We start from the raw sequence: 56,573 nt of genomic DNA, 5'->3' as shown, positions 1-56,573 counted from the left end.
GACGCAGAAGACGCAATAAAGGCACAAGCCGTCGCTGCCAAAGCAGATTATTACGTCATTATTATGATCGACGAAACCATCATAACGGGACAGTGGTATTCACAAGCCATTTTGTACCGGAAATAATGGCTTACCTTTGAACGACATTTACACTGCTTTGCGTCCATAGACATTTTCCTGTCCACAATAAACTCCATGCCAGCGACAAGGAATGGGAGTTTATTCGCGAAGGATTGCCCGGCGGATACCGGAAATATGTGAAATGGAGCTGACGATGAAACGAACTCTTGCTTTGACCTCTCTGTTGCTCTCTGCAGGCCTGGTGAGCACCACCGCGCAGTCAGCAGAATTCGCCAGTGCGGATTGCGTAACAGGTCTGAATGAAATAGGCCAGATCTCCGTCAATAACATTCCGGGGAGCCCGCAAGACGTTGAACGTATCGTGGCATTAAAGGCCGATGAACAGGGCGCGTCATGGTATCGCATCATCCAGATGCAGGAAGATAACCATATCGACCAGTGGCGGGTACAGGCCATTCTCTACGTATAAATCCTTCCTGATAAAAGCCACTTATTTTTAGTGGCTTTTCGTTTTTGCAAATTTTTTATCTAATTTAAAACCACACTAAAACAATAAAATAACATTTTGTTACATTAATGCAGTAAACGTAATCTCCGCTCTGCCGTTGAAGAACCATACCTTTTCAATGATGAGCAATTTATGATCAATGTTTTCCGCCGTGCGGGCCTTGGAACAAAGCTGTCGCTGCTGACGGGCGTCAGTGTCGCCACGCTGTTTCTGCTTTTCACTTTCCTGCTCAGCCAAAAAGCCAGCCAGCAGCTTGAAGCCCTCGCGGTAGAAGATCTGCATAATCAGTCCACCGGTATGGTCGACATGGTGCAGATGTTTAATACCAGCCTGAGCGAAGAAGTCGAAAGCTACACCAGACTGTTTACGACATTTCTGCCTCAGCCGTTTAGCGTCGATACTCAGCAGACCCGGACCATAAACGGGCTCGCCGTTCCCCTGCTGAAAGGGGGCGACGCTGAACTCCATGAAAATACAACGTTTTCTGATGATTTCCTGAGCCGTACGGGAGCGATCTCAACGCTGTTTGTTCGCAGCGGTAACGACTTCATTCGCGTTGCCACCTCCCTGCGCAAAGAGAATGGCGATCGCGCTATGGGAACGGTTCTGGACACGAGCAGCCCGGCGTTTGCCTCCGTCTCGAAAGGCGAGGTGTACCGCGGCCTGGCGCTCCTGTTTGGCAAGCGCTACATAACCCAGTACCAGCCCGTGAAGAACAGTGAAGGTCAGGTTATCGGGATCATCTTCGTTGGGGTGGATATCACTCACTCCTGGAATGTCATGCGCGAGAAAATCCTCAACCGCCGCCTGGGCGAGAGCGGGCACTTCTTCGTGCTGGACCGCAGCAACGGCAAAACGCGCGGTCAGTATCTGTTCCACGCCAGCGAAGAGGGAAAACAGCCGAAGTGGGATAGCGCCACCCAACAGCAGCTGTTGAGCGATTCCTCAGGCACGCTGGAACGCGTAAGCGACGACGGTCGCACGCTGAAAATGGCCTATACGCCGCTGCCCGGCTGGAACTGGACCATCGTCGGTGAAGTGGATAAATCAGTCCTGCTCTCAAGCGTTAACGCCATGCGCGACCGTTTCCTGCTGGCCGGCGTAGCGTTGTCTGTCCTCTTCGCGGGCCTGTTTGTGGTGCTTATTCGCCGGATGCTGACCCGTCCGCTGCGTAACGTGATTGACCTTGCCCGCCAGTATGCCGCGGGCGATTTACGCTCCAGCCTGCCCGTGACCCGCCAGGATGAGGTTGGCCAGCTGGTTGAAGCCATTAACGGTATCGGTGATGGGCTACAAAAAATTGTCCTGCAGGTCCGCGAGGCCGCGGGCGAGATCCATCTGGGCACCAATGCGCTGGCCTCCGATACCGGAGACATCTCCGAGCAGATCAACAAGCAGGCCAGCAGCGTTGAAGAGACCTCCGCCAGCATGGAGCAACTGGCCGCGACCGTGCAGCAAAATGCCGCCAACATGGAGCAAACGCAGCAGCTGGTAGGTGAAACCTCGCGCGCGGTTCATCAGGGTGGTGAAACGGTGACCCATGCGGTTGCCACCATGGACGACATTCGCGAAGCGTCAAAACGTATCGAAGACATCACCCGCGTGATCGAGTCCATCGCGTTCCAGACTAATATTCTGGCGCTGAATGCGGCGGTAGAAGCGGCACGCGCAGGCGAGCATGGAAAAGGTTTTGCTGTGGTCGCGCAGGAAGTTCGCGCCCTGGCAGGTCGAAGCGCCAACGCGGTGAAGGAGATTGAACATCTGATTGGCGATACCCTGCGAAAAGTGGGCGAAGGCCACGCGCTGTCTGAACAGACGCGTCTGGCGATGGATTCCATCATCGTTCATATCGACAACATCAGCCAGCTGGTCACGGAGATTAACCACGCGTCACGCGAGCAGTCCGCGGGGATCGGCCAGGTCAATCTTGCCATGACCCACATTGGCGAAGCGTCGCATATCAATGCCGATCGCATCTCACGCAGCGAGCAAACCGCACGCACGCTGCGCGAGAAAGGGTCACACCTTACCCAACTGGTCAGCCTGTTCCAGCTTAAACGCTAGCCAACCCTGCCCGTGGCGCGCAGCAGCAGATCGCTTTGCACCTGCTCATTCATGAGCGTACCGCCACGGGTATCCAGCATCATGCGGCACCACGCCTGCGCCACGGGCGGCGATGCGTGCCGCAGCATCTGGCTGCCGGCCCCCAGCAAAAAGAGCTGCTGAGCTATCTCCCTCCCCTGCGCCTCCTGCGGTTTACGCAGCTTTTGCTGAAGCTGCCGCCAGCTGCGGTCAAAGTGTCTGTCCTGTCCTTTGACCTGAGCAAACTCGTCGGCAAGCAGGTCGTGGATACCTGACTGCTTCGCCAGCACACGCAGCACGTCCAGGCACATGATATTGCCCGATCCTTCCCAGATGCTGTTCACCGGCATCTCACGATACAGGCGTGGAAGTTCACTCTCCTCGCAGTACCCGACGCCACCGAGTGCCTCCATCGCCTCCGCCACGAACGGAATGCCCCCTTTGCACACGCTGAATTTTGCGGCCGGGGTAAAAAGCCGCGCCCAGGCGGCCTCCTGCGGGTCGGTGCGGTTATCCCACGCCCGGGCCAGACGGAACAGCAGCGCCGTGTGCCCCTCCAGCACCAGCGCCATACGGCTTAGCACTTCACGCATTAGCGGCTGATCGATAAGATTTTTGCCGAAGGTCTGACGCTGATGGGCGTGGTACAGCGCCACGGAAAGCGCCCGGCGCATTAGCCCGTGGCTGCCCAGCGCGCAGTCGAAGCGCGTCAGCCCGCCCATCTTCAGGATTTGCCGCACGCCTTCTCCCTCTTCACCCAGCAGCCAGCCAGAGGCATCGAGGAACTCCGCCTCGCTGCTGGCGTTCGAACGGTTGCCGAGCTTGTCTTTCAGACGTTCCAGCCGTACGGCGTTGCGCTGTCCGTCGGGTAAGAAACGCGGGACAAAGAAGCAGGACAAACCGCCTTTCGCCTGCGCCAGCACCAGATGCGCATCGCTCTGCGGCACGGAGAAAAACCACTTGTGGCCCACCAGACGGTAGCTGCCGTCGCTGCATTTTTCCGCTCTGGTGGTGTTGCTGAGCACGTCCGAGCCGCCCTGCTTTTCCGTCATTCCCATGCCGATCAGCAGGCCGCGCTTTTGCCCACCCGGCGCGAGATGGGGATCGTAACGGTCGCTCATCAGCGGCGTTAACCATTCATGAAACGGTTTGGGCAGCGACTGCTGCAACAGCGGCGTGGCGGCGAAGGTCATGGTCACCGGGCATAACGTCCCCGCTTCTACCTGAGCATGGAGCACGAAGCGCGCGGCCCTGGCGACGAAAGAACCTTTTCGTGCCTCTTCCTCCCATGCCAGATTATGTACCCGGTTAGCGCAGAGCCCCTGCATCAGCAGGTGCCATGCCGGATGAAAGCGGACGTCATCCAGCCGCTCTCCCGTGGGGTCGTAGCGTAATAGCTCCGGCGGATTCACGTTCGCCAGCCTGCCCAGCTCCATCGACTCCGCCGTGCCTAACTGCTGTCCAATGCTGGCAAGAAGATCCATATCCCACTCGGCACCCTCGCGCGCAACCGCGTCGCGCAGGGCGCAGTCAGAGAGGAAAAGGTTGCTGTTAGAGAGTGGGGCTGGTTGATTAAAAACGGTATGGGTCTGCCAGTGCATGCTGTCTCCCTCCTTCAGTGGCAATGAAGGTAAGTATGGACAGACCGTATGAACGCTGCATGGGAGTGAGGTCACACGATGGCGATCCCGCTGATATCATTCGTGAAATAGCTCACAGAACATAAGAATAAACTATTTCATTACTCCGCTTATGTTGAATAATTTATTCTTAACCCGTCTTTGTGAGGATCGTTATGCAACAGGATGCGCACAAGCGAGCATTAATTGCAGGCTCCATTGGTAACTTTATCGAGTGGTATGAGTTTGCGGTCTACGGTTTTCTGGCGACCGTGATTGCGAAGAACTTCTTCCAGCTTGAGGGAGAGGCGGGACTGACCAGTCTGATCCTCACCTGGGCCTCGTTTGCCATTGCCTTCTTCTTCCGTCCGCTGGGTGCGGTGGTATTTGGCCGCATTGGTGACAGGATAGGCCGAAAACCGACGCTGATTATTGTGCTGGTGCTAATGACGCTCGCCACCACGGCCATCGGCATCGTGCCCGTCTACGCCAGCATCGGCATTGCTGCACCGCTGATCGTTACGCTGCTGCGCATCCTGCAGGGTCTGTTCGCGGGCGGCGAGTACGGCGGTGCGGTCTCGCTGATGACGGAGTTCGCCCCGCGCGGCAAGCGCGGTCTGTACGGCGCGTGGCAGTCCTTTACCGTGGCGCTCGGGCTGCTAGCAGGCGCAGGTATTGTCGCGCTGCTCTCTGCCCTCCTCACGCCTGAAGCCCTGCACGACTGGGGCTGGCGCATTCCTTTCTTCCTGGCGCTGCCGATGGGCGTGGTCGCGCTGTGGCTGCGGGTGAGCATGGAAGAGACGCCGAGCTTTGTGCAGCAGAAGGAAAAAGCGGTCATTGCTCAGGCCAGTACTTCCGCCACGCTCAAAACCATCCTGATGGGCATTGGCCGCGTGATGGTCTGGTCCGCGGCGGGGTATACCTACCTCGTGATCATGCCGACCTATCTGCAGTCTGCGCTGCACACCGGGTTTAATCAGGCGCTGCTGATAGCGGTGATTTCTAACATTGGGTTTGCGCTCACCATCATTCCGTCGGGAATGCTGAGCGACAGGATCGGGCGGCGAACGGTGATGATTATCGCCACCGTGCTCCTGCTGATCCTCGCCCTGCCGCTGCTGAAAATTTTGCAGGCGGAGTCCAGTACGATGGCGGTCAAAGCGATTGTGGTGCTGATTGCGGGCGGTCTGGTGGGCATGCTGGCGGGGCCGGGCCCGGCGATGCTGTCTGAGATGTTCCCGACGCGCGTGCGCTATACGGGACTGGGGCTGGCCTATTCGTTATCGAACGCGATTTTTTCGGGCTGTGCGGGGTTAATCATTACCGGGCTGATTAAGCAGACGGGCAACCTGGACATTCCGGCCTATTACGTGATGGCAACGGCGGTGGTGAGTATTTTCGCGCTGATGACGCTCAGGAAGGATGACCATTTACGGTCGTTAGAGGAATGAGATTGTTGCCCGCTGGCGCTGCGCTTACCGGGCCTACGGTACCATGCTTTTGTAGGCCGGGTAAGGCGAAGCCGCCACCCGGCACAACAGGCTACCCGCGCTGGCGCACCGCTTCAAACAGGCAGATACCCGTTGCAACGGAAACGTTCAGAGACGACACGCTGCCCGCCATCGGGATGCTAATCAGCTCGTCGCAGTGCTCGCGCGTCAGGCGACGCATGCCTTCACCTTCCGCCCCCATCACCAGCGCCAGACGGCCGGTCATTTTGCTCTGATACAGAGTATGATCCGCTTCGCCCGCGGTACCGACGATCCAGATATTCTCTTCCTGCAGCAGACGCATGGTGCGCGCCAGGTTGGTCACGCGGATCAGCGGAACGTTTTCCGCCGCGCCGCAGGCCACTTTCTTCGCCGTCGCGTTCAGTTGGGCAGAGCGATCTTTCGGTACGATCACCGCGTGCACGCCCGCCGCATCCGCGCTGCGCAGGCACGCGCCGAGGTTATGTGGATCGGTGACGCCATCCAGAATCAGGAAGAACGGGTTTTCCAGCGCGGCAATCAGATCCGGCAGATCGTTTTCCTGATACTGACGGCCCGGCTTCACGCGGGCAATGATCCCCTGGTGCACCGCGCCTTCGCTTTTCTCATCCAGGAACTGGCGGTTCGCCAGCTGGATCACCACGCCCTGCGCTTCCAGCGCGTGGATCAGCGGCATCAGACGTTTGTCTTCACGACCTTTCAGAATAAACACTTCCTGAAAACGCTCCGGTGCGCGCTCGAGAAGGGCCTGCACCGCGTGGATGCCGTAAATCATTTCACTCATTGATGGTTCTCGTAATAAATATTTCCCCTCTCCCGGTTGGGGAGAGGGTCAGGGTGAGGGGAGAATTACTCCGCCTGCTTTTTCTTGGCTGCGCGCTTCGCTTTTGTCGCGGCAGCGATTTTCTGCGTCTTCGCGGAAGGCTTTTTCGCTGAGCGAGCCTCTTTCTTCGCCGCCTTTGGCTTCTGTTTCTTCTCGCCGCGGAACGCGCTGTCCGGCTCGAAGTTTACCTTTTTGCCCGCCTGGCGACGTTTACCGCTCGCTTTGCCGTTTCCGCCTTTTTTCGCCCTTTCACGCTCGGTTTTACCGACGTTACGCGGCGCGCGCTCGCTGGAGATCAGGCTGAAGTCGATTTTACGGTCGTCCATATTCACGGCTTCGACCTTCACTTCCACGCGATCGCCCAGACGGTAGGTCTGGCCGCCTGATTCGCCAATCAGACGCTGGCCGACCTGGTCGAAGCGGTAGTAGTCGTTATCCAGGCTGGAGACGTGCACCAGACCGTCGATAAACAGCTCATCCAGACGAACGAAGAAACCAAAGCCGGTCACGCTGGCAATCACGCCCTTAAAGACGTTGCCCACCTGATCCAGCATAAAGTCACACTTCAGCCAGTCCGCCACGTCGCGCGTCGCTTCATCCGCACGGCGCTCGGTCATGGAACAGTACTGACCCAGTTGCAGCATCTCTTCCATCGAGTAGTGATACCCACCGGTTTCAGTCGTGTTGCCTTTATGGCCCTGCTCGTGCGCCAGCAGATACTTGATCGCACGGTGCAGTGACAGATCCGGATAACGGCGGATCGGCGAGGTAAAGTGCGCGTAAGACTGCAGCGCCAGGCCGAAGTGCCCCCGGTTTTCCGGATCGTAAATCGCCTGCTTCATGGAGCGCAGCAGCATCGTCTGCAGCATTTCCGCGTCAGGACGGTCGCTAATGGATTCCAGCAGTTCGGCGTAATCGCGTGGCTCTGGCTTATTACCGCCAGGCAGCTCCAGGCCGAGCTCAGCCAGCACGGAGCGGAACGACGTAATGGCTTCCGTGGTCGGCTTATCGTGAATACGGAACAGCGCAGGTTCTTTGGCTTTCTCAACGAAGCGTGCCGCCGAGATATTCGCCAGAATCATACACTCTTCGATCAGCTTGTGCGCATCGTTACGCTGGGTCTGTTCGATACGCTCAATGCGGCGCTCGGCGTTGAAGATAAACTTCGCTTCTTCGCTCTCAAAGGAGATACCGCCGCGCTCTTCGCGCGCCTGCTCCAGCGTTTTGTAGAGGTTATGCAGCTCTTCAATGTGTTTAACCAGCGGCGCGTACTGCTCGCGAAGGTCCTGGTCGCCCTGCAGCATATGCCAGACCTTGGTATAGGTCAGACGCGCGTGCGAGCTCATTACCGCTTCGTAGAATTTGTAGCCCGTTAAGCGCCCTTTGGTGGAGATGGTCATCTCACATACCATACAGAGACGGTCAACCTGCGGATTCAGGGAGCACAGGCCGTTGGAGAGCACTTCCGGCAGCATCGGTACCACCTGCGACGGGAAGTAGACCGAGGTACCGCGGCTGCGCGCTTCGTTATCCAGCGGCGTGTGCGGACGCACGTAGTAGCTTACGTCAGCGATAGCCACCCACAGACGCCAGCCGCCGCCGCGTTTTTTCTCGCAGTACACGGCATCATCGAAGTCGCGGGCGTCTTCACCATCAATGGTGACCAGCGGCAGACTGCGGAGATCCACACGGCCCGCTTTGGACTCTTCCGGTACTTCTTCGCGCAGGTTTTCGATCTGCTCTTCGACCGCTTTCGGCCAGACGTACGGAATTTCATGGGTACGCAGCGCCATATCGACGGCCATGCCGGTGCCCATGTTATCGCCCAGTACTTCGACGATTTTACCCACCGCTTTGGTGCGACGGGTCGGACGCTGGGTGAGTTCAACCACCACCACAAAGCCCATACGCGCGCCCATCACCTCTTCAGGTGGGATCAGAATATCGAAGCTCAGACGGCTGTCGTCCGGCACCACGAAGCCTACGCCCGCATCGGTAAAGTAGCGGCCCACAATCTGGCTGGTTTTTGGCACCAGCACGCGAACCACGCGTGCTTCGCGGCGGCCTTTACGGTCTGCACCCAGCGGCTGCGCCAGGATCTGGTCGCCGTGGATGCACATTTTCATCTGTTCGGATGAGAGGTAAAGGTCGTCCTTACGGCCTTCCACGCGCAGGAAGCCAAAGCCATCGCGGTGACCAATGACGGTCCCTTTCAGCAGATCGAGGCGTTCCGGCAGCGCGTAGCACTGGCGGCGGGTAAAGACCAGTTGCCCGTCACGCTCCATCGCGCGCAGGCGGCGGCGAAGGGCTTCAATCTGCTCTTCACCTTCAATATTTAATTCAACGGCAAGTTCTTCACGATTGGCGGGTTTTTCGCGTTTTGTTAAGTGTTCAATGATGAACTCGCGGCTGGGGATAGGATTCGCGTATTTTTCGGCTTCGCGTTCCTGGAAAGGATCTTGTGACATGTCGGTTCCTCCGTTGTCAGCTCCGGTGGAAATTTTCTTCATTCCACCAGCAATAATTTATAAAGCGGTTGATTCTCTTCAACCAAATCGGCCAGCGTGTAGTTATCCAGTTCCTTGAGAAAACTTTGCACGGCCTTAGAAAGCGCCTGTTTCAGGCGGCAAGCGGGCGTAATGTGGCAGAACGCGCTGCTGCAGTTCACCAGAGACAAGGGCTCCAGCTCGCGTACCACATCCCCGATACGAATACTCTGTGCCGGTTTACCAAGACGGATCCCTCCATTCTTCCCGCGGACGGCAGCAACGTATCCGGCACGGCTAAGTTGATTGATTATTTTGACCATATGATTACGGGACACACCGTACACCTCTGTCACTTCAGAGATACTGGTCATCTTCCCTTCGGGTAACGACGCCATGTAAATCAGCGCGCGTAAGCCGTAATCGGTGAAACTTGTTAACTGCACATCAACCTCAGGAAAAAGGGAAAACGCGATTAAACCGCAGAGATATTCATTAATGATGATAAACCAGCCAGATAGTTAGCGGCTAATTTATTTGACAGACGGGGCGAAAAAGCGGAGATCCAGGAGCGGTCGCCGGTTGGCGCTACGCTTATCCGGCCTACGGGTCTCCCCGCAGGCCAGCAGTCACGAAGATTATGCGTCGAACGGGTCGCGCAGGATCATCGTTTCAGTACGATCCGGGCCGGTAGAAATAATATCGATCGGCACTTCGGTCAGTTCTTCAATGCGCTTGATGTAATCCAGCGCCGCCTGCGGCAGGCCGCTACGCTCTTTCACACCAAAGGTGGTCTCAGACCAGCCCGGCATAGTTTCGTAGATTGGCTCAATGCCTTCCCAGTCGTCAGCAGCCAGCGGAGTGGTGGTCACTTCGCGGCCATCTGGCATACGGTAGCCTACGCAGATTTTCACTTCTTTCAGGCCGTCCAGTACGTCCAGCTTGGTCAGGCAGAAGCCAGACAGGGAGTTGATCTGCACTGCGCGACGCACGGCAACCGCATCCAGCCAGCCGGTACGACGACGACGACCGGTGGTCGCGCCAAACTCGTTACCCTGCTTGCACAGGAACTCGCCGGTTTCATCAAACAGTTCGGTCGGGAATGGACCCGCACCCACGCGAGTGGAGTACGCTTTGATGATGCCCAGAACGTAATCCACATAACGTGGACCCAGGCCGGAGCCGGTCGCCACGCCACCCGCGGTGGTGTTAGAAGAAGTAACGTACGGATAGGTACCGTGGTCGATGTCCAGCAGCGTACCCTGCGCACCTTCGAACATGACGAAATCGCCACGCTTGCGCGCCTGGTCCAGCAGATCGGACACATCAACAACCATACCGGTCAGAATGTCTGCAATCGCCATGACGTCATCCAGCACTTTCTGGTAGTCAACAGCGTCAGCTTTGTAGAAGTTCACCAGCTGGAAGTTGTGATATTCCATCACTTCTTTCAGTTTTTCAGCGAAGGTCGCTTTGTCGAAGAGGTCACCGACGCGCAGACCGCGACGTGCAACTTTATCTTCGTAAGCCGGGCCGATACCACGACCGGTGGTGCCGATCGCTTTCGCGCCACGCGCTTTTTCACGCGCCACGTCCAGCGCCACGTGATAGTCCAGGATCAGCGGGCAGGCTTCGGAGAGCAGCAGACGCTCACGAACAGGGATACCACGGTCTTCCAGACCTTTCATCTCTTTCATCAGCGCAGCAGGAGACAGCACAACGCCGTTACCGATGATGCTGGTGACGTTTTCGCGAAGAATGCCTGATGGAATAAGATGGAGGACGGTTTTTTCACCGTTGATTACGAGAGTATGGCCTGCGTTGTGACCGCCCTGGTAGCGTACAACATATTTAGCCCGTTCAGTCAGAAGATCGACAATCTTCCCTTTACCTTCGTCACCCCATTGGGTGCCCAGTACGACGACGTTGTTACCCATTTTTTTCAAAATCACCGTTTGCTTAAAAATGGATTCTACCATCGCTTTTTCAGATATACAGCACTTTTTGACCTTAAAATACGCCAATTGCGGCTAATTTTTGATCAGCCAATCGTTTTCCTCAACATGTAGTAGATAACGATACCGGCAACCACAAGACCACCGCCGAAACGACGCAAAATATTATCCGGTAGCTGGCTCATGGTCGCGATCATACGACGCCACGCGCGCGGATAGAGCATCGGGCCGAGACCTTCCAGCACCAGAACCAGGGCCAGCGCGAGCCAGATCGTTGAATTCATTTTTCATCCTTATAAAAGAAAACCACCGCTCCGTTGGGAGCGGTGGTTTGAATACTCAAACGAGCCTGAGTTTATCGCGTTGCGTTGGTCGGCGTCTTCATATAACGGAAGAAATCGCTGTCCGGGCTGAGCACCATCACATCCTGGTTGCTCTTAAAGCTATTCTCGTAAGCGCGCAGGCTACGGATAAAGGCGTAGAAGTCTGGATCCTGGCTGAATGCATCGGCAAACAGCTTCGCCGCTTCCGCATCGCCTTCACCGCGCAGGATACGGCCCTGACGTTCAGATTCCGCCAGCGTCTTGGTCACTTCATAGTCCGCTGCCGCACGCAGTTTTTCAGCCTCTTCCTGACCCTGTGAACGGTGACGACGGGCTACCGCTTCACGCTCGGCGCGCATACGGTTGTAGATCGCCTCGGACACTTCCGCTGGCAGGTTGATCTGCTTGATACGCACGTCAACCACTTCGATACCCAGCGCCGCCATACTGTTCGGGTTGATCACCGGCACTTTACCGTTGGTTTCAGCCTGAACGCGTTCGGCCGCTTTAGCAATCGCGTCATCCGCTGCTGGCGTTGCCACTTCGTCTTCGGTGCCCGCTGTACCGGAGTTCAGCGCATCGCGCACTTCCAGGGTCAGACGACCGCGGGAGTCGGTCACGATGTCTTTCACATCAAGACGACCAATTTCAGAACGCAGACGGTCAGAGAACTTACGTTTCAGCAGCACTTCTGCCTGAGAAACGTCACCGCCGCCCGTTGCCAGGAAGTAGCGGCTAAAATCGCTGATGCGCCATTTGATGTAAGAATCAACGATCAGGTCTTTCTTCTCTTTGGTCACGAAACGGTCGGCCTGGTTATCCATGGTCTGGATACGCGCATCAAGCGTTTTCACAGACTGAATGAACGGCACCTTGAAGTGCAGGCCCGGCTCGTAAATCACCGGACGTTTGTCGCCATCACGCACGACGCTGCTGAACTGGAACTTGATCCCGCGCTCGCCCTCTTTCACCACAAAGATCGAGGTATAAAGCACGACCAGTACGATGACGATGATCGCAATAACTGACTTACGCATCCTTATTCCCCCTGACGCTGGTAGTCGTTACGCTGCGCGTTAGCACGGCGTTGGTCCATAATGTCACCATCGTTCGAAGAAGGCGTTGTGTTCGCGCTGGAGCTGCCTGATGAGGCTGGCGGCAGACGCAGCAGGTTGTTCGCTCCGCTGGTGTCTTTCGCTGCCGGCGCAGAACCGCCTTTCAGCATCTGATCCAGCGGCAGAACCATCAGGTTTCCGCCTTTGCTGTCGTTAACCAGCACTTTGCGGGTGTGGCTCAGCACTTTTTCCATAGTCTCGATATACAGACGCTCACGGGTAATTTCCGGGGCGGCTTTGTATTCCGGCAGGATGCGCGCGAAGCGAGCCACTTCACCCTGAGCTTCCAGGATGGTCTGGGTCTTATACGCACGCGCCTCTTCCAGAATACGCTGCGCCTGACCGTTAGCACGCGGCTGAACTTCGTTGGTGTACGCTTCTGCTTCGCGGATGTACTGCTGTTCGTTTTCACGGGCAGCAATCGCATCATCAAACGCAGCCTTCACCTCTTCCGGCGGACGTGCAGCCTGGAAGTTGACGTCCAGCAGGGTGATACCCATGTTGTACGGACGAATCGTCTCTTCCAGCTCGCGCTGGGTATCGCTACGAATAACGGTACGACCTTCGGTCAGGATGCGGTCCATGGTGTATTTGCCGATCACACCACGCAGGGCGCTGTCGGTCGCCTGACGCAGGCTGTCATCGGCGCTGGTCACGCTAAACAGATAACGCTCAGGATCGGTCACGCGGTACTGCACGTTCATCTCAACGCGCACCACGTTTTCGTCCGAGGTCAGCATCACGCCGGAGGCGGCCAGTTCACGGACGGACTCCACGTTAACTGCGGTCACGTCATCAATGAAGGTCGGCTTCCAGTTCAGGCCCGGCTCAACCAGGTGGCTGAACTTACCGAAACGGGTGACCACGCCGCGTTCTGCTTCTTTAATGGTGTAGAACCCGCTGGCTGCCCAGACGATCACCAGCCCGGCAGCAACGATGCCCACCAGGCGGCCACCTAATTGCGGGCGCGGTCCCTGGCTGGAACTGCCACCCGAGCCAGAACCTTTTCCTCCGCCAAGGCCACCAAGCTTTTTGCTCAGCTTGCGGAAGATATCATCCAGATCCGGCGGCCCCTGCTCGCGACCACCTTTGTTGCCATTTCCCCCAGAGTTGCCGCCTTGATTATTGCTGCTTCCCCACGGGTCGCGGTCTTGTCCGTTATTACCGGGCTGATTCCACGCCATGTATATGCTCCATATTTGTTATGCAAGGGCGAATTTTTCAGGCTTCCCCTTTCTGATCAGACGATATAGTCCGCCAGCGCAGGTTCTTGTTTACAGAGGCGACGCCAGTCAACGATCGGCATACGCACCTGCATCCCCACGCTGCCGTCATCCTCCATCCACTCTTTTTCTATCGCCTGAAGCTGATAAAACCGGCTGCGCAGCCTGCCTTCCTGTGGCGGCAATCGCAGCGTGTGCTGAGCTACCTCACCGGAAAGACGTTCTGTCAAAGCCTGGAAAAGCAGTGGCACACCGATTCCGGCCTGAGCAGAAAGCCAGACCCGAATCGGTTTGTTCTCTTCATCACGGTCGATACGCGGTTCGAAATCCTCCAGCATATCGATCTTATTCATCACCAACAGGGTGGGAATTTCGTGGGCGTCAATTTCTTCCAGCACCACGTTCACCGCGTCGATGTTCTCCTGCACGCGTACATCAGCCGCATCAATCACGTGCAGCAGCAGAGTCGCCTGACGCGTCTCCTGCAACGTCGCCTTAAACGCCGCCACCAGATCGTGCGGCAGATGGCGGATAAACCCTACGGTATCCGCCAGCACTGTTTCACCCACGTCTGCAACGTCAATGCGGCGCAGCGTCGGGTCCAGGGTCGCAAACAGCTGGTCTGCGGCATACACCTGGGCCTCGGTTATCTGGTTAAACAGGGTGGATTTACCGGCGTTGGTATAGCCCACCAGCGACACCGTGGGGATGTCGGCTTTGGTTCGCGCCCGACGCCCCTGTTCACGCTGTTTCTCGACACGTTCCAGACGTGAGAGGATCTGGGTAATACGGCCACGCAGCAAACGGCGGTCGGTTTCGAGCTGGGTTTCACCCGGACCGCGCAAACCAATCCCGCCTTTTTGTCTTTCAAGGTGGGTCCAGCCACGCACCAGACGCGTCGCCAGATGGCGCAACTGCGCCAGCTCAACCTGCAGTTTCCCTTCGTGGGTACGGGCACGCTGAGCAAAAATATCTAAAATCAATCCCGTGCGATCGATAACACGGCACTCGCAGAGAGCTTCCAGGTTGCGCTCCTGGGCTGGAGACAGCGCATGATCAAACAACACGACTGACGCGCCGGTTGCTTTTACGGCATCCGCAATTTCTACTGCTTTACCTTCACCAACAAAATACTTTGGGTGCGGCGCTTTACGGCTACCGGTAATCACCTGCATTGCTTCGACACCGGCGGAAGAGACCAGAGATTCAAACTCCTGGAGGTCTTCCATATCTTTGTCTTGCGAAAAATAGATGTGTACCAGCACCGCCTGCTCACCGGCATCATAACGGTCAAACAAGCGTAAACCTCTCTAAAAAGATCAGCGGGGAACGCAGGATCCCTGGCTCCCCGTGTGGATAACAGCTAAAACCTTATTCGGTCTCGTCGCTGTCCTGCGCAGGAGCAGAAGAACCCTGCGCGTTGCTGCCATGATGGTAGTTACTGCCTGTGCCGCCGCCAGCGTTATTGCTGTGATGAGAGACCGGACGGGACGGAACAACAGTAGAGATAGCGTGCTTGTAGACCATCTGGCTGACCGTGTTTTTCAACAGGATCACGAACTGATCGAAAGACTCAATCTGACCTTGCAGCTTAATACCATTCACCAAATAAATAGAAACTGGAACACGTTCCCGACGCAATGCGTTCAGGAACGGATCTTGTAAAGATTGCCCCTTAGCCATTCTATCTTTTCCTTATATGCTTGTTTTGTACTTAGAACCTTGCGATTCTGAAAAATTGCGCACGATACGTCTCAATTGTACACATTCAGTGGGCGATATCACCAACAACCTCAATCACATCGTTTAACGCCTGTTGCGGTTCTTCACTGTCTAACCAGTGAACCCCCTCCCAACCGCGCAACCAGGTGATCTGGCGCTTCGCTAACTGTCTCGTGGCGCAAACACCTCGATAAACCATTTCATCGTATGAAATCTCACCTTCAAGATACGACCACATCTGGCGGTATCCCACACAACGAACGGAAGGCATATCCGTATGCAAATCTCCACGGGCAAATAGCGCCCGCACTTCTGCTTCAAAATCTGAAGCCAACATCTGATGAAAACGCTGCTCAATTCGTTGATGGAGCAGTTCACGGCTCGCCGGGGCGATGGCGAACTGATGCACCTGATACGGCAGAGCGTCTCCTGACGTTTGCGTCAGTTCCGTTAAAGTTTTACCCGAAATGAAAAAAACTTCCAGTGCCCGGGAAAGCCTTTGCGGATCGTTTGGATGGATTCGCGCCGCCGCAACCGGGTCAATCTCTGCCAGTTGCTTATGCAATGCGTCCCACCCCTGCTCTGCCGCCTGCTGCTCAATCTTTGCTCTGATTTCAGGATCTGCAGAAGGTAAGGGTGACAATCCTTCGAGCAGCGCCTTGAAGTAGAGCATGGTTCCGCCAACCAACAGCGGTATACGCCCCGCCGCCGTTATCTCGGCCATCTCAGCTAAGGCATCCCGGCGGAAATCCGCTGCGGAGTAAGCCTCTGCCGGGTCGAGAATATCCAGCAAACGGTGCGGTGCTGCACGCAGTTCGTCTGCGCCGGGCTTCGCCGTGCCGATGCCCATCCCTCGATAGATGAGGGCGGAATCAACGCTAATCAACTCTACAGGCAAAACTTTACGTAACTCAATGGCTAACGCTGTTTTGCCAGAGGCCGTTGGGCCCATTAAAAAAATTGCCTTTGGCAGGCTCGCCTTGCTTACGTCAGTCATGTTTCAGGGCGGTCATCGCCGTTTTTAAATCAACAGGTTGTAATAACCCACCCGGCGGCGCTTTCACCAGCTGTGGGCAGAGGCGTTCCACCTCCGCCAGCACGGTAATCGCCTGCGCCATACTCCACGGTGAATGTTCGCTGGCCAGATGGCGGGCGATCCACTGCGCGGTGTTGGCAGCCTCCAACGATGTTTGCTGCGCCAGGTAGCCTATCAGTTCAGGAATCAAGTTTTGTAAATTTTGTTGGCGTAAGGGTAAAGGCACTGCGCGAATTGTCACATGTTGTGGTTCGAGCACAATTTCAATGCCCATTTGCGCCAGCTGGGCCTCTGCACGCTGCAATACCCTTGTTTCTTCAGCGGATATTTTCAGGCGAACCGGGATCAATAACGGCTGCGCACAGGCCGCATGTTCCCCCGGCGTCAGTTGCGCCTGCTTGAGCCAGCGTTCGGCAACCGGAAGCGCCAGAAGCAGCAGTTTGCCGTCGCGCTCAAGCAGGGCCATATCCGGTGCGATAATCGTCAGCACCCGGCCAAAACTCTGGCTATGGCCTTCAAGGGAAGGTGTCGCCACCGAAATGTGCTCTTTGCGCTCGACTGCGGGCGTTTCCAGCAGTTTACGGTACAGCGCCCCCTGCTGCTTCTGATAGCCGGGCTGAGCGTTCGGGTAGTTCACGCCCGTCGGACGCGGCGCGGCTCCTGCAGAGGAAAAACGCGGGGCGTCTGGTTCACGCGCGACGGCAGGCTCCGCAAAATGGTTGCGGCCCGCAGCAACACGGTTTTCCGGAATGGGGCGCGGTGCGGAGTCTTCTTTTTCCAGCGGCAGCGTGGGTTCAAGCTGCTGTTGCAGCACGCTCAGCACGCCCTGGTAGATAAAATCATGCACCAGACGCGACTGATGGAACCGTACTTCATGCTTGGCAGGATGGACGTTGACATCCACCTGATGCGGGTCGATCTCCAGATAAAGCACAAAGGCCGGTTGCTGATCGGCCCCGAGCTTGTCTTCGCAGGCCTGGCGAATGGCGTGATTAATGAGGCGGTCGCGCATCATGCGGCCATTCACGTAGCAATACTGAATTTCAGAATACGCCGCGCTACTGGCGTTCGGATCGGCCACCCAGCCGCGTAAAGCCAGATCGCCGTGCTGCCACTCGATAGCCAACGCCTGCTCCAGGAACGGCGTCCCGCAGATAGCGCCTAACCGTCGCTCTTTCTGACCACCTTCAGCCACCGCGCGGTACTGGCGCATCACCTTGCCGTTATGGCTGAGGTTGATGGTGACGTCGAAACGGGCGAGCGCAATTCGGCGGATGATCTCGTCGATATGGCCGAACTCGGTTTTTTCGGTACGCATAAACTTGCGGCGGGCGGGAGTATTGTAGAACAGGTCCAGAACTTCCAGCGTAGTACCGACAGGGTGCGCCGCGGGTTTGACCGTGACGTCCATATCCCGCCCTTCAGCGTAGGCCTGCCAGGCTTCCTGCTGTTCAGCGGTGCGGGAGGTCAGCGTTAAACGAGAAACCGAGCTGATACTGGCCAGCGCTTCGCCGCGAAAACCGAGGCTGATAATCGCTTCCAGGTCATCCAGAGAGGCAATTTTACTGGTGGCATGACGCGCCAGCGCCAGCGCCAGCTCCTCTTTTTTGATGCCGCAGCCGTTGTCGCGAATGCGGATAAGCTTTGCGCCGCCGCGTTCGATATCAATATCAATGCGGGTGGCGCCCGCATCGAGGCTATTTTCAACCAGCTCCTTCACCACCGACGCAGGGCGTTCCACCACCTCACCGGCGGCGATTTGGTTCGCGAGCTGCGGCGGCAGAACCTGAATCGGCATGAAATCTCCTTAATTTGTGGCGGTCAACCCACCCGGCTGCGCGGCGCTGGCCGTCTGGGCTGCTCCGCCCTGCGGCGCGGACTGCAGAGGATGCGCCTCAAAATATTTACGTAAACCGTTATAAATCGCTTCGGCAATTTGCTGCTGATAGCTGTCGCTGCCCAGCAGGCGCTCTTCACTGTTATTGCTGATAAAGCCCGTCTCTACCAGAATTGACGGAATATCCGGCGAGCGCAGAACGCCCAGGCTCGCATGTTCAGGGCGGCGCTTATGCAATGCCCCGATGCCCTGCAACTGGTTCAATACGTTAGTGGCGACATCATACCCGACGCGCTGAGAATGACCGAACTGTAAATCCAGCACCGCCTGGCTGAGGTATGGGTCAGACTGGCTGTTTGCCAGCACATCACCCGCGCCGCCTAACAGTTCAGACTGTTTCTCATGCTCTTCCAGCCAGTTGGCCATTTCGCTGTTTGCCCGGCGGTTCGACAGAACCCATACCGAGGCGCCCGTCGCGTTACGGTTCGGCGCGGCATCCGCGTGAATGGAGACCAGGAAATTGGCGTTTTGCTTACGCGCCACGTCTGAGCGGCCCATCACAGAGATAAAATAGTCGCCGTCGCGGGTTAGTACGCCTTTAAACATCGGATCATCGTTTAACAGCGTCCGCAGCTTGCGGGCCACCGCAATAGTGACATTTTTCTCTCGCGTGCCGCCCGGGCCAATCGCTCCAGGATCCTGTCCACCGTGCCCGGCATCAATGGCGATAATCACTTTGTCACCGCTGACCGTACGCCGTGCGCTGACCGCCGGACGCGTTACCGTGTTACTGCTGGTTGCCGCGGTGATGCGATCGTTCTGCGATTTAAACGGATTACGCGCAGGTTCCGATGGGCGAGGCGTATACACCGGCTCTTCCACGCGTTTCGCGACAACCGGTGGCGGCGGAGGCGGCGGAACATCGGCATTGATGGTGAAGACCACCGTATAGTTCGCCCCGTTTTGCTGCTTCACCGCCTTCGTTTTGCCCTTTTCGGTCAGATCGACCACCAGGCGCAGCGACTGGCTGTCCTGAGGGGTACCCGAGCGGATACTTTTCACCAGGTTGTTACCGCTGAACCGCAGCGGTAACCCCTGGATCACGCCTGTCTGTTTGATATCCAGCGCCACGCTGTGGCTGTCTGGCTGTGAAAACGCGTATTCAGGGTCGCCCATAAAGCTGAACGTAATCCGCGCCTGGCTTTCGCCGTTTGACACCTGAATATCCGAAAGGCTTGCCGCCCCGGCCTGCGCGCACAGCAGCACCGTCGCAGCCAACACCCAACCTTTAACGCGACTAATCATCCCGTCATCCCTACTCTTAACCGGCGAGACGCGCCAGTAAGGAACACCCTGATGAGGAAACCGCACTGATGCGAGCCTCACGCCCTTGAGCCTGGTAATCTAAGTGAATTTCGACATCCGGGTCAGGCAGCACACCCGCACCTTGTTGCGGCCACTCCACCAGGCAGATGGCGTCGTTGGCAAAATAATCACGGATCCCCATAAATTCCAGCTCCTCAGGATCCGCAAGGCGGTATAAATCAAAGTGGTACACCATAAGATTGTCGAAGGTGTACGGCTCGACCAGCGTGTAGGTAGGGCTTTTCACGTTCCCGTTATGCCCTAACGCCTGCAAAAAACCCCGGCTGAAGGTGGTTTTACCCGCACCTAAATCGCCATACAGATAAATGACGGTTGCCCCCTGACAGGCCTGCGCCACGCGCTTGCCGAGATCTAAAGTGGCTTGTTCATCAGGTAAAGGAATCGCTCGATTAGTCATTTTCTACGTCAATCACATCCGGGTTAACAACACGCCGCAGCGTGCAAAAGAGATCGGTGGCCAGCATACCGCGTGTCCCCTCCCGCACAGCAAGCCTGTCAGCTGCCGCGCCGTGGGCCACGCAGCCCGCACAGGCTGCATCATAAAGGGGAAGTTTCTGTCCAAGCAATGCGCCGATGATGCCTGAAAGCACATCGCCCATACCGCCGCTCGCCATGCCCGCATTTCCGGCATCAATAATGCCCTGCGTCTCGTCACTGGCGACAACGGTTCCTGCCCCTTTCAAAACGGCAACACCTCCGTAACGTTTTACCAGACGCTGAGCAGAAAGTAAGCGATCGCTTTCAATTTCTGCCACGCTGCAGTTAAGCAGGCGCGCGGCTTCGCCGGGGTGTGGCGTCAGAATGCGATTGTGACGCTTATCCGGATTTATTGCCAGAAGGTTAAGCGCGTCGGCATCCCACAGCATCGGTTTACGAAAATTCTCGACCTTTTGCAGGGCCTGTTTACCCCATGTCTGTTGCCCAAGCCCGGGACCAATAACCACCACATCCGCCCATTCGAGGCTTTCTTCCAGCGTCTGGGGCGTAAGCTCATGGACCATCAGTTCCGGTCGGGCTGTGATGATTGGCGCAATATTTTCAATGCGAGTGAGTACTCGCACTAACCCGGCACCGCTGCGAAGTGCCGCCTCACCGGTCATGCGAACCGCGCCTGCCGTACCGCGATCGCCACCAATAATCACCAGCCTGCCGTTGTCGCCCTTGTGAGACGTTGGGCGGCGCGGCGGAAGCCACTCTTTTAGCTGCGAGGAATCAAAGCGCGACAGGAGCGTTTCCTGTCCAACGAGCCAGCTCTCCAGCCCCAGCGCGTTATGGTGCAATACGCCGACCACATCCCGCGCTTTTCCGGTTAACAAGCCCGGCTTTAGGGCGATAAAGGTCACGGTGTGCGCAGCCTGAATAACGGCGCCAGGCGTCGCGCCGGTCTGCGCGATGAGGCCCGACGGAATATCCAGCGCGACTACCGGCGCAGAGTACCCGTTAGCGTGTTCAATAAGCGCGGCAATGTTTTCGCGAGGCGCGCTGCGTAGCCCGGTCCCCAGCAGACCATCAACAATCAGATCAACATCTTCCGGCCAGACGATATCAGGAGCATGAATCACGCCGCCTGCGTTCAGCCATGCCTCCCGCGCCGCGCAGGCCTCTTCCGGCAGGGGCTTATCACTCTCCAGCGCCAGCAGGGTAACGCGGAGACCGGCTGCAACGGCAAGACGCGCAACGACGTAACCGTCGCCGCCGTTATTGCCGTGCCCGCACAAAATCAGCCAGTGAGTGGACTGCGGGTACGCGCTGCGGGCAACGTTAAACGCCGCCTCTCCCGCGCGCTGCATCAGTTCATAAAGGGTAATGCCGAGACTGTCTGCGGCCTCTTTTTCGGCGCGCCGGAGGTCATCCGCATGCCAGATGGAATGTGGTATACTTGCGGGGTTTTTCTTCACCGTATGGTCCGTCATGTCACAGCCCCTCGATCTCAATGAATTAGCGCAAAAAATAAAACAGTGGGGTGCTGAGCTTGGCTTCCAGAAGGTAGGCATTACCGATACCGACCTCTCTGCCAGCGAGCCAAAACTGCAGGCCTGGCTGGACAAACAATACCACGGCGAAATGGAGTGGATGGCGCGTCACGGCATGATGCGCGCCCGTCCACATGAACTTTTACCGGGTACACTACGCGTCATCAGCGTGCGCATGAACTACCTGCCTGCCAACGCGGCCTTTGCGCGCACGCTAAAAAATCCCTCCCTGGGTTACGTCAGCCGGTACGCTCTGGGGCGTGATTACCATAAGCTTCTGCGTAACCGCTTAAAAAAACTCGGGGAAACCATTCAGCAGCACTGTGATTCGCTGAATTTTAGACCCTTTGTCGATTCCGCGCCTGTTCTTGAGCGCCCGATCGCCGAAAAAGCCGGACTTGGCTGGACAGGTAAGCACTCACTTATCCTGAGCCGCGACGCCGGATCGTTCTTCTTCCTCGGTGAGCTGCTGATAGATTTACCCCTGCCGGTAGATGGCCCGGTGGAGGAAGGCTGTGGCCGCTGCGTGGCCTGCATGACCATCTGCCCGACGGGCGCCATCGTTGAGCCTTACACCGTTGATGCCCGCCGCTGCATCTCCTATCTCACGATAGAGCTTGAAGGGGCGATCCCGGAAGAATTCCGACCGCTTATCGGCAACCGGATCTACGGCTGCGACGACTGTCAGCTGATTTGCCCGTGGAACCGCTATTCACAGCTGACGGACGAAGAGGACTTCAGCCCGCGTAAAGCGCTGCATGCGCCACAGCTTATTGAGCTGTTCGCCTGGACCGAAGCCTGGTTTCTGAAGGTGACGGAAGGTTCCGCTATTCGGCGTATCGGCCACCTGCGCTGGCTGCGAAACGTGGCCGTCGCGCTGGGCAATGCCCCGTGGGATGAAGCGAATATTCAGGCGCTCGAAAGCCGTAGAGGTGAGCACCCACTTCTTGATGAACACATAGAATGGGCGATTGCGCAGCAAATCGAGAAGCGAAATGCCTGCGTGGTCGAGGTGCAGCTTCCTAAGAAACAGCGGCTGGTTAGGGTGATTGAAAAAGGGCTTACGCGGGATGCGTGATATATTCACAGCCTGTGAATAAAAATAAAAACTCAAGCACCATCTGGACTTGAGAAGAGGTCAAGTGATCTCAATAACATTTTGAAATGAAATTTTATCAAATTAATACAGTGACTTGGGAAGATATTATTCACCCTGCTAACTTTCTGTACGGTTTGGGTAAAGCGCGAATTCTGTGGATAACTCTGTTTACAAGAGTATTTCAGATGAAATAGAAAACGTCCCCAGCGCGTCTTTTCGCTGTGGATATTTTAGAGATGAAGAAGAATTTGGAGCGGGAAACGAGACTCGAACTCGCGACCCCGACCTTGGCAAGGTCGTGCTCTACCAACTGAGCTATTCCCGCTTGGGTGGTCCGTGCTTTAGAAGCACTTTCAAATTTTGGAGCGGGAAACGAGACTCGAACTCGCGACCCCGACCTTGGCAAGGTCGTGCTCTACCAACTGAGCTATTCCCGCTTGGGCAGTCTGTGCTGTGGAAGCACCTTCAAATTTTGGAGCGGGAAACGAGACTCGAACTCGCGACCCCGACCTTGGCAAGGTCGTGCTCTACCAACTGAGCTATTCCCGCAAATCTGTACTGCTTTTGTTGCTGTCGTAACGTGTAATTCTCTGTCGTTACGGGAGGCGCATTATACGAGAAATCCTTTTAGCTGCAACCCCCCTTAAAGTGATTTTTTCGAAATTCAGTTCAAGTGCTTATTTAATCGGCAAGCTGAACAATTTAACGACAAAAACCCGGCCGCGCAAGGTGCCGGATCTCAAAATCACAGCTTAATAAAGTTTTCGCGGTAGTACGCGAGTTCCGCCACGGACTCGCGGATATCGTCCATCGCCTGGTGCGTACCCTGTTTTTTAAAGCCGTCCAGAATTTCAGGCTTCCAGCGGCGCGCCAGCTCTTTCAGAGTGCTCACGTCCAGATAGCGGTAATGGAAGTAAGACTCCAGCTCCGGCATGTACTTGAAGAGGAAACGGCGATCCTGACCGATGCTGTTCCCGCAGATCGGCGATTTACCCGCTGGTACCCACTGCTTCAGAAATTCGAGCGTCGCCAGTTCCGCCTCGCGATCGCCCAGCGTGCTCGCCTTCACGCGCTCGACAAGACCGCTGCCGGTGTGGGTACGCACGTTCCACTCATCCATCAGCGCAAGCTGGTCGTCGGACTGATGCACCGCAATCGTTGGCCCTTCGGCAAGGATATTCAGGTTGGCATCGGTCACCAGAGTTGCAATCTCAATAATGCGATCGCGCTCGGGATCCAGCCCGGTCATTTCGAGATCGATCCAAATCAGGTTGTTTTCATCCGCGCTCATGTTATTTTCCACCCTTCTCGCATAACCGGCAGTAGCAGGTTAACTAGTATTAATTAGAGTGTATCATAGAGGTTTTGCCCCTTACGGGCGACCAGGAGCCAGTGCGATTGAGTAAAAATAAACTCTCCAAAGGGCAGCAGCGCCGCGTGAATGCCAATCATCAGCGCCGTCTTAAAACCACTTCGGAGAAGGTCGATTACGACGACAACCTGTTTGGCGAACCAACGGAAGGCGTAGTTATCAGCCGTTTCGGTATGCACGCCGACGTGGAATCCGCCGATGGCGAAATCCACCGCTGTAACATTCGCCGGACCATTCGTTCTCTGGTGACCGGCGACCGCGTCGTCTGGCGACCGGGTAAAGAGGCGGCAGAGGGCGTTACGGTAAAAGGTATCGTTGAAGCGGTCCATGAGCGTACGTCCGTGTTAACCCGTCCCGATTTTTACGACGGGGTGAAGCCGATTGCCGCCAACATTAACCAGATTGTCATCGTATCGGCGATTTTGCCCGAACTTTCGCTCAATATTATCGACCGATACCTTGTCGCCTGTGAAACGCTGCTGGTTGAACCGATTATCGTGCTGAACAAAATCGATCTGCTGGATGACGAAGGCATGGCTTTCGTTAATGAGCAGATGGATATCTACCGCAAGATTGGCTACCGCGTTCTGATGGTGTCCAGCTACACCAAAGACGGACTGAAACCGCTGGAAGAGGCGCTTACCGATCGCATCAGCATCTTTGCGGGTCAGTCCGGCGTGGGGAAATCGAGCCTGCTAAACAACCTTCTCGGCCTCCAGCAGGAGATCCTCACTAACGATGTGTCTGACGTCTCGGGCCTCGGCCAGCACACCACCACCGCCTCACGTCTCTATCATTTCCCTCACGGCGGCGATGTGATCGACTCACCGGGCGTGCGTGAATTCGGTTTATGGCATCTTGAGCCGGAACAAATCTTTAATGGATTTGTCGAATTCCATGATTATTTAGGCGCTTGCAAATACCGCGACTGCAAACACGATAACGATCCAGGCTGCGCTATCCGCGAAGCGGTTGAGAAAGGTGAAATCGCGGAGACCCGCTTCGAGAATTACCACCGCATTCTTGAGAGCATGGATCAGGTAAAAACGCGTAAAAACTTTTCTGATTCTGATAACTGACAACTAAGCTAAGCATCGCTAAAATCGTCCCCTTTTTTCAGGTTCCGGCGGCTTACTGCCGGATCAGGAACGACAAAACAATGGCCTGGAGGCTACCTTGTTAAACGCATTTAAACTTTCGCTTCAATACATTCTGCCAAAACTGTGGCTCACTCGCCTGGCGGGCTGGGGCGCAAGCAAACGCGCGGGCTGGCTGACCAAACTGGTCATCGACCTTTTCGTTAAGTATTACAAGGTCGACATGAAAGAAGCGCAGAAGCCGGACACCGCCAGCTACCGCACGTTCAACGAGTTTTTCGTGCGCCCGCTCCGCGACGAAGTGCGCCCGCTGAACACCGACCCTAACGTCCTGGTGATGCCAGCAGACGGCGTGATCAGCCAGTTGGGTAACATCGAAGACGACAAAATCCTGCAGGCGAAGGGCCACAACTACAGCCTGGAAGCGCTGCTGGCGGGCAATTACCTGATGGCGGACCTGTTCCGCAACGGCACCTTTGCCACCACCTATCTGTCACCGCGCGACTACCACCGCGTACACATGCCGTGTAACGGTATCCTGCGTGAGATGATCTACGTGCCGGGCGATCTGTTCTCCGTGAACCACCTGACCGCGCAAAACGTACCGAACCTGTTTGCCCGTAACGAACGCGTCATCTGCCTGTTCGATACTGAATTCGGCCCTATGGCGCAGATTCTGGTGGGCGCGACCATTGTCGGCAGCATCGAAACCGTCTGGGCTGGCACCATTACCCCGCCGCGTGAAGGCGTGATCAAGCGCTGGACGTGGCCTGCCGGTGAAGAAGAAGGCTCTGTCGCCCTGCTGAAAGGCCAGGAGATGGGTCGCTTTAAGCTGGGCTCTACCGTCATCAACCTGTTTGCGCCGGGCAAAGTGAAGCTGGCTGAGCAGCTCGAAAGCCTGTCGGTCACCAAACTGGGTCAGCCGCTGGCGGTCTCTACCGAAACCTTCGTGACGCCGGATGCAGAACCTGCTCCGCTGCCGCAAGAAGAGATCGACGCCGAGCACGACGCCAGCCCGCTGGTTGACGACAAAAAAGACGAAGGCTAACAACAGAAGGATCGCTGACGTGCGCCCGATTATCGTTCTACTGATGGCCTGGTGCCTCAGCATGGGGGCGTACGCAGCGACAGCCCCCGACGCCAAACAGATAACCCAGGAGCTGGAGCAGGCGAAAGCGGCTAAACCCGCTCAGCCAGAGACCGTTGAGTCACTCCAGTCCGCACTGAACGCGCTTGAAGAGCGGAAAGGCTCGCTTGAGCGCGCTCAGCAGTATCAGCAGGTTATCGACAACTTCCCTAAACTCTCGCAAACGCTGCGCGCGCAGCTCGCTAATCTGCGCGATGAGCCCCGCGAAGTGCCGGAAGGCATGACCACCGACGCCCTGAATCAGGAAATCCTGCAGGTCAGCAGCCAGCTCCTGGAAAAGAGCCGCCAGGCTCAGCAGGAGCAGGAGCGAGCACGTGAAATTGCCGACTCACTCAGCCAGCTTCCGCAGCAGCAAACCGACGCCCGCCGCCAGCTTAACGACGTTGAGCGCCGCGTGGGTACGCAAAGCGGCAACACGCCGCAGGCTCAGGCGCAAAATCTGGGTCTGCAGGCGGAATCTGCCCGTCTGAAGGCCCTTGTAGATGAGCTGGAGCTGGCGCAGCTTTCCGCCAACAACCGCCAGGAGCTGGCGCGGATGCGCTCTGAACTCGCTCAGAAGCAGAGCGAGCAGCTGGATGCGTACCTTCAGGCCCTGCGCAATTTGCTTAACAGCCAGCGCCAGCGCGAAGCCGAGCGAGCGCTTGAAAGCACCGAGCTGCTGGCGGAAAACAGCGCCAATCTGCCGGAAGGTATCGTCGATCAGTTTAAGGTCAACCGCGAGCTTTCTGCCGCCCTGAATCAGCAGGCGCAGCGTATGGATCTGGTTGCCTCCCAGCAGCGTCAGGCGACGAATCAAACCCTGCAGGTGCGCCAGGCGCTCAACACCCTGCGCGAGCAGTCCCAGTGGCTCGGGTCATCAAACCTGCTGGGCGAAGCGTTACGCGCCCAGGTCGCGCGCCTGCCGGAAATGCCGAAACCGCAGCAGCTGGATACCGAGATGGCCCAGCTGCGCGTGCAGCGACTGCACTTTGAAGATCTTCTCAATAAGCAGCCGCAAATACGCCAGATCCGTCAGGCTGACGGACAACCTCTGACCAGCGAGCAAAACCGTATTCTGGAAGCCCAGCTGCGCACCCAGCGCGAACTGCTGAACTCCCTGCTGCAGGGCGGGGATACGCTGATTCTGGAACTGACTAAGCTCAAGGTCTCTAACAGCCAGCTGGAAGACGCGCTGAAAGAGGTGAACGAGGCTACGCACCGTTATCTCTTCTGGACATCCGACGTACGTCCAATGACCTTCTCGTGGCCAATTGAGATCGTTCAGGATCTGCGCCGCCTGATTTCCCTCGACACCTTTAGCCAGCTCGGACAGGCCAGCGTGATGATGCTGACCAGTAAAGAGACGATTTTCCCGCTGCTGGGCGCGTTGGTTCTGGTGGGCTTCAGCATTTATTCGCGCAGACATTTCACCCGCTTCCTGGAGCGTTCCAGCGCGCGGGTGGGGAAAGTCACTCAGGATCACTTCTGGCTGACGCTGCGCACCGTGTTCTGGTCGATTCTTGTCGCCTCTCCGCTACCGGTGCTGTGGATGACGCTTGGCTATGGCCTGCGGGAAGCCTGGCCCTATCCGCTCGCGGTCGCCATTGGCGATGGCGTCACCGCCACGGTACCGTTGCTGTGGGTGGTGATGATTTGCGCGACGTTCGCGCGGCCTAACGGCCTGTTCATCGCCCATTTTGGCTGGCCTCGTAATCGCGTGGCGCGCGCCATGCGCTATTACCTGATGAGCATCGGGCTGATTGTGCCGCTGATTATGGCGCTGATCATGTTTGATAATCTCAACGACCGGGAATTCTCAGGCTCGCTGGGGCGCCTCTGCTTTATGCTGATCTGCGGCGCGCTGGCCATCGTCACGCTCAGCCTGAAACGCGCGGGGATACCGCTCTATCTGGATAAATCCGGCAGCGGCGACAACATGTTCAACCGGCTGCTCTGGAACCTGCTGCTGAGCGCTCCTCTGATTGCGATGCTGGCAGCGGCGGTAGGTTACCTGGCAACCTCGCAGGCGCTGCTGGCGCGACTGGAAACGTCGGTGGCGATCTGGTTCCTGCTGCTGGTGGTGTATCACGTGATCCGTCGCGGGATGCTGATCCAGCGCCGCCGTCTGGCCTTTGACCGCGCCAAGCATCGCCGGGCAGAGATCCTCGCTCAGCGTGCCCGTGGCGAGGAAGAGCCAGCCCATGTCAACAGCACGGAAGGCACGATGGATGCGGACGAGGTCGAACTGGATCTGGATGCCATCAGTACCCAGTCTCTGCGCCTGGTGCGCTCCCTCCTGATGCTGATTGCCCTTCTGTCGGTGATCTTCCTGTGGTCGGAAATTCACTCCGCGTTTGGCTTCCTGGAGAACATCTCTCTGTGGGACGTGACGTCCACGGTGCAGGGCGTTGAAAGCCTGGAGCCGATCACCTTAGGCGCGGTGCTGATTGCCATCCTGGTGCTGATCATCACCACCCAACTGGTGCGTAACTTCCCGGCTCTGCTGGAGCTGGCGCTGCTGCAGCATCTGGATTTAACCCCCGGCACGGGATACGCCATTACGACCATTACGAAATACCTGATACTGCTGTTTGGCGGAATGGTCGGGTTCTCAATGATTGGTATTGAGTGGTCTAAACTGCAGTGGCTGGTGGCCGCGCTGACGTTTGGCCTTGGCTTTGGCATGCAGGAGATTTTCGCTAACTTTGTATCCGGCCTGATCATCCTGTTTGAAAAGCCGATTCGCATTGGCGATACGGTGACGATCCGCGATCTGACCGGGAGCGTAACGAAGATCAACACCCGCGCTACCACGATCAGCGACTGGGACCGTAAAGAGATCATCGTGCCGAACAAGGCATTTATTACCGAGCAGTTTATCAACTGGTCCCTGTCGGACTCCGTTACGCGCGTGGTGCTGACGGTACCGGCGCCGTCGGATGCCAACAGTGAAGAGGTCACGCAGATCCTCTACACCGCCGCTGAACGCTGTACGCTGGTGCTCGATAACCCTGCGCCGGAAGTATTCCTGGTTGATTTACAGCAGGGGATCCAGATTTTCGAACTGCGTATCTACGCCGCCGAAATGGGACACCGCATGCCGCTGCGCCATGAGATCCACCAGCTGATTCTGGCGGGCTTCCGCGAGCATGGTATTGATATGCCGTTCCCACCGTTCCAGATGCGTCTGGAAAGCATGGACGGACGCAAGATGGGTAAAACGCTCACGTCGGCGGCAAGATCGCGCCCGGCGGGAAGTCTGTAATCGTTCTCCCCTCCCTTTCGGGAGGGGCATTTTACCGCTACGCCACTTCCGTGACGTACGCCATTGAGCGCCGGCGGTAATTCTCATAAATCCCCATCGCCAGCAGCGAGAAGAAGACTGGCCCACCGACCATCCACAGCGCGCTATTCCAGTCGTTCGCCTCAACCACGGGCTGAATAACGGTAAAGATGTTGGCAAACGCCACGACCAGCACCACCACCGTGGTCGCCAGCAGCGTTGCCGCGCGAGTTTTGAAGATCACAAACGGACGCTCAAGATCCCGCTTCGCCTTAAAGAACGGGAACGCCAGCGTCAGGAACAGGTACGGCAGCGTCATCGACACGTTCGCCATCAGGGTCAGCTTGTTATAGAACGCAGACGCGGTATCACCGCCAAATGACACCAGCAGAATGAACACGCACACCAGCAGACACTGCATCCACATGGCGTTGGCAGGCATGCCTGCGGTATTGAGCTGCGTCATGCGTGCCGGCCACAGCGCCTTTGGCGTACCCTGGATGATTGCTTTCAGCGGCGAGTAGATTAGCGTGAAGAACGCGCCGGTATAGGCTAGGAACATCGACAGGCCGGTAATGCGCGCAAACCAGATCCCCAGGGTGGCCGATGTTTCCGGCGTCAGGTGCATGGCGTTACCCAGCGTCATTCCCAGGCTTTTCATCAGCACGTAGGTGATGTTCCCGAGGTTAGTGGTATTGTTACTCAATACCTGCTGCCAGTTGGTGCTAACGCCCCAGAGGAAAATCGCCAGCGAATAGCCGATGGAAATCACGATGGCGGCAAAAATAATCCCTTTGGCAAAGTTTTTTTCCGGGTTCTCGGTCTTATCGACCAGCCCACCTACCGCTTCAATACCGCCGTAGGCAAAAATGGCAAATACCACGAAGGAGAGCATGGCCAGCCCGGACTGATAGCCCGGATTAGGCGATGAAACGAAGTTCACCTCCTGCGCGAAGTGTCCGCCGTTCAGGCACAGAATGGCGATACTCACCAGCAGCAGCACCAGGTTCAGGCACATCACGGAAATACCGCCAACGGCAGTGATACGGGCAATTTTGTTGATGCCTTTTGACGCCACCAGCGTCACCACCACCATCCAGCACACCGCCAGAATTCCGACCACCTGCGTGGAGCTCAGCCCGGCTAAAGACCAGACCTGCGTTTTATCCGCACCGAAAAGAAACGTGGAGAACGGCACCCAGACTTTGGCCGCCGTGCTGACCATCCAGACGACGTAGGAGGAGAACCACATAAACGTGCCGATAAACGCGTAGCGCGGGCCGATGCTGTTGTTCATCCATGAATAGATACCGCCCTCTTCTTTCCGGTAAGCCGAGCCCATCTCCGCCATCATCAGCGCAAACGGGATAAAGAAGAACAGAGCAGAAACGATATAAAACGGCGTCGCGCTGTAGCCCATCAGATAGAAAGCCGACGGGCTGTTGGCAAAGCCAAAAACTGACGTAAAAATCATCAGAATGAGCCCGGTGAGGGTCATCTTTTTGAGTGACTGGGACATATAACCATCCGAAGAGGAATTAAACTGCGCGGATGGTAGCAGATGACCAGACTAATATTGTGGCTATACGAGGCAATTTAAGAAAAAGACACGTGTACAGAGAAAATGGCAGTTTTTAATGTTGCGGAGAAGAAATGGAAAGGAAAATTGCCACAGATACTATATGCCGGGTAAGCGACAGCGCCACCCGGCCATGCTTTAGGCGCGATCGACCGTAAAGGCAATCACATCGCCCAGCTGCTCGGCGCCCAGCGCCAGCATCACCAGACGGTCTACGCCCAGCGCCACGCCGGAGCAATCTGGCAGACCCGCCTTTAACGCTTCCAGCAGGTTGGTATCGATCGGCTGCTGTGGCAGGCCGCGCGCGGCGCGTTTGCGGTTATCCTGCTCGAAACGTTGCGCCTGCTCGCGCGCGTCGGTCAGTTCGTGGAAGCCGTTCGCCAGCTCAATACCTTTGTAATAGACCTCAAAACGTTCCGCCACGCGGTGGTCTTCGGTGCTGATCTGCGCCAGTGACGCCTGGCTTGCCGGGAAGTGATAGACAAACGTCGGGCGATCTTTGCCAATCTGCGGTTCCACGCCGAAGGTGAACAGCAGCTGCAGCAGCGTGTCGCGATCCTCTTCGGTATCCGCCACGTTGCTCAGATCCAGTTTTGCCGCCACTTCACGCAGCTGAGCTTTGTCCGCCGACAGCGGATCGATTTCCAGATGGCGCTGGAAGGCCTGCTGATAGGAGAGCGTTTCGGCTTCAGAGCAGTCCAGTACCTGCTGCAGCAAATCGTCCACCTCATTCATCAGGCGGTACATATCATAGTGCGGGCGGTACCACTCCAGCATGGTGAATTCCGGGTTGTGGTGACGCCCCATTTCTTCATTACGGAAGCTGCGGCACAGCTGATACACCGGACCACACCCCGCCGCCAGCAGGCGCTTCATGTGATATTCCGGGCTGGTCATCAGATACAGATTCATGCCCTGGGAGTGGCCTGGGCCAACAAAACGGGTTTCAAACGGGACCAGATGAATATCCGTTACCGTTGCCTGACTCATGCACGGGGTTTCCACCTCCAGGACGCCGCGGTCGGCAAAGAAACGGCGGATCTCCGTCATAATTGCGGCGCGTTTTAACAGATTTGGGATGGATGCGCTCGGCTGCCAGGTGGCCGTTTCGCTCATGAGTTTTTCTCCGATTTCAGACAAGGGCACGAAGTCTACTCGTTAGCAGTGGCAGAGACAAATTTTGCGCAGTAAAAACGCGTATTTCATTTATGTGGATTATTCTGTGATGCAATTCATCAATCACGATGATAAATCACCGCACAGAACAGCAAAAAAATCGAACACGTCAAATTTCCCTCACATCTACGCGGTTATACTGTTATACCCATAAAGGAGCAGTGGAATCGCTTCCGCAATCGCCCGTTCGGGCAGGTGAACTTCCTTTAGTGCATCGCATTGCGGGAAAACAAAAATCTGGAGGAATGTCGTGCAAACTTTTCAAGCCGATCTTGCCGTAATAGGCGCTGGCGGGGCTGGATTACGCGCTGCAATTGCTGCGGCACAAGCCAACCCTAACGCTAAAATCGCATTGATTTCAAAAGTCTATCCGATGCGCAGCCACACGGTGGCAGCAGAAGGAGGATCCGCCGCCGTCGCGCAGGATCATGACAGCTTCGAATACCATTTCCACGACACGGTTGCAGGGGGCGACTGGCTTTGCGAACAGGATGTCGTTGACTACTTCGTGCACCATTGCCCAACGGAGATGACCCAGCTCGAGCAGTGGGGATGTCCGTGGAGCCGCCGCCCGGACGGCAGCGTTAACGTCCGCCGCTTCGGTGGCATGAAGATCGAACGTACCTGGTTCGCCGCCGATAAGACCGGCTTCCACATGCTGCACACCCTCTTCCAGACCTCCCTTCAGTTCCCACAAATTCAGCGCTTCGATGAACATTTTGTCCTCGACATTCTGGTCGACGACGGTCATGCACGTGGCCTGGTGGCGATGAATATGATGGAAGGCACGCTCGTCCAGATCCGCGCCAATGCGGTGGTGATGGCAACGGGCGGTGCGGGTCGCGTCTATCGCTACAACACCAACGGCGGCATCGTCACCGGCGACGGGATGGGCATGGCGCTGAGCCACGGCGTGCCGCTGCGCGATATGGAGTTTGTGCAGTATCACCCAACCGGCCTGCCGGGCTCCGGTATTCTGATGACGGAAGGCTGCCGCGGTGAAGGCGGTATTCTGGTCAACAAAAACGGCTACCGTTATCTGCAGGATTACGGCATGGGCCCGGAAACCCCGCTCGGCGAGCCGAAGAACAAATACATGGAGCTCGGCCCGCGCGACAAAGTTTCTCAGGCCTTCTGGCACGAGTGGCGCAAGGGCAACACCATCTCAACGCCACGCGGCGACGTGGTCTATCTCGACCTGCGTCACCTGGGCGAGAAGAAACTGCTGGAGCGTCTGCCGTTTATCTGCGAACTGGCAAAAGCCTACGTGGGCGTCGACCCGGTGAAAGAGCCGATACCGGTACGCCCAACCGCGCACTACACCATGGGCGGGATTGAAACCGACCAGCAGTGTGAAACCCGCATTAAAGGGCTGTTCGCCGTGGGCGAGTGTTCCTCCGTCGGCCTGCACGGCGCCAACCGTCTGGGCTCTAACTCGCTGGCAGAGCTGGTCGTCTTTGGCCGCATGGCGGGCGAGCGCGCCATGGAGCGTGCGGCGACCGCAGTCGAAGCAAACGGTGCGGCACTGGATGCGCAGGTCACAGACGTTGAAAAACGCCTGAAGGATCTGGTGAACCAGGAAGGCAACGAGAACTGGTCGAAGATCCGCGACGAGATGGGCCTGTCGATGGAAGAAGGCTGCGGTATCTACCGTACGCCGGAACTGATGCAGAAAACCGTCGACAAGCTGGCGGAGCTTCAGGAGCGCTTCAAGCGCGTGCGCATCACCGATACCTCCAGCGTCTTCAACACCGACCTGCTCTATACCATTGAGCTTGGCCACGGCCTGAACGTCGCGGAATGTATGGCGCACTCTGCGCTGGCGCGTAAAGAGTCTCGCGGCGCCCACCAGCGTCTGGACGAAGGCTGCACCGAACGTGACGACGTCAATTTCCTGAAACACACTCTCGCCTGGCGCGATGCGGATGGCACCACGCGTCTGGACTACAGCGACGTGAAAATCACCACGCTGCCACCGGCTAAACGCGTGTATGGCGCAGAAGCAGAAGCCGCCGAGAAGAAGGAGAAGGAGAATGGCTGAGATGCAAAAATTGAAAGTTGAAGTGGTGCGCTACAACCCGGAAGTGGATACCGCCCCCCACAGCGCTTTCTACGAAGTGCCTTATGACGAGCAAACCTCCCTCCTGGATGCGCTCGGCTATATCAAAGACAACCTGGCGCCGGACCTGAGCTACCGCTGGTCCTGCCGCATGGCGATCTGCGGCTCCTGCGGCATGATGGTCAACAAGGTGCCGAAGTTGGCCTGTAAAACCTTCCTGCGTGATTACACCAAAGGCATTAAGGTTGAAGCGCTGGGCAACTTCCCAATCGAGCGCGATCTGGTGGTCGATATGACCCACTTTATCGAAAGCCTGGAAGCGATTAAGCCGTACATCATCGGCAACCCGCGCACGCCGGACCAGGGTCCGAACACCCAGACGCCGGCGCAGATGGCGAAATACCATCAGTTCTCCGGCTGCATCAACTGCGGCCTGTGTTACGCCGCCTGTCCTCAGTTTGGCCTGAACCCGGAGTTCATCGGCCCGGCCGCCATTACCCTGGCGCACCGCTATAACGAAGACAGCCGCGACCACGGCAAAAAAGAACGTATGGCGCAGCTAAACGGCCAGAACGGCGTCTGGACCTGTACGTTTGTGGGCTACTGCTCTGAAGTCTGTCCGAAGCACGTCGACCCGGCCGCCGCAATTCAGCAGGGTAAAGTGGAAAGCTCGAAAGACTTTCTTATCGCTACCCTGAAACCACGCTAAGGAGTGCATGATGACGACTAAACGCAAAGCCTACGTGCGGCCTGTGCCGTCCACCTGGTGGAAAAACCTGCCGTTTTATCGCTTCTATATGCTGCGTGAAGGCACGGCGGTACCGGCGGTCTGGTTCAGCCTTGAGTTAATGTATGGCGTTTTTGCCCTTAAACACGGGCCAGAAACCTGGGCGAACTTTGTCGGTTTCCTGCAAAACCCAATCATCGTGGTTCTGAACCTGATCGCGCTCGCGGCGGCGCTACTTCATACCAAAACCTGGTTTGAACTGGCGCCAAAAGCGGCAAACATCATCATTAAAGACGAAAAAATGGGGCCGGAGCCAGTCATTAAAGGGCTATGGGCAGTGACGATCCTGGTCACGGTTGTCATTCTGTTTGTCGCACTGTTCTGGTAAGGAGACTACTGTGATCAATCCAAATCCAAAACGTTCAGACGAGCCGGTCTTCTGGGGCCTGTTTGGCGCAGGCGGCATGTGGAGTGCCATCATCGCCCCGGTGATCATCCTGCTGGTCGGCATTATGCTGCCGCTGGGGCTGTTTCCGGGCGATGCGCTGAGCTACGAGCGCGTGCTGGCGTTTGCGAGCAGCTTTATTGGCCGCGTGTTCATCTTCCTGATGATCGTCCTGCCACTGTGGTGCGGCCTGCACCGCATTCACCATGCGATGCATGACCTGAAAATCCATGTGCCGAGCGGTAAATGGGTGTTCTACGGGCTGGCAACCATCCTGACCGTGGTGACGCTGATTGCCGTTGTCACTCTCTGACGCTTCTGGCCCGCCATCCGGCGGGCCTTTTATCTCTGCATCTTTCCCACCAGCCACTGGGCAAATTCACGCATTGCGGACGTTTCAGCCCGCGACTGCAGTCTCGTTAACCAGTAACTGCCCAGATCAATTTGCGTTGTAAACGGCTGCACGATGCGCTCGCTGTTCAGCAAATGGGTAAACATATCGACAGGCGCAATGGCAATGCCCATACCTGCCTGTGCGGCTTCCAGCATGGTGACAGACGAATCAAACACCATCACCCGGTGCGTTGGCGACGGAGGATGCTCGCCTGCCGCCTGCATCCACGCCGACCATTCGTCGCGTCGGTAAGAGCGCAGCAGGGTAAACTTCAGGATGTCGGCCGGAGACTGGAGCACGGCGGCGATTTCGGGCGAGCAAAGTGGCGCCAGCGGCGCAGGGCACAGGAATTGCGCCTCGGTGCCGTGCCACGCCCCACCGCCGTAGCGGATCGTATAATCAAGCCCTTCAGCAGCCGGATCGACGCGGTTGTTATGGGTGGAAAGGTGAAGATCGATATGCGGATAACAGCGGCGAAAGTCCGCGAGCTGAGAGAACAGGATACCCGTGGCGAAAGTTCCTACTACGCCAATTTTTAGCTTCTCCTGAGCGCGCTGGCTGGCAAAGCGATCCAGCATTCCGGCGATACGATCGAATGAATCATTCAGCACCGGCAGCAGATTTTCCCCCTCCGTGGTCAGCATCAGGCCGCGCGAGACGCGGACAAACAGCTGGCAATTCAGATGCTGCTCCAGCGCCTTAACGTGCTGGCTGATGGCGGAATGGGTGACGTTCAGCTCTATCGCTGCATGCGTAAAACTGAGGTGCCGGGCGGCCGCTTCGAAGGCGCGAAGCGAATTAAGCGGAAGATAGCTGCGGGTCATTGTTCCATCCGTTAGAAAAATTAACAGCTCATGCTAAATTTAACCGTTTGTCAGCCATAGTCAAATCCAACAGACTACAGCGGTCTGCCGGGCCCGGACACTCACTTGACCTGCTATTATGGAAGATAATTGATGATGAAAAAATTCCTTTGCTGCGCCCTGCTGCTCAGCACATCCTGCTCTGTACTCGCCGCGCCGATGTCGGAAAAACAGCTGGCTGACGTGGTAGAACGCAACGTTACGCCCCTGATGAAAGCGCAGGGTATTCCAGGCATGGCGGTGGCCGTGATTTATCAGGGCCAGCCACACTACTTTACCTTTGGAAAGGCCGATATCGCGGCGAACAAATCCGTCACCCCGCAAACCCTGTTCGAGCTGGGCTCTATAAGTAAAACCTTCACCGGCGTGCTGGGGGGCGATGCCATTGCCCGCGGCGAAATTTCGCTGGGCGATCCAGTAACCAAATATTGGCCTGATCTGACCGGCAAGCAGTGGCAAGGGATTCGCATGCTGGATCTGGCAACCTACACCGCCGGTGGCCTGCCTTTACAGGTGCCCGATGAGGTCACAGATAACGCATCCCTGCTGCGCTTCTATCAAAACTGGCAGCCTCAGTGGAAGCCGGGCACAACGCGTCTTTACGCCAACTCCAGCATCGGTCTTTTCGGCGCGCTGGCGGTCAAACCTTCCGGCATGAGCTATGAGCAGGCCATGACGACGCGGGTCTTTAAGCCGCTCAAGCTGGATCATACCTGGATTAACGTTCCGAAAGCGGAGGAGACGCATTACGCCTGGGGATATCGTGACGGTAAAGCGGTCCACGTTTCACCGGGCATGCTGGATGCAGAGGCATATGGCGTGAAAACCAACGTGCAGGATATGGCGAGCTGGGTGATGGCCAATATGGCCCCTGACGCACTGCAGGATACGTCCCTGAAGCAAGGCATTACGCTGGCGCAGTCTCGCTACTGGCGCGTGGGTGCCATGTATCAGGGGTTAGGTTGGGAGATGCTTAACTGGCCGGTCGATGCCAAAACCGTCGTCGGAGGCAGTGATAACAAGGTGGCGCTGGCACCGTTGCCTGCGAGAGAAGTGAATCCACCCGTTCCCCCGGTTAAGGCCTCATGGGTGCACAAAACGGGCTCCACCGGCGGGTTTGGCAGCTACGTGGCCTTTATTCCTGAAAAGCAGCTCGGCATTGTGATGCTGGCGAATAAAAGCTATCCGAACCCGGCGCGAGTTGAGGCGGCATACCGTATCCTCGACGCGCTGCAGTAAAACATTGCCGGGTAGCGCTGCGCTTACCCGGCGAAACACACCGCACAAAAACCACATTTTCCTTGCCGTCATCTACACTTAACAAAAAACAGTAAGGAAACTCCTATGCGCATTTTGCCTGTTATCGCCGCGGTGACAGCCGCGTTTTTAGTGGTGGCCTGCAGTTCCCCTACCCCACCTCCTGGCGTTACCGTCGTCACGCCTTTTGATGCACAACGCTTCCTTGGAACATGGTATGAAATCGCGCGCCTCGACCATCGGTTTGAGCAGGGCTTAGAGAAGGTTACTGCTAATTACAGCCCAATGGATGATGGCGGTATTCAGGTGATCAACCGGGGCTATAATCCCGATCGTGAGATGTGGCAGCAGTCGGTCGGGAAAGCCTATTTCACTGGCGACCCGCGACGGGCCGCGCTCAAAGTCTCTTTCTTCGGCCCGTTTTATGGCGGCTATAACGTGATAGCGCTCGACAGAGAGTACCGTCACGCGCTGGTCTGCGGGCCGGATCGCGACTATCTGTGGATACTTTCCCGCACGCCAACTATTTCGTCAGAAATGAAACAGCAGATGCTGGACGTCGCGACCCGACAGGGGTTTGATGTGTCGAAACTTATTTGGGTAAAACAGCCCCGTTAATGGGTACTGAGCTTCAGCCCAATGATACCGGCAACAATCAGAGCGAGGCTGGCAATGCGCGCCAGGCTCGCTGACTCACCCAGCAGCAGAATGCCGGTAATCGCCGCGCCTACGGCACCGATCCCCGTCCAGACGGCATAGGCCGTTCCCACGGGCAGAGAACGCATTGCCCACGATAGCAGAACAATGCTCACGATCATCGCCGTAACGGTAATAACGCTGGGCGTCAGGCGGGTAAATCCGTGGGTGTACTTGAGACCAATCGCCCATACCACTTCGAGCAGACCAGCAATAAAGAGAATAATCCAGGACATCTCGGGCTCCTTAACTTAAAAACAGTTGGGGCCGTCCCCGATGAAGGAAGCGCTTACGGGTCGTCCCGCAAGGCAGATAACACCCCATATTTTGGTTAGCGTGTGATTTTTTTTCAATCATTTTCTGATGAACGCGTTAAGCCCAGAAATAGCCGCAGTATGGCGCGGAGTTCAGGCATTTATAGCTCATCGGACTTCTCTATGATGATGTGCTTTCTGATGGCAGGAAGCCAAACCACTAGCCGACTGCGAATAAAATATGTTCAAGATTCTTTTGATTGACCGTTGTCACTTCACCCGCACCGGGTTTGAAGCATGGCTCAATCATTCCGGTTTGTTCCCGGGGCACTACGTTGTGACCGGGCTGAACAATCTATTCCTCGCCAGAGAGCACATTCTGCAATGGAAACCTGAGCTGGTCATCGCTGACCTGCATGGTTTCAGGCAGGATATTCACCATTTCCAGCAACTCTCTTCTTTGCTGAACGCCAGCGAAAAATTACCTTTTATTATGCTGCAATCGGGAGAGGACAAGGACCTGGCGACCTGGCTCGGGAACTTCCCGGTCTGGTCTTCGCTAATGAAAAATGCCCCTCTTGAGGAAATCGCGACGGTTATCAATGACGCGTTAATTTCGCGCGCAAGCACGTACCGCCCGACGGTGGCCGCCCCCTTGCTGACACGACAGGAGGAGAAAGTGTTGACGTTATGGATGGACGGCGCGAGCAACCAAAAGATAGCCGCTCACCTGAGCATTAACGGAAAAACGGTTTATACCTATAAACGCAATATCCGCATGAAGCTGCATATGGATACACGCTTTTCACCGTTTTTATCCCTGCAGGAAGCAGAGAATTGACGGTACGGTGAAACTCACGTGCCGTACCGTCCATGCTTCATTAGTTCTGAGCTTTAGTTGCTGCACCAGAAATCGCGTTACCACCGTCGGAGATATCTTCCCCTACGCCGCGGGTGGTATTACATGCAGTCAACACGGAGGAAAGCACGAGGACAGAAAAGATCGCTGCAATTGTTTTCTTAACCATAATATCTTCCTTTTATAGCCAAAGTTGTTTTGTGTATAGCAACTTAAGAATAGACAAGATCCCGCCGATTGACGGAAAAGGAAGCAATTTTAGGAAAATTAGACGGACTTAGCTGGCTGCGTGAGAAATGATATGACCGAGGTCCTGGATATCTTCCCCCATGCCACGGGCGGTGTTACAGCCGGAAAGCAGTACGCTGGAGAGCGCTAACAGAAGCAGAATTTTAACGGTACGTTTCATCATCCCTGCCTGCAAAAATCAGGCGCAGCGGGCGCTGCGCCTCGAATCATGACGTAAATTACTTCACGCGGGATACGTATTCGCCGGAGCGAGTATCCACTTTGATCACTTCACCGATCTGTACGAACAGCGGTACTTTCACCACAGCGCCGGTGGAGAGCGTTGCTGGCTTGCCGCCAGTACCCGCGGTGTCACCTTTCAGACCTGGATCGGTTTCAACGATTTCCAGCTCAACAAAGTTTGGTGGGGTAACGGCGATAGGCTGGCCGTTCCACAGGGTCACGATGCACTCAGCCTGATCCAGCAGCCACTTCGCGTTATCGCCAATGGCTTTCGCGTCAGCAGACAGCTGCTCGAAGGTTTCGTTGTTCATGAAGTGCCAGAACTCACCGTCGTTGTACAGGTAAGTCAGGTTCATATCGACAACATCAGCGCCTTCAGCGGAGTCAGTAGATTTGAAGGTTTTCTCAACACGGGTACCGGTCAGCAGGCGGCGCAGCTTAACGCGTGCGAATGCCTGGCCTTTACCTGGTTTAACGAATTCGCTGGCTTCAACCGCGTACGGTTCGCCGTCCATCATGATTTTAAGACCAGCACGAAAATCGTTGCTATAGTACGTTGCCATAAGGCCCTCTAAATTTGTTAACTGGTAGCTAAGCCACAAAATGGCGCATATTGTAACCCTAAACACCCCATCCAGAGAAGATTGGTTATCGCAACTTGCCGATGTAATCACCAGTCCTGATGAATTGCTGCGTCTTTTAGACCTCGATCAGCATCCGGAGTTGCTTGCTGGCCGTGAGGCAAAGCGACTTTTCGCCCTGCGTGTTCCCCGCGCGTTTGTTGCGCGCATGGAAAAAGGCAACCCTGACGATCCTTTATTAAAACAAACCCTTACGTCGCAGGATGAGTTTATTACAGCGCCGGGCTACAGCACCGATCCGCTGGAAGAGCAAAACAGCGTGGTGCCGGGTTTACTGCACAAATATCTCAATCGCGCCCTGCTGCTGGTAAAAGGCGGCTGTGCGGTAAATTGTCGTTACTGCTTTCGTCGGCACTTCCCGTATGCCGAAAACCAGGGAAATAAGCGCAACTGGCAGGTTGCGCTGGACTATATCGCCGCCCATCCAGAGCTGGATGAGATTATTTTTTCCGGCGGTGACCCACTGATGGCAAAAGATCATGAACTGGACTGGCTTTTGACGCAGCTTGAAGCCATCCCGCACATCAAACGTCTGCGCATTCACAGCCGTTTACCGATTGTCATCCCGGCGCGTATTACCGACGCCCTGGTCACGCGCCTGGAGCAGTCCCGTCTACAGGTGCTGCTGGTAAACCATATCAACCACGCGAATGAAATCGACGATGAATTTCGCGCGGCGATGGCGCGTCTGCGTAAAGCGGGCGTGACGCTGCTCAACCAGAGCGTATTGTTGCGCGGCGTGAACGACAGTGCCCGGGTGCTGGCCGATCTCAGCAATGCCTTGTTTGACGCAGGCGTGATGCCCTATTACCTGCACGTGCTGGATCGCGTGCAGGGCGCGGCGCATTTCATGGTGACGGATGAGGAAGCCCGACAAATTATGCGCGAGCTGTTAACGCTGGTTTCAGGTTATATGGTGCCGAAGCTGGCACGCGAGATTGGCGGAGAGCCGAGTAAGACGCCGCTGGATTTGCAACTGCGGCAGCGCTAAAAGGCAGGTGGCGCTACGCTTACCTGCCCTACGAGGTGGGGCGCAGCGCCATCAGCAAGTAAACTCAGTTCGGGCACTTATAGACCTGGCCGCTCATCTGGCTGGCCGTTGGCACGAAGCTGGAGAGCATTCCTTGCGTCGGGCTGCTCACGCCGTAAATCACGTTCCCCCCCATTGCAGCAGCCTGGTTACGCAGGGCATTCGCCGCGCCGCGCATAGAGCCGCCCTCTTCACCGTGCTGACCCGACATCCAGTTACTTTGTTCACCGGTGGCCGTGCCTAACAGCTGGCATTCGCTGCCTGGCTTATCTTCCACAAAGCGAACGCCCTGGCCCGCTGCCGACAGTTCATTGCTGGAGCTACAACCCGCCAGCAGCAACGCTGCTCCTACGATCCCTGCACAGACTTTTACGCGCATGTTATTCCTCGTTTTCAATAAGCTGGACAGTAATTGTCCGTGTGTAAATCTTATACCTAAAAGATGACTAAAAGAAAAATCCCCGCGCATTTCTGCGAGCCGGATTCCGTACATCACTCCTCCGACATCTTAAATGAATTCTGATAATGCCCTTTGGGATATCGTGTTTTAGCCCTCGATCGTTTTTAGTGTTGCGACGTACAACTTTTGTACGCGATTAAAACAGGGGGTTTCATGAGTGCATCATCCTCAGGAGAGGAAAAGGTAACATGGGTGGGCTATCTGGCGTTTGTGCTCACCATCGTATTTTTCTCAGGCTTTTTCGCCAAAAGTACCGAATGGTGGCGCGTGCTGGATTTTACCGTCCTAAACGGCAGCTTCGGTCCGGTGAACGGCACGCTCACGTTTCGCGGTGAGGGCGGCGCGGGGGCGAAAGACGGTTTCTTATTTGCCCTTGAACTGGCGCCTTCGGTCATTTTATCGCTCGGGATCATTGCCGTCACCGAGGGGCTGGGCGGGCTGCGTGCCGCGCAACAGCTGATGACGCCCATTTTGCGCCCGCTGCTTGGCGTACCGGGCGTCTGCTCTCTGGCCCTCATCGCCAACCTGCAAAATACCGATGCCGCAGCAGGGATGACCAAAGAGTTGACAGACGAAGGGGCTATTACCGATCGCGAGCGCGCCATTTTCGCCACCTTCCAGACCAGCGGTAGCGCCATCATTACCAACTATTTTTCTTCCGGCGCCGCACTCTTCACGTTTATTACCGTCCCGGTAATCACGCCGCTGGCCGTCATACTGATGTTTAAATTTGTTGGCGCGAACCTCCTGCGTCTGTGGATCGCTCACATGGAAGACCGTCATATTCAGGAGGAAAAAAATGATCGCCCAGCCGCGTAAAAATATCATGGACATGTTTATCGATGGCGCCCGCCGAGGCTTTACCATCGCCACCACCAGCCTGCTGCCGAACGTGGTTATGGCGTTTGTCATCATTCAGGCGCTCAAGGTGACCGGCCTGCTGGATATTGTTGGTAATATTTGCGAGCCAATTATGGCCCTGTGGGGGCTTCCGGGCGCAGCGGCAACGGTCCTGCTGGCCTCGGTGATGAGTATGGGCGGCGGCGTGGGGGTTTGCGCCAGCCTGGTGGCTGCCGGCACGCTCAACAGCCACGATGCCACCGTTCTGCTGCCCGCCATCTATCTGATGGGCAATCCGGTGCAAAACACAGGCCGCTGCCTGGGCACCGCAGGCGTTAACCCGAAGTATTATCCACACATCATTACCGTCTGCGTCATTAACGCCCTGCTCTCAATGTGGGTAATGCAGCTACTCTTCTGAGGAGATAAAAATGGATTTTTCAGTGCTGGAACCCCATCTTTTCCGCAATGTGCACCTTTACGCGCCGGAGGATCGGGGACGTTGCGATCTGCTCATCGCCGGGGGAAAAATCGTCGCGATTGAAAAAACGGATCGCGCAGCAATGCGGCTTAACTGTCCTGAAACCGATCTCGCCGGGGCGGTGGTTTGCCCGGGCTTTATCGATCAGCACGTACACCTGATCGGCGGCGGCGGTGAAGCCGGTCCGCACACCCGGACGCCGGAGGTACGGTTGTCCGCGCTGGTGGCGGCGGGCATCACCTCCGTTGTTGGCCTGCTGGGTACCGACGGCGTGACCCGCCATCCCGAATCGCTGCTGGCAAAAACGCGGGCGCTTGAGCATGAAGGGATCAGCGCGTGGATGCTGACAGGCGCGTATGGGCTGCCTTCTCCGACAATTACCGGCAGCATCGAAAAGGATGTGGCGCTGATTGATAAAATCATCGGCGTGAAATGCGCGATTTCCGACCATCGCTCTTCCGCACCAGCGGATGACCAGCTCGCGAATATGGCCGCCCAGTCGCGCGTCGGCGGGCTGCTGGGCGCTAAAGCGGGCATATCCGTGTTTCACCTCGGCAACAGCCCGAAGCTGCTGGAGCCGCTGCTTAACATCCTGAAAAACGCCGACGTGCCCCGCACGAAGCTGCTGCCAACCCACGTTAACCGCGACCAGGCGCTGTTCCTCGCCGCGCTGGATTATGCCCGCGACGGGGGCTATATCGACATCACCACCAGCATCAGTGAGCCCATTGATGCCGCCACCGCCATCGCGACGGCCCGTGAATCGCAGGTGCCGTTTAACCGGCTTACGCTCAGCTCGGACGGTAACGGCAGCCAACCGAATTTTGACGCGAACGGTAATCTGGTGGGCATTGGCGTAGCCGGGTTCGAATCTCTGCCTCAGACGCTGCAGCAACTGGTCAGCCGGTATCACCTGCCGCTGGAGGAGGCGCTTCTGCCGTTTACGCGTAACGTAGCGGAGTTTCTCGGGCTGGAGCATAAGGGGCGGCTCGCGCCCGGATGCGATGCCGATTTCCTGGTGCTGACGGATGACCTGAAGATCCGCGAGGTCTGGGCGAAAGGCCGCCAGATGGTGCGCGAAGGCGCAGCATGCGTGAAGGGAACATTTGAGTAGCGGCAATAAAAAACCCCGGACATTTCTGCCCGGGGTTCGTTCTGAGAGGTTCAGAACAACATGATTACATCATGCCGCCCATTCCACCCATGCCGCCCATACCAGCAGCACCTAAGTCAGGCGCGTCGCCTTTTGGCAGGTCGGTTACCATGCACTCGGTAGTGATCATCAGGCCAGCTACAGATGCCGCGTACTGCAGAGCAGAACGGGTCACTTTAGTTGGGTCCAGGATACCGAAGTCGATCATGTTGCCGTATTCTTCAGTTGCCGCGTTGTAACCGTAGTTACCTTCACCCGCTTTCACGTTGTTCGCAACCACAGACGGCTCTTCACCGGCGTTGGAAACGATCTGACGCAGAGGAGCTTCCATTGCGCGCAGCGCAACTTTGATACCCACGTTCTGGTCTTCGTTCTGAGCGGTCAGGCCAGCCAGCTTAGCGGCTACACGCACCAGCGCGACACCACCACCAGCAACTACGCCTTCTTCTACCGCGGCACGGGTCGCGTGCAGGGCATCGTCAACGCGTGCTTTCTTCTCTTTCATTTCAACTTCGGTCGCCGCACCAACTTTGATTACCGCAACGCCGCCAGCCAGTTTCGCTACGCGCTCCTGCAGTTTTTCACGGTCGTAATCGGAAGTGGCTTCTTCGATCTGCTTACGGATCTGACCAACACGGCCCTGAATAGCGGCTTCTTCACCCACACCGTCGATGATGGTGGTGGTGTCTTTGTTGATCACAACGCGTTTCGCCTGGCCCAGGTCTTCCAGGGTCGCTTTTTCCAGCTCCATACCGATCTCTTCGGAGATCACGGTACCACCGGTCAGGGTAGCGATATCCTGCAGCATTGCTTTACGGCGATCGCCGAAGCCAGGTGCTTTAACCGCAGCCACTTTCACGATGCCGCGCATGGTGTTAACCACCAGGGTCGCCAGCGCTTCGCCTTCAACATCTTCAGCGATGATAACCAGCGGCTTGCCTGCTTTCGCAACGGCTTCCAGCACTGGCAGCATTTCGCGGATGTTGGAGATTTTCTTGTCAGCCAGCAGGATGAACGGGCTTTCCAGCTCAACAGCGCCAGTTTCTGGCTTGTTGATGAAGTATGGGGACAGGTAACCGCGGTCGAACTGCATACCTTCAACCACGTCCAGTTCGTCTTCCAGACCGGTACCGTCTTCAACGGTGATCACGCCTTCTTTACCGACTTTATCCATCGCTTCAGCGATCAGTTTACCTACGGTTTCGTCGGAGTTAGCGGAGATAGTACCAACCTGAGCAATGGCTTTAGAGTCAGAGCACGGTACGGACAGCGCTTTCAGTTCTTCAACAGCGGATGCGACAGCTTTGTCGATACCACGTTTCAGATCCATTGGGTTCATGCCCGCAGCAACGGCTTTCAGGCCTTCAGTGATGATAGCCTGCGCCAGTACGGTCGCGGTGGTGGTACCGTCGCCTGCAGCGTCGTTCGCTTTAGAGGCAACTTCTTTCACCATCTGCGCGCCCATGTTTTCGAACTTGTCTTCCAGCTCGATTTCACGTGCAACGGAAACACCATCTTTGGTGATGGTTGGCGCGCCGAAGGATTTATCCAGCACTACGTTACGGCCTTTCGGGCCCAGGGTCACTTTAACTGCATCTGCCAGTACGTTTACGCCGCGGAGCATTTTTACACGAGCGTCGTTACCGAATTTTACGTCTTTAGCTGCCATGTTCTTATTTCCTCAAATTCTCGTGCGTAAATTACGCTTCAACAATTGCCAGAATGTCGCTCTCGGACATGATCAACACTTCTTCATTGTCGATCTTCTCGGATTTCACGCCGTAGCCATCGTTGAAAATTACGATGTCACCAACTTTAACGTCCAGCGGCTGCACAGTTCCGTTTTCCAGGATGCGGCCCTTACCGACAGCGATGATTTCGCCACGCGTTGATTTGGCTGCTGCAGAACCGGTCAGAACGATGCCGCCAGCAGACTTGGTTTCAACTTCTTTACGTTTGACGATCACACGATCATGTAACGGACGAATACTCATTGATAGCTCTCCTTTGAGAAAGTCATTATCAGTTATGGATGACGCCGGCCCGCATGCGGTTTTCCGACTAGTGCCCTGAGAGATGGGGATAGCTTTTTACCCCTTCAAGGGGGAATCGAAAAAAAATTTGCGAAAGTGTTACCATCCACTCTCTTTTGATGGTGGCAGGGCAAGGTAAATGAGTGGACTCAGGCAGGAGCTGGGGCTGGCGCAGGGCGTTGGCCTTCTTTCAACCTCCTTGTTAGGTACCGGCGTGTTTGCCGTACCGGCACTGGCGGCGCTGGTCGCCGGAAATAACAGTCTTTGGGCATGGCCGGTGCTGATCCTGCTGGTGTTCCCGGTGGCGATTGTGTTTGCCATACTCGGGCGGCACTTCCCCAGCGCGGGCGGCGTGGCGCATTTTGTCGGCATGGCGTTTGGTCCGCGCATGGAGCGCGTAACCGGCTGGCTGTTTTTGTCGGTAATACCCGTTGGCCTTCCGGCAGCCCTGCATATCGCCACCGGCTTTGGACAGGCGCTGTTTGGCTGGCACGATGAGCAACTGCTGCTGGCTGAACTGGGTACGCTGGCGATCGTCTGGTGGGTGGGCTCGCGCGGGGCCAGTTCAAGCGCGAATCTGCAAACGCTGGTTGCAGCGTTGATCGTCGTGCTGATCGTCGCCATCTGGTTTGCGGGTAACATTACCGTTGCGGATACCCCCTTCCCTGCGATAAACGATATCGACCATTCACAGCTTTTCGCTGCGTTATCCGTCATGTTCTGGTGTTTTGTTGGCCTTGAAGCGTTCGCTCACCTGGCATCCGAGTTTAAACAGCCCGAGCGTGATTTTCCCCGCGCTCTGATGATTGGTTTACTGCTGGCGGGCACCGTATATTGGGCCTGTACCGTGCTGGTGCTGCACTTCAACGCGTTCGGCGAAGATAAAGCCGCCGCCGCATCGCTACCGGGTATCGTGGTTAAACTTTTCGGCGTGAAGGCGCTATGGGTGGCCTGTGTGATTGGCTATCTCGCCTGCTTTGCCAGCCTCAACATTTATATCCAGAGCTTCGCCCGTCTGGTGTGGTCACAGGCGCGCTACAAACCTGAGAGCCGCCTCGCGCGGTTGTCTAAACGTCAACTCCCAATGAATGCGCTGAATGCCGTGCTGGGCTGCTGCGTCCTGAGCTCGCTGGGTATTTATCTTCTCGTCATCAACCTTGATGCTCTAATTATCTACGCCAACGGTATTTTCATCATGATCTACCTGCTGTGCATGCTGGCGGGCTGTCGTCTGCTGAAAGGTCGCTATAAAGCCCTGGCGGTCGTCGGGGGCGTGCTGTGCCTGCTGTTGCTGGCGATGGTGGGATGGAAGAGTGTGTATGCCATCGTCATGCTGGCGGGGCTGTGGGCGTTTTTACCGAAGCGGAAAAATCCCTAGGCCCGGTAAGCGAAGCCACCGGGCAAAAAAATTATCGATCGTCTTTATGATCTAAACGGTCGCGCTGTTCATCCTTGCGCTGATACTCCCCTTCGAAGGTATCGCCTGGCCCTGTGCTGAACCCGCCGCCCGGCATGCGGCTGAAGCGCAGGTGCGGCAGCAGCTTCATGGTCAGGTGCTTCTGCACCGGCGGCAACAGCAACAGCAGGCCGAGGAAGTCGGTGAAGAACCCCGGCAGGATCAGCAGCAGGCCAGCAATAATCAGCGACACGCTTTTGATCATCTCTTCTGCCGGGCTTTCGCCTGCGGCCATCTTCTGCTGCATTATCAGGAAATTTTTGAAACCCTGATTACGCACCAGCGACATGCCGATGACGGAGGTGAAGATCACCAGAATCAGCGTCAACAGGACGCCCAGCACGTGAGCTACCTGAATGAAAATAGAAATCTCAATGTAAACATAGAGAAAGAAAGCTATAAACGGTATCCAGCGCACTGGCATCTCCTGTGTGGCAGGGGCCATCTGGCCCCTGTCTGAATGTGTTCGCGTCACGCGTCTGTAAGAGATGGAGACGGTTAGCCAAAATTCAATCGGTTTGCACGGATATTTTTTTCGGAAATATTAAAGCGGTGACACATTTCACAGATTAATAATTATCATGGAATCGGGTCGATAATAAGTGATCCAGCTTACGGCAATTCGCTATCATCAGCATATGATCTCGAACATCTGGCCGATTGAGGGAATAATCGTCGGTCAGAAAATATTCAAAACCACATATATGTTGTGTGTTTAGTACAATCCATCGGCAGCTTGAAAAGAAGGTTCACATGTTAAACAACATTCGTATCGAAGAAGACTTGTTGGGTACCAGGGAAGTTCCAGCGGATGCCTACTATGGTGTTCACACTCTGAGAGCGATTGAAAACTTCTACATCAGCAACAGCAAAATCAGCGATATCCCTGAGTTTGTCCGTGGCATGGTGATGGTGAAGAAAGCCGCAGCGCTGGCGAACAAAGAGCTGCAAACCATTCCTAAAAGCGCGGCAAATGCGATTATCGCTGCCTGCGATGAAGTGCTGAACAACGGCAAATGCATGGACCAGTTCCCGGTTGACGTCTATCAGGGCGGCGCGGGTACCTCCGTCAACATGAATACCAACGAAGTACTGGCAAACATCGGCCTTGAGCTGATGGGCCACCAGAAAGGTGAATACCAGTACCTCAACCCCAACGACCACGTTAACAAATGCCAGTCTACCAACGACGCCTACCCAACCGGCTTCCGTATCGCGGTGTATGCCTCCGTGGTCAAACTGGTCGACGCGATCAACCAGTTGGGCGATGGCTTCCAGCGTAAGGCCGTTGAGTTCCAGGACATTCTGAAAATGGGCCGTACCCAGCTGCAGGACGCGGTGCCAATGACCCTCGGTCAGGAATTCCACGCGTTTAACGTGCTGCTGAACGAAGAGACCAAAAACCTGCTGCGCACCTCCGAGCTGCTGCTGGAAGTGAACCTGGGTGCAACCGCCATCGGTACGCGTCTGAACACCCCGGATGGCTATCAGCAGCTGGCGGTTCAGAAGCTGGCGGAAGTGTCTAACCTGCCGGTGGTGCCTGCGGAAGACCTGATTGAAGCCACATCCGACTGCGGCGCGTACGTAATGGTACACAGCGCCCTGAAACGTCTGGCGGTGAAACTGTCCAAAATCTGTAATGACCTGCGCCTGCTCTCCTCCGGCCCGCGCGCTGGCCTGAACGAAATCAACCTGCCAGAGTTGCAGGCGGGTTCTTCAATTATGCCAGCCAAAGTTAACCCGGTAGTGCCAGAAGTGGTGAACCAGGTTTGCTTCAAGGTGATTGGTAACGACACCACCGTGACCATGGCTTCCGAAGCCGGTCAGCTGCAGCTGAACGTGATGGAGCCGGTGATTGGCCAGGCGATGTTTGAATCCATTCACATCCTGACTAACGCCTGCTACAACCTGCTGGAAAAATGCATTAACGGCATCACCGCGAATAAAGAAGTCTGTGAAGGCTATGTTTATAACTCCATCGGGATCGTTACTTACCTCAACCCGTTCATCGGCCACCACAACGGTGACATCGTTGGTAAGATTTGCGCCGAAACCGGTAAGAGCGTGCGTGAAGTCGTGCTGGAGCGTGGACTGTTGACCGAAGCCGAGCTGGACGATATCTTCTCGGCCCAGAACCTGATGCATCCGGCATATAAAGCGAAACGATATACCGATGAAAGCGAACAGTAACAGTTCAGGCTAGGCTTCCGAAAGGCACGTCACTTGTGACGTGCCTTTTTTCTTTTTAGGCGTTACCTAAATACAACAATTCAATATCAACTTGTTAATAAGCAAGGCAGGTCTTTATGTTTGGAGCAGAACTCGTCATCGTCCTGTTGGCGATTTATTTGGGCGCGCGGCTCGGGGGTATCGGCATTGGTTTTGCCGGCGGTCTCGGAGTGCTCGTACTTACCCTTATCTTTCAGATTAAACCCGGCGCAATCCCTTTTGACGTTATCGAAATCATCATGGCGGTTATTGCCGCTATTGCGGCCATGCAGGTGGCAGGCGGTATGGACTACCTGGTGAGCCTGGCGGAGCGCATGCTGCGCCGCCATCCGAAATACATCACCTTCCTTGCCCCGCTGGTGACCTGGTTTATGACCATTCTCGCGGGAACCGGCCACACGGCGTTCTCCACGCTGCCGGTGATCACCGAGGTGGCAAAAGAACAGGGGATTCGCCCGTCTCGTCCGCTTTCTATTGCCGTGGTGGCGTCGCAGATTGCGATCACCGCGTCGCCAATCTCAGCCGCCGTAGTCTTCTTCGCGGGTATCCTTGAGCCGATGGGCGTGAGCTACCTGACGCTGCTGGCGATCTGTATTCCAGTCACGCTGATTGCGGTGATGATTACCGCCGTGCTGTGTAACTTCCTCGGTGCCGAGCTGAAAGACGATCCGGTTTACCAGGAGCGTCTGGCAAAAGGTGAAGTGAGCCTGCGCGGTAGCCAGGTCTTCGAGCTGAAGCCGCACGCGAAACGCTCCGTGCTGCTGTTCCTGATCGGTATCGTCGCCGTGATGTTCTACGCGACCGCCATCAGCGACACCGTGGGGCTGATCCAGAACCCGGTGCTGCCGCGTAACGAAGCGATTGTGGTATTCATGCTGACCATCGCCACGCTGATTAGCATCACCTGTAAAATCGACACCAGCGAAGTGCTGAACGCCAGCACCTTCAAATCCGGTATGAGCGCCTGCGTGTGCGTACTGGGCGTGGCGTGGCTCGGTGACACCTTCGTGAAAGCACACATCAGCGACATCCAGACCGTTGCCGGCGACCTGCTGCACAACTACCCGTGGCTGCTGGCGGTGGTACTGTTCTTTGCCGCGACGCTGCTTTACTCTCAGGCTGCCACCACCAAAGCGCTGATGCCTGCGGCACTGATGCTGGGCGTGACGCCGCTGACGGCGATTGCCTCTTTTGCGGCCGTTTCCGCCCTGTTCGTGCTACCAACCTACCCAACCCTGCTGGCCGCGGTTGAGATGGATGACACCGGCTCAACCCGCATCGGTAAGTACGTGTTTAACCACGCGTTCCTGATCCCGGGCGTGGTGGCGATTACGCTTTGCGTCGTCCTCGGCTTTATCATCGGTGGCATTGTGCTGTAAACGGTTAGCCGTTGTAAAAATAGTTAAAATCGGGCCGCTCTGCGGCCCGTTTCATTAATGACCAATCGCATGGCGTGATATAGTGAAGACTTTCGTGATGAGGAGGTCGACTTGTGAACACGCCTGATGCTGTTGTCGTACTGTGTACCGCCCCTGATGAAGCCTCTGCCCAGGATCTCGCCGCCAAAGCGCTGGCCGAAAAACTGGCAGCCTGCGTCACGCTGCTCCCCGGCGCGACCTCCCTCTATTACTGGGAAGGCAAGCTGGAGCAGGAGTATGAAGTCCAGATGTTGCTCAAAACCAATCTGGCGAATCAGCAGGCGCTCCTTGACTGCCTCAAGTCTCATCATCCTTATCAAACCCCGGAGCTGCTGGTGCTGCCAGTGGTCCACGGCGATAACGACTATCTCTCATGGCTCAACGCTTCTTTACGCTGATCCTGCTGCTGTGCAGCACGTCAGTATTTGCCGGGTTGTTTGACGCGCCCGGCCGTTCGAACTTTATTCCCGCCGACCAGGCGTTCATTTTCGACTTTCAGCAAAACCAGCACGATCTCAATCTGACCTGGCAGGTGAAAGAGGGTTACTACCTCTACCGCAAGCAGGTCAGCATCATGCCGGCAAAGGCTAACGTTGGCGCATTGCAGATGCCCGCTGGCGAATGGCATGAGGACGAGTTCTACGGTAAAAGTGAAATTTATCGCCAGCGCTTAAGCGTGCCCGTCACGGTGAATCAGGCGGATAAAGATGCCACGCTGACGGTTACGTATCAGGGCTGTGCCGACGCGGGCTTCTGCTACCCTCCTGAAACGAAGATCGTTCCGCTTACTGAAGTTAAAGCGGCTGCCTCCCCTCTCCCCTCAGGCGAGAGGGACAGGGTGAGGGATGAAGGCGAAGCCAAAGCTGCTTCCGATCTGCCGTTCTCAGCACTTTGGGCCTTACTGATTGGTATCGGCATTGCCTTTACCCCTTGTGTCCTGCCGATGTACCCGCTTATCTCCGGGATTGTACTGGGCGGCAAACAGCGTCTTTCTACCGCCCGGGCGCTGCTCCTGGCCTTTATTTATGTGCAGGGCATGGCGCTCACCTATACCGCCCTCGGCCTCGTGGTCGCCGCGGCCGGACTGCAGTTCCAGGCAGCGCTTCAGCACCCTTACGTGCTAATCGGCCTGTCAGCCGTATTTATTCTGCTGGCGCTGTCGATGTTTGGCCTGTTCACGCTTCAGCTGCCCTCTTCGCTGCAAACCCGCTTAACGCTAATGAGCAATCGCCAGCAGGGTGGCTCTGCGGGCGGCGTGTTCGCAATGGGCGCCATCGCCGGGTTGATTTGTTCCCCCTGCACTACAGCACCGCTGAGCGCTATTCTGCTGTACATTGCCCAGAGCGGTAATATGTGGCTCGGCGGGGGTACGCTGTATCTTTACGCGCTGGGGATGGGCCTGCCGCTGATTCTGGTGACGGTGTTTGGCAACCGCCTGCTGCCGAAGAGCGGCCCGTGGATGGGGACGGTGAAAACCGCGTTCGGCTTTGTCATCCTGGCGCTCCCGGTGTTCCTGCTGGAGCGCATCATGGGTGACGCGTGGGGTTTGCGCCTGTGGGCCATGCTCGGCGTGGCGTTCTTCTCCTGGGCGTTTATCGTCAGCCTGGGGGCAAAAAAAGCGTGGATGCGTCTGGTGCAAATTCTCCTGCTCGCCGCCGCGTTGGTGAGCGTGCGCCCGCTTCAGGATTGGGCGTTCGGCTCGCCTGTGGGCCAGACGCAGGCACATTTAAACTTTATACACGTTAAGAACGTCGATGAGCTCAACAGCGCGCTGGCGCAGGCAAAAGGCAAACCGGTGATGCTCGACCTCTATGCCGACTGGTGTGTTGCCTGCAAAGAGTTTGAAAAATACACCTTTAGCGATCCTCTGGTGCAAAATGCCCTGAAAGAGACGGTACTCCTTCAGGCAAACGTCACAGCCAACAATGCGCAGGATAAGGCCCTGCTTAAACACCTTACCGTACTCGGGCTACCAACCATTCTGTTCTTCAATGAGCAGGGGGAAGAGCTGCCAGAACAGCGTGTAACCGGGTTTATGGACGCACCGGCATTCAGCGCGCATTTGCGCAATCGCCAACCGTAAACAACACTTTAGACGGGACATACCGTTGGGAATAGCGGAGGAGATAACCGTGCAACGCGAAGACGTACTGGGACAAGCCCTGCAACTACTTGAGATTCAAGGGATCGCCAGCACCACGCTTGAGATGGTAGCCGACCGTATCGATTACCCTCTGGATGAGCTTAAGCGCTTCTGGCCCGATAAAGAGGCGCTGCTTTATGATGCCCTACGCTATCTTAGCCAGCAGGTGGATATCTGGCGCAGGCAGCTAATGTTGAATGAAGAGCTGACCGCCGAGCAAAAACTGTTAGCGCGCTACACCGCCCTGACAGAGTGCGTCAGCAACAATCGTTATCCAGGCTGCCTGTTTATTGCTGCCTGTACGTTTTATCCCGATCCTGGCCATCCAATACACCAGCTGGCGGATCAGCAAAAACGTGCGGCGCATGACTTCACCCACGAACTGCTGACAACGCTTGAAGTGGATGACCCGGCAATGGTCGCTAAGCAGATGGAGCTCGTACTGGAGGGTTGCCTGAGCCGCATGCTGGTGAACCGTAGCCAGGCCGATGTGGATACGGCGCACCGCCTGGCGGAAGACATTCTGCGCTTTGCCCAGTGTCGTATGGGCGGGGCGTTAACCTAGACCAGCATGCCCGCCCAGGCGGAGACGAGCAAACATAGCGCCATCAGGCGCTGAAACCGCACCATCGCCACGGTGGTGCGAAACACTCGGTTTACCGCCTTCCCCAGCCACGCCCAGCACATCAGGCACATCACAGAAATCAGTAAGAACCATAGCGCCATCAGCGCAATATCTCTTAACGGATGAATGCTCGCGGGAGCAAAAAGACTCACTACTGCCAGCGCCATCATCCACGTTTTCGGATTCACCATCTGCATCAGCGCTGCGGCTTGCGCGGTAAAGCGATGAGGCGCCTTCTCAGAGAGATTCGCCGCAGGCGCCCGATACAGTTGCCAGCTCATCCAGGTTAGCCACAGCACGCCCGCCCAACTCATTGCCTGGCGTATCAGAGGAAACTGACGCAGCACCTCCCCGGCGCCGGCACCCGATATCAGCACAATCAGACTCGCCGTAATACATCCCCCCAAAATGGCGGGAATGGTATTTTTCACACCAAAGTACTGGCTGTTAGTGAGAACGAGGATATTCGTCGGGCCGGGCGTTATCGACGCGACAAAGGCAAACAGCAGATAAGGCATCAGACTCACAGATGGCTCCTTTTTTGTTAGAGCCATTACTGTGCCGCTATTATCTGGAAGCGTCTGGAAGGTTTGTGCACAACCGGCGGTAGTGGGCAGGGGAAATGCGGTATGCACGCTGGAACCAGCGTCCCAGATGGCTTTGGTCGGCAAAACCGAGCGCTGTAGCCACATTAACAGGCTGTTCGCCGTGCGCCAGCAGCTGTCGCGCCTTTGCCAGACGCAGCTGAATAAGCCAGGCGTGCGGTGCCAGGTTGAACTCGCGCTTAAAACAGCGCGTCAGCGTAAAACGATCCGTGCCCGTCTCGCGCGCAAGGTCTGACAACCCCACGTTCTCGCCGATATGCGCATAAAGATAGTCGCGTGCGCGGTGCGCCACGGCAGCGCTCTGTAGCTGCGATGGGAGTTTCTTACGCCAGTGGCAATGGGAGGTGATCTGAGAGAGCAGCTTATCCATTGTGCTCTGCTGAACAATTTTCATCTCATCGCAATGCAATGCGTTAAACGTCTCGCCGATAGAACGGACCAGCTGAGGTTCTCGCGTTAGCGTTTGAGCAAAGTGAAGCGAGTAGCGATCCGGCGTGGCTTCATATAATCCACGGAGGGTACGCGTCAGCCACTGCTCGTCAAGATAGAAGGTGAGATAGGTAAAGCCTCCTTCCACAGGCGCGTCGCCGTCGTGAATTTCACCCGGCTCCAGTAAGAACGCATCACCAGGATGGCTGCGGTGGCGTTCGCGACGACAGTGGAACTGCTGGGTGCCTGAAAGGGTAATCCCGACCAGATAACTATCGTGCCAGTGGGGATCGAAGGCATGGCCTTCGAAGTGCGCTTTAATCGTTTCAATGCCGGTATCCGCATGCTGACGGAGCTCAAGCCAGTCGTTTGCCATACTGCCCTCCTGTTGTCATCAGCATTGCCGCACGGCCTGGTATTGTCTGGAAGATTTGTGCATTTTCACGGTGAAAACGTACAGATTGCCGCAAACTTAAGCAGTTGAACAGCTTTTCCTGAAATAATGTTGACGATAAGGCGCGATTGCGGTTTAATGCGCTCCGTTGCCCGGATAGCTCAGTCGGTAGAGCAGGGGATTGAAAATCCCCGTGTCCTTGGTTCGATTCCGAGTCCGG

Annotated in this window: 54 protein-coding genes and 3 tRNA genes (1 of these 57 running past the window's edge); 25 read left to right on the top strand and 32 right to left on the bottom strand. The window is 56.3% G+C overall.

Annotated features, from left to right (window positions below; genetic code table 11):
• The 3 genes from bsmA to IM314_RS08095 all read left to right on the top strand — a co-directional run.
• Window positions 1-126: the 3' portion of a biofilm peroxide resistance protein BsmA gene (gene bsmA / locus IM314_RS08105; protein ID WP_028015263.1), read on the top strand. It extends 204 nt beyond the left edge of the window; the window shows 126 of its 330 coding nt (coding positions 205-330); the start codon falls outside the window, past its left edge; it ends in the stop codon at window positions 124-126.
• 136 nt (window positions 127-262) lie between these two features.
• Window positions 263-550 (top strand): DUF1471 family protease activator YjfN, encoded by a 288-nt coding sequence (yjfN, locus tag IM314_RS08100; protein WP_032644956.1) that lies wholly within the window; start codon window positions 263-265, stop codon window positions 548-550.
• Between the two features lie 171 nt (window positions 551-721).
• Complete coding sequence (locus tag IM314_RS08095; RefSeq protein ID WP_193358625.1) at window positions 722-2,653, top strand: methyl-accepting chemotaxis protein; 1,932 nt, start codon at window positions 722-724, stop codon at window positions 2,651-2,653.
• Here IM314_RS08095 and IM314_RS08090 read toward each other — a convergent pair.
• Window positions 2,650-4,272, bottom strand: a complete 1,623-nt coding sequence (locus IM314_RS08090) for an isovaleryl-CoA dehydrogenase (protein ID WP_193358626.1) — start codon at window positions 4,270-4,272, stop codon at window positions 2,650-2,652. The genes IM314_RS08095 and IM314_RS08090 overlap by 4 nt on opposite strands.
• Window positions 4,273-4,466: 194 nt before the next feature.
• Between IM314_RS08090 and IM314_RS08085 the strand changes: the two genes are divergently transcribed.
• On the top strand, window positions 4,467-5,741 hold the full coding sequence (locus IM314_RS08085; RefSeq protein ID WP_059354436.1) for an MFS transporter: 1,275 nt from the start codon (window positions 4,467-4,469) through the stop codon (window positions 5,739-5,741).
• Window positions 5,742-5,832: 91 nt separating this feature from the next.
• Here IM314_RS08085 and rlmB read toward each other — a convergent pair whose 3' ends face one another.
• The 14 genes from rlmB to nnr all read right to left on the bottom strand — a co-directional run bounded on the left by rlmB (window position 5,833) and on the right by nnr (window position 21,599).
• Window positions 5,833-6,564, bottom strand: a complete 732-nt coding sequence (gene rlmB, locus IM314_RS08080; protein ID WP_060573529.1) for a 23S rRNA (guanosine(2251)-2'-O)-methyltransferase RlmB — start codon at window positions 6,562-6,564, stop codon at window positions 5,833-5,835.
• Window positions 6,565-6,629: 65 nt separating this feature from the next.
• Window positions 6,630-9,071 carry a ribonuclease R gene (gene rnr, locus IM314_RS08075; protein ID WP_193358627.1) on the bottom strand — a complete coding sequence of 814 codons (2,442 nt, stop codon included), beginning with the start codon at window positions 9,069-9,071 and terminating at the stop codon, window positions 6,630-6,632.
• A gap of 38 nt (window positions 9,072-9,109) precedes the next feature.
• Window positions 9,110-9,535, bottom strand: coding sequence for a nitric oxide-sensing transcriptional repressor NsrR (gene nsrR, locus IM314_RS08070; RefSeq protein WP_028015256.1), 426 nt, complete (start codon window positions 9,533-9,535; stop codon window positions 9,110-9,112).
• Between the two features lie 192 nt (window positions 9,536-9,727).
• Window positions 9,728-11,026 carry an adenylosuccinate synthase gene (locus IM314_RS08065; protein ID WP_006178975.1) on the bottom strand — a complete coding sequence of 433 codons (1,299 nt, stop codon included), beginning with the start codon at window positions 11,024-11,026 and terminating at the stop codon, window positions 9,728-9,730.
• A 104-nt stretch (window positions 11,027-11,130) separates the two neighbouring features.
• Window positions 11,131-11,328, bottom strand: a complete 198-nt coding sequence (locus IM314_RS08060; protein ID WP_003855996.1) for a DUF2065 domain-containing protein — start codon at window positions 11,326-11,328, stop codon at window positions 11,131-11,133.
• A 71-nt stretch (window positions 11,329-11,399) separates the two neighbouring features.
• A complete protein-coding gene (gene hflC / locus IM314_RS08055) occupies window positions 11,400-12,404 on the bottom strand; it encodes a protease modulator HflC (protein ID WP_028015255.1) in 1,005 nt (334 codons plus the stop codon).
• A 2-nt stretch (window positions 12,405-12,406) separates the two neighbouring features.
• On the bottom strand, window positions 12,407-13,666 hold the full coding sequence (gene hflK, locus IM314_RS08050) for an FtsH protease activity modulator HflK (RefSeq protein ID WP_028015254.1): 1,260 nt from the start codon (window positions 13,664-13,666) through the stop codon (window positions 12,407-12,409).
• 56 nt (window positions 13,667-13,722) lie between these two features.
• Window positions 13,723-15,003 (bottom strand): ribosome rescue GTPase HflX, encoded by a 1,281-nt coding sequence (gene hflX, locus IM314_RS08045; protein ID WP_023331851.1) that lies wholly within the window; start codon window positions 15,001-15,003, stop codon window positions 13,723-13,725.
• A 73-nt stretch (window positions 15,004-15,076) separates the two neighbouring features.
• Window positions 15,077-15,388, bottom strand: coding sequence for an RNA chaperone Hfq (gene hfq, locus IM314_RS08040; protein ID WP_013095287.1), 312 nt, complete (start codon window positions 15,386-15,388; stop codon window positions 15,077-15,079).
• A gap of 85 nt (window positions 15,389-15,473) precedes the next feature.
• On the bottom strand, window positions 15,474-16,424 hold the full coding sequence (miaA, locus tag IM314_RS08035) for a tRNA (adenosine(37)-N6)-dimethylallyltransferase MiaA (RefSeq protein ID WP_193358628.1): 951 nt from the start codon (window positions 16,422-16,424) through the stop codon (window positions 15,474-15,476).
• On the bottom strand, window positions 16,417-18,261 hold the full coding sequence (gene mutL / locus IM314_RS08030) for a DNA mismatch repair endonuclease MutL (protein WP_047364110.1): 1,845 nt from the start codon (window positions 18,259-18,261) through the stop codon (window positions 16,417-16,419). The genes miaA and mutL overlap by 8 nt, the downstream gene beginning before the upstream one ends.
• A gap of 9 nt (window positions 18,262-18,270) precedes the next feature.
• On the bottom strand, window positions 18,271-19,605 hold the full coding sequence (amiB, locus tag IM314_RS08025) for an N-acetylmuramoyl-L-alanine amidase AmiB (protein WP_028015251.1): 1,335 nt from the start codon (window positions 19,603-19,605) through the stop codon (window positions 18,271-18,273).
• Between the two features lie 16 nt (window positions 19,606-19,621).
• Window positions 19,622-20,083, bottom strand: coding sequence for a tRNA (adenosine(37)-N6)-threonylcarbamoyltransferase complex ATPase subunit type 1 TsaE (gene tsaE / locus IM314_RS08020; RefSeq protein WP_193358629.1), 462 nt, complete (start codon window positions 20,081-20,083; stop codon window positions 19,622-19,624).
• On the bottom strand, window positions 20,076-21,599 hold the full coding sequence (gene nnr / locus IM314_RS08015) for a bifunctional ADP-dependent NAD(P)H-hydrate dehydratase/NAD(P)H-hydrate epimerase (RefSeq protein ID WP_048957600.1): 1,524 nt from the start codon (window positions 21,597-21,599) through the stop codon (window positions 20,076-20,078). The genes tsaE and nnr overlap by 8 nt, the downstream gene beginning before the upstream one ends.
• Between nnr and queG the strand changes: the two genes are divergently transcribed.
• On the top strand, window positions 21,598-22,737 hold the full coding sequence (queG, locus tag IM314_RS08010; RefSeq protein WP_028015248.1) for a tRNA epoxyqueuosine(34) reductase QueG: 1,140 nt from the start codon (window positions 21,598-21,600) through the stop codon (window positions 22,735-22,737). The genes nnr and queG overlap by 2 nt on opposite strands.
• A 270-nt stretch (window positions 22,738-23,007) precedes the next feature.
• On the opposite strand, the gene IM314_RS08005 is transcribed toward queG, so the two are convergent.
• The 4 genes from IM314_RS08005 to orn form a co-directional block, all read right to left on the bottom strand.
• Window positions 23,008-23,083 (bottom strand) — tRNA-Gly (locus IM314_RS08005).
• Between the two features lie 36 nt (window positions 23,084-23,119).
• A tRNA-Gly gene (locus IM314_RS08000) sits at window positions 23,120-23,195 on the bottom strand.
• Between the two features lie 36 nt (window positions 23,196-23,231).
• Window positions 23,232-23,307 (bottom strand) — tRNA-Gly (locus tag IM314_RS07995).
• A 196-nt stretch (window positions 23,308-23,503) separates the two neighbouring features.
• Window positions 23,504-24,049, bottom strand: coding sequence for an oligoribonuclease (gene orn / locus IM314_RS07990; RefSeq protein WP_028015247.1), 546 nt, complete (start codon window positions 24,047-24,049; stop codon window positions 23,504-23,506).
• 107 nt (window positions 24,050-24,156) lie between these two features.
• Here orn and rsgA point away from each other — a divergent pair, with 107 nt between their 5' ends.
• From rsgA to mscM, 3 genes are all read left to right on the top strand, one after another.
• Window positions 24,157-25,209: a small ribosomal subunit biogenesis GTPase RsgA gene (rsgA, locus tag IM314_RS07985; RefSeq protein ID WP_045631271.1), complete on the top strand. Its 1,053-nt coding sequence runs from the start codon at window positions 24,157-24,159 to the stop codon at window positions 25,207-25,209.
• A gap of 97 nt (window positions 25,210-25,306) precedes the next feature.
• Window positions 25,307-26,275: an archaetidylserine decarboxylase gene (gene asd / locus IM314_RS07980; RefSeq protein ID WP_028015245.1), complete on the top strand. Its 969-nt coding sequence runs from the start codon at window positions 25,307-25,309 to the stop codon at window positions 26,273-26,275.
• Between the two features lie 19 nt (window positions 26,276-26,294).
• The gene (gene mscM, locus IM314_RS07975; RefSeq protein ID WP_163332753.1) at window positions 26,295-29,618 is read left to right on the top strand and encodes a miniconductance mechanosensitive channel MscM; all 3,324 of its coding nucleotides are present in this window, start codon (window positions 26,295-26,297) and stop codon (window positions 29,616-29,618) included.
• Window positions 29,619-29,655: 37 nt separating this feature from the next.
• Here the strand turns inward: mscM and yjeM are convergent, their stop codons facing one another.
• Window positions 29,656-31,155 (bottom strand): glutamate/gamma-aminobutyrate family transporter YjeM, encoded by a 1,500-nt coding sequence (gene yjeM / locus IM314_RS07970; RefSeq protein WP_193358630.1) that lies wholly within the window; start codon window positions 31,153-31,155, stop codon window positions 29,656-29,658.
• Window positions 31,156-31,353: 198 nt separating this feature from the next.
• Entirely contained in the window at window positions 31,354-32,331 is a 978-nt protein-coding gene (gene epmA, locus IM314_RS07965) for an elongation factor P--(R)-beta-lysine ligase (protein ID WP_045261279.1), read from the bottom strand.
• Window positions 32,332-32,641: 310 nt separating this feature from the next.
• On the opposite strand from epmA, the gene frdA reads away from it, so the two are divergent.
• The 4 genes from frdA to frdD are packed head-to-tail and all read left to right on the top strand — an operon-like array spanning window position 32,642 to window position 35,935.
• Window positions 32,642-34,432 (top strand): fumarate reductase (quinol) flavoprotein subunit, encoded by a 1,791-nt coding sequence (gene frdA, locus IM314_RS07960; protein ID WP_193358631.1) that lies wholly within the window; start codon window positions 32,642-32,644, stop codon window positions 34,430-34,432.
• The gene (locus IM314_RS07955; protein WP_041911494.1) at window positions 34,425-35,159 is read left to right on the top strand and encodes a succinate dehydrogenase/fumarate reductase iron-sulfur subunit; all 735 of its coding nucleotides are present in this window, start codon (window positions 34,425-34,427) and stop codon (window positions 35,157-35,159) included. Before frdA ends, IM314_RS07955 begins: the two co-directional genes overlap by 8 nt.
• A 10-nt stretch (window positions 35,160-35,169) precedes the next feature.
• Entirely contained in the window at window positions 35,170-35,565 is a 396-nt protein-coding gene (gene frdC, locus IM314_RS07950) for a fumarate reductase subunit FrdC (protein WP_028015239.1), read from the top strand.
• A gap of 10 nt (window positions 35,566-35,575) precedes the next feature.
• Entirely contained in the window at window positions 35,576-35,935 is a 360-nt protein-coding gene (frdD, locus tag IM314_RS07945; RefSeq protein WP_032662398.1) for a fumarate reductase subunit FrdD, read from the top strand.
• A 29-nt stretch (window positions 35,936-35,964) separates the two neighbouring features.
• On the opposite strand, the gene ampR is transcribed toward frdD, so the two are convergent.
• Window positions 35,965-36,840: a LysR family transcriptional regulator AmpR gene (ampR, locus tag IM314_RS07940; RefSeq protein WP_041911495.1), complete on the bottom strand. Its 876-nt coding sequence runs from the start codon at window positions 36,838-36,840 to the stop codon at window positions 35,965-35,967.
• A gap of 132 nt (window positions 36,841-36,972) precedes the next feature.
• On the opposite strand from ampR, the gene blaACT reads away from it, so the two are divergent.
• Together blaACT and IM314_RS07930 are read left to right on the top strand one after the other, a co-directional pair.
• Window positions 36,973-38,118, top strand: coding sequence for an ACT family cephalosporin-hydrolyzing class C beta-lactamase (gene blaACT / locus IM314_RS07935; protein ID WP_045631273.1), 1,146 nt, complete (start codon window positions 36,973-36,975; stop codon window positions 38,116-38,118).
• Between the two features lie 105 nt (window positions 38,119-38,223).
• Window positions 38,224-38,754, top strand: coding sequence for a lipocalin family protein (locus IM314_RS07930; protein ID WP_028015236.1), 531 nt, complete (start codon window positions 38,224-38,226; stop codon window positions 38,752-38,754).
• Here IM314_RS07930 and sugE read toward each other — a convergent pair.
• Window positions 38,751-39,068, bottom strand: a complete 318-nt coding sequence (gene sugE / locus IM314_RS07925; RefSeq protein ID WP_006178944.1) for a quaternary ammonium compound efflux SMR transporter SugE — start codon at window positions 39,066-39,068, stop codon at window positions 38,751-38,753. The genes IM314_RS07930 and sugE overlap by 4 nt on opposite strands.
• Before the next feature lie 259 nt (window positions 39,069-39,327).
• Here sugE and IM314_RS07920 point away from each other — a divergent pair, with 259 nt between their 5' ends.
• The gene (locus IM314_RS07920) at window positions 39,328-39,927 is read left to right on the top strand and encodes a LuxR C-terminal-related transcriptional regulator (protein WP_041911497.1); all 600 of its coding nucleotides are present in this window, start codon (window positions 39,328-39,330) and stop codon (window positions 39,925-39,927) included.
• A 40-nt stretch (window positions 39,928-39,967) separates the two neighbouring features.
• Here IM314_RS07920 and ecnB read toward each other — a convergent pair whose 3' ends face one another.
• The 3 genes from ecnB to efp form a co-directional block, all read right to left on the bottom strand.
• Window positions 39,968-40,114 (bottom strand): lipoprotein toxin entericidin B, encoded by a 147-nt coding sequence (gene ecnB / locus IM314_RS07915; RefSeq protein WP_003855942.1) that lies wholly within the window; start codon window positions 40,112-40,114, stop codon window positions 39,968-39,970.
• Window positions 40,115-40,222: 108 nt separating this feature from the next.
• On the bottom strand, window positions 40,223-40,354 hold the full coding sequence (locus IM314_RS07910) for an entericidin A/B family lipoprotein (RefSeq protein ID WP_028015234.1): 132 nt from the start codon (window positions 40,352-40,354) through the stop codon (window positions 40,223-40,225).
• Window positions 40,355-40,412: 58 nt separating this feature from the next.
• Complete coding sequence (gene efp / locus IM314_RS07905) at window positions 40,413-40,979, bottom strand: elongation factor P (protein WP_003855940.1); 567 nt, start codon at window positions 40,977-40,979, stop codon at window positions 40,413-40,415.
• Between the two features lie 40 nt (window positions 40,980-41,019).
• Here efp and epmB point away from each other — a divergent pair, with 40 nt between their 5' ends.
• Entirely contained in the window at window positions 41,020-42,048 is a 1,029-nt protein-coding gene (epmB, locus tag IM314_RS07900) for an EF-P beta-lysylation protein EpmB (protein ID WP_028015233.1), read from the top strand.
• A gap of 64 nt (window positions 42,049-42,112) precedes the next feature.
• On the opposite strand, the gene IM314_RS07895 is transcribed toward epmB, so the two are convergent.
• A complete protein-coding gene (locus IM314_RS07895; protein ID WP_014882205.1) occupies window positions 42,113-42,466 on the bottom strand; it encodes a DUF4156 domain-containing protein in 354 nt (117 codons plus the stop codon).
• Window positions 42,467-42,700: 234 nt separating this feature from the next.
• Here IM314_RS07895 and IM314_RS07890 point away from each other — a divergent pair, with 234 nt between their 5' ends.
• Genes IM314_RS07890 through iadA form a run of 3 tightly spaced genes read left to right on the top strand, consistent with a single transcriptional unit; the run spans window position 42,701 to window position 44,982 of the window.
• Window positions 42,701-43,366 carry a nucleoside recognition domain-containing protein gene (locus IM314_RS07890; RefSeq protein ID WP_193358632.1) on the top strand — a complete coding sequence of 222 codons (666 nt, stop codon included), beginning with the start codon at window positions 42,701-42,703 and terminating at the stop codon, window positions 43,364-43,366.
• Window positions 43,347-43,808 carry a YjiG family protein gene (locus tag IM314_RS07885; RefSeq protein WP_060573549.1) on the top strand — a complete coding sequence of 154 codons (462 nt, stop codon included), beginning with the start codon at window positions 43,347-43,349 and terminating at the stop codon, window positions 43,806-43,808. The genes IM314_RS07890 and IM314_RS07885 overlap by 20 nt, the downstream gene beginning before the upstream one ends.
• A gap of 10 nt (window positions 43,809-43,818) precedes the next feature.
• A complete protein-coding gene (gene iadA, locus IM314_RS07880) occupies window positions 43,819-44,982 on the top strand; it encodes a beta-aspartyl-peptidase (RefSeq protein WP_193358633.1) in 1,164 nt (387 codons plus the stop codon).
• Window positions 44,983-45,046: 64 nt separating this feature from the next.
• On the opposite strand, the gene groL is transcribed toward iadA, so the two are convergent.
• Together groL and IM314_RS07870 are read right to left on the bottom strand one after the other, a co-directional pair.
• The gene (groL, locus tag IM314_RS07875) at window positions 45,047-46,690 is read right to left on the bottom strand and encodes a chaperonin GroEL (RefSeq protein WP_023310114.1); all 1,644 of its coding nucleotides are present in this window, start codon (window positions 46,688-46,690) and stop codon (window positions 45,047-45,049) included.
• 31 nt (window positions 46,691-46,721) lie between these two features.
• Window positions 46,722-47,015 carry a co-chaperone GroES gene (locus tag IM314_RS07870; protein ID WP_003855929.1) on the bottom strand — a complete coding sequence of 98 codons (294 nt, stop codon included), beginning with the start codon at window positions 47,013-47,015 and terminating at the stop codon, window positions 46,722-46,724.
• Between the two features lie 178 nt (window positions 47,016-47,193).
• On the opposite strand from IM314_RS07870, the gene yjeH reads away from it, so the two are divergent.
• A complete protein-coding gene (yjeH, locus tag IM314_RS07865; RefSeq protein WP_047364121.1) occupies window positions 47,194-48,432 on the top strand; it encodes an L-methionine/branched-chain amino acid transporter in 1,239 nt (412 codons plus the stop codon).
• A gap of 31 nt (window positions 48,433-48,463) precedes the next feature.
• Here the strand turns inward: yjeH and IM314_RS07860 are convergent, their stop codons facing one another.
• Window positions 48,464-48,928 carry an FxsA family protein gene (locus IM314_RS07860; RefSeq protein ID WP_028015228.1) on the bottom strand — a complete coding sequence of 155 codons (465 nt, stop codon included), beginning with the start codon at window positions 48,926-48,928 and terminating at the stop codon, window positions 48,464-48,466.
• Between the two features lie 335 nt (window positions 48,929-49,263).
• On the opposite strand from IM314_RS07860, the gene aspA reads away from it, so the two are divergent.
• The 5 genes from aspA (at window position 49,264) to IM314_RS07835 (ending at window position 54,865) form a co-directional block, all read left to right on the top strand.
• Window positions 49,264-50,700, top strand: a complete 1,437-nt coding sequence (gene aspA / locus IM314_RS07855; protein ID WP_003855923.1) for an aspartate ammonia-lyase — start codon at window positions 49,264-49,266, stop codon at window positions 50,698-50,700.
• Between the two features lie 116 nt (window positions 50,701-50,816).
• Window positions 50,817-52,118 carry an anaerobic C4-dicarboxylate transporter gene (locus IM314_RS07850; protein WP_008502949.1) on the top strand — a complete coding sequence of 434 codons (1,302 nt, stop codon included), beginning with the start codon at window positions 50,817-50,819 and terminating at the stop codon, window positions 52,116-52,118.
• A 113-nt stretch (window positions 52,119-52,231) separates the two neighbouring features.
• Window positions 52,232-52,555, top strand: a complete 324-nt coding sequence (gene cutA, locus IM314_RS07845) for a divalent cation tolerance protein CutA (protein ID WP_028015227.1) — start codon at window positions 52,232-52,234, stop codon at window positions 52,553-52,555.
• Window positions 52,531-54,240 (top strand): protein-disulfide reductase DsbD, encoded by a 1,710-nt coding sequence (locus IM314_RS07840; RefSeq protein ID WP_193358634.1) that lies wholly within the window; start codon window positions 52,531-52,533, stop codon window positions 54,238-54,240. Before cutA ends, IM314_RS07840 begins: the two co-directional genes overlap by 25 nt.
• Before the next feature lie 49 nt (window positions 54,241-54,289).
• Window positions 54,290-54,865 (top strand): transcriptional regulator, encoded by a 576-nt coding sequence (locus IM314_RS07835; RefSeq protein ID WP_028015225.1) that lies wholly within the window; start codon window positions 54,290-54,292, stop codon window positions 54,863-54,865.
• Here IM314_RS07835 and IM314_RS07830 read toward each other — a convergent pair.
• Both IM314_RS07830 and IM314_RS07825 read right to left on the bottom strand, forming a co-directional pair.
• The gene (locus tag IM314_RS07830; RefSeq protein WP_193358635.1) at window positions 54,862-55,452 is read right to left on the bottom strand and encodes a LysE family translocator; all 591 of its coding nucleotides are present in this window, start codon (window positions 55,450-55,452) and stop codon (window positions 54,862-54,864) included. The two genes, IM314_RS07835 and IM314_RS07830, sit on opposite strands and share 4 nt — an antisense overlap.
• 40 nt (window positions 55,453-55,492) lie before the next feature.
• The gene (locus IM314_RS07825; protein WP_193358636.1) at window positions 55,493-56,335 is read right to left on the bottom strand and encodes an AraC family transcriptional regulator; all 843 of its coding nucleotides are present in this window, start codon (window positions 56,333-56,335) and stop codon (window positions 55,493-55,495) included.
• Between the last annotated feature and the right edge of the window lie 238 nt (window positions 56,336-56,573).

Source organism: Enterobacter cloacae complex sp. P42RS (assembly GCF_014930595.1).
Taxonomy (GTDB): Bacteria; Pseudomonadota; Gammaproteobacteria; order Enterobacterales; family Enterobacteriaceae; genus Enterobacter; species Enterobacter bugandensis.
This window is presented reverse-complemented; position numbering and strand designations above follow the sequence as displayed.

Bases quoted from the DNA above. Each gene is read 5' to 3' on its own strand.
- hflC (WP_028015255.1), bottom strand. From the start codon at position 12,404: ATGCGTAAGTCAGTTATTGCGATCATCGTCATCGTACTGGTCGTGCTT.
- queG (WP_028015248.1), top strand. From the start codon at position 21,598: ATGTCACAGCCCCTCGATCTCAATGAATTAGCGCAAAAAATAAAACAG.
- yjeH (WP_047364121.1), top strand. From the start codon at position 47,194: ATGAGTGGACTCAGGCAGGAGCTGGGGCTGGCGCAGGGCGTTGGCCTT.
- epmB (WP_028015233.1), top strand. From the start codon at position 41,020: ATGGCGCATATTGTAACCCTAAACACCCCATCCAGAGAAGATTGGTTA.
- iadA (WP_193358633.1), top strand. From the start codon at position 43,819: ATGGATTTTTCAGTGCTGGAACCCCATCTTTTCCGCAATGTGCACCTT.
- ecnB (WP_003855942.1), bottom strand. From the start codon at position 40,114: ATGGTTAAGAAAACAATTGCAGCGATCTTTTCTGTCCTCGTGCTTTCC.
- hfq (WP_013095287.1), bottom strand. From the start codon at position 15,388: ATGGCTAAGGGGCAATCTTTACAAGATCCGTTCCTGAACGCATTGCGT.
- IM314_RS08060 (WP_003855996.1), bottom strand. From the start codon at position 11,328: ATGAATTCAACGATCTGGCTCGCGCTGGCCCTGGTTCTGGTGCTGGAA.
- IM314_RS07910 (WP_028015234.1), bottom strand. From the start codon at position 40,354: ATGAAACGTACCGTTAAAATTCTGCTTCTGTTAGCGCTCTCCAGCGTA.
- blaACT (WP_045631273.1), top strand. From the start codon at position 36,973: ATGATGAAAAAATTCCTTTGCTGCGCCCTGCTGCTCAGCACATCCTGC.
- nnr (WP_048957600.1), bottom strand. From the start codon at position 21,599: ATGACGGACCATACGGTGAAGAAAAACCCCGCAAGTATACCACATTCC.
- epmA (WP_045261279.1), bottom strand. From the start codon at position 32,331: ATGAGCGAAACGGCCACCTGGCAGCCGAGCGCATCCATCCCAAATCTG.
- rlmB (WP_060573529.1), bottom strand. From the start codon at position 6,564: ATGAGTGAAATGATTTACGGCATCCACGCGGTGCAGGCCCTTCTCGAG.
- aspA (WP_003855923.1), top strand. From the start codon at position 49,264: ATGTTAAACAACATTCGTATCGAAGAAGACTTGTTGGGTACCAGGGAA.
- IM314_RS07955 (WP_041911494.1), top strand. From the start codon at position 34,425: ATGGCTGAGATGCAAAAATTGAAAGTTGAAGTGGTGCGCTACAACCCG.
- IM314_RS07890 (WP_193358632.1), top strand. From the start codon at position 42,701: ATGAGTGCATCATCCTCAGGAGAGGAAAAGGTAACATGGGTGGGCTAT.
- miaA (WP_193358628.1), bottom strand. From the start codon at position 16,424: ATGACTGACGTAAGCAAGGCGAGCCTGCCAAAGGCAATTTTTTTAATG.
- IM314_RS08090 (WP_193358626.1), bottom strand. From the start codon at position 4,272: ATGCACTGGCAGACCCATACCGTTTTTAATCAACCAGCCCCACTCTCT.
- IM314_RS07850 (WP_008502949.1), top strand. From the start codon at position 50,817: ATGTTTGGAGCAGAACTCGTCATCGTCCTGTTGGCGATTTATTTGGGC.
- IM314_RS08095 (WP_193358625.1), top strand. From the start codon at position 722: ATGATCAATGTTTTCCGCCGTGCGGGCCTTGGAACAAAGCTGTCGCTG.
- IM314_RS07825 (WP_193358636.1), bottom strand. From the start codon at position 56,335: ATGGCAAACGACTGGCTTGAGCTCCGTCAGCATGCGGATACCGGCATT.
- ampR (WP_041911495.1), bottom strand. From the start codon at position 36,840: ATGACCCGCAGCTATCTTCCGCTTAATTCGCTTCGCGCCTTCGAAGCG.
- orn (WP_028015247.1), bottom strand. From the start codon at position 24,049: ATGAGCGCGGATGAAAACAACCTGATTTGGATCGATCTCGAAATGACC.
- frdC (WP_028015239.1), top strand. From the start codon at position 35,170: ATGACGACTAAACGCAAAGCCTACGTGCGGCCTGTGCCGTCCACCTGG.
- sugE (WP_006178944.1), bottom strand. From the start codon at position 39,068: ATGTCCTGGATTATTCTCTTTATTGCTGGTCTGCTCGAAGTGGTATGG.
- IM314_RS07885 (WP_060573549.1), top strand. From the start codon at position 43,347: ATGATCGCCCAGCCGCGTAAAAATATCATGGACATGTTTATCGATGGC.
- IM314_RS07920 (WP_041911497.1), top strand. From the start codon at position 39,328: ATGTTCAAGATTCTTTTGATTGACCGTTGTCACTTCACCCGCACCGGG.
- tsaE (WP_193358629.1), bottom strand. From the start codon at position 20,083: ATGACTAATCGAGCGATTCCTTTACCTGATGAACAAGCCACTTTAGAT.
- groL (WP_023310114.1), bottom strand. From the start codon at position 46,690: ATGGCAGCTAAAGACGTAAAATTCGGTAACGACGCTCGTGTAAAAATG.
- hflK (WP_028015254.1), bottom strand. From the start codon at position 13,666: ATGGCGTGGAATCAGCCCGGTAATAACGGACAAGACCGCGACCCGTGG.
- IM314_RS07840 (WP_193358634.1), top strand. From the start codon at position 52,531: ATGGCTCAACGCTTCTTTACGCTGATCCTGCTGCTGTGCAGCACGTCA.
- amiB (WP_028015251.1), bottom strand. From the start codon at position 19,605: ATGATTAGTCGCGTTAAAGGTTGGGTGTTGGCTGCGACGGTGCTGCTG.
- IM314_RS07870 (WP_003855929.1), bottom strand. From the start codon at position 47,015: ATGAGTATTCGTCCGTTACATGATCGTGTGATCGTCAAACGTAAAGAA.
- IM314_RS07895 (WP_014882205.1), bottom strand. From the start codon at position 42,466: ATGCGCGTAAAAGTCTGTGCAGGGATCGTAGGAGCAGCGTTGCTGCTG.
- IM314_RS07930 (WP_028015236.1), top strand. From the start codon at position 38,224: ATGCGCATTTTGCCTGTTATCGCCGCGGTGACAGCCGCGTTTTTAGTG.
- rnr (WP_193358627.1), bottom strand. From the start codon at position 9,071: ATGTCACAAGATCCTTTCCAGGAACGCGAAGCCGAAAAATACGCGAAT.
- mutL (WP_047364110.1), bottom strand. From the start codon at position 18,261: ATGCCGATTCAGGTTCTGCCGCCGCAGCTCGCGAACCAAATCGCCGCC.
- yjfN (WP_032644956.1), top strand. From the start codon at position 263: ATGGAGCTGACGATGAAACGAACTCTTGCTTTGACCTCTCTGTTGCTC.
- efp (WP_003855940.1), bottom strand. From the start codon at position 40,979: ATGGCAACGTACTATAGCAACGATTTTCGTGCTGGTCTTAAAATCATG.
- IM314_RS08085 (WP_059354436.1), top strand. From the start codon at position 4,467: ATGCAACAGGATGCGCACAAGCGAGCATTAATTGCAGGCTCCATTGGT.
- IM314_RS08065 (WP_006178975.1), bottom strand. From the start codon at position 11,026: ATGGGTAACAACGTCGTCGTACTGGGCACCCAATGGGGTGACGAAGGT.
- yjeM (WP_193358630.1), bottom strand. From the start codon at position 31,155: ATGTCCCAGTCACTCAAAAAGATGACCCTCACCGGGCTCATTCTGATG.